Source organism: Demequina subtropica (assembly GCF_000971235.1).
Lineage (GTDB): Bacteria > Actinomycetota > Actinomycetes > Actinomycetales > Demequinaceae > Demequina > Demequina subtropica.
The window spans coordinates 86,988-144,658 of the sequence record NZ_BBMB01000004.1 but is presented as its reverse complement, the minus strand read 5'-3'; the positions used below and the strand labels follow the sequence as shown (position 1 = coordinate 144,658).

The 57,671-nt window shown below is 71.4% G+C and carries 44 protein-coding genes and 3 tRNA genes (1 of these 47 only partly in view); 23 read left to right on the top strand and 24 right to left on the bottom strand.

Annotated elements, in window-relative coordinates; translation table 11 throughout:
* Positions 1-1,044 carry the 5' portion of a serine/threonine-protein kinase gene (locus AOM06_RS04270; protein WP_062303230.1) on the bottom strand. 48 nt of this gene lie to the left of the window's left edge, so only the first 1,044 of its 1,092 coding nucleotides appear in the window; it begins with the start codon at positions 1,042-1,044; the stop codon falls past the left edge of the window.
* 173 nt (positions 1,045-1,217) lie between these two features.
* The gene (locus tag AOM06_RS04265) at positions 1,218-1,511 is read right to left on the bottom strand and encodes a hypothetical protein (protein WP_156163579.1); all 294 of its coding nucleotides are present in this window, start codon (positions 1,509-1,511) and stop codon (positions 1,218-1,220) included.
* Positions 1,512-1,646: 135 nt separating this feature from the next.
* On the opposite strand from AOM06_RS04265, the gene AOM06_RS04260 reads away from it, so the two are divergent.
* From AOM06_RS04260 to AOM06_RS04220, 9 genes are all read left to right on the top strand, one after another.
* On the top strand, positions 1,647-2,288 hold the full coding sequence (locus AOM06_RS04260) for a hypothetical protein (RefSeq protein WP_062303226.1): 642 nt from the start codon (positions 1,647-1,649) through the stop codon (positions 2,286-2,288).
* 28 nt (positions 2,289-2,316) lie between these two features.
* Complete coding sequence (locus AOM06_RS04255; protein ID WP_062303224.1) at positions 2,317-3,720, top strand: sensor histidine kinase; 1,404 nt, start codon at positions 2,317-2,319, stop codon at positions 3,718-3,720.
* Positions 3,720-4,373: a response regulator transcription factor gene (locus tag AOM06_RS04250; protein ID WP_062303222.1), complete on the top strand. Its 654-nt coding sequence runs from the start codon at positions 3,720-3,722 to the stop codon at positions 4,371-4,373. The genes AOM06_RS04255 and AOM06_RS04250 overlap by 1 nt, the downstream gene beginning before the upstream one ends.
* Positions 4,374-4,429: 56 nt before the next feature.
* Positions 4,430-5,656: a sensor histidine kinase gene (locus AOM06_RS04245; protein ID WP_062303220.1), complete on the top strand. Its 1,227-nt coding sequence runs from the start codon at positions 4,430-4,432 to the stop codon at positions 5,654-5,656.
* Positions 5,653-6,315 (top strand): response regulator, encoded by a 663-nt coding sequence (locus AOM06_RS04240; protein ID WP_062303218.1) that lies wholly within the window; start codon positions 5,653-5,655, stop codon positions 6,313-6,315. The genes AOM06_RS04245 and AOM06_RS04240 overlap by 4 nt, the downstream gene beginning before the upstream one ends.
* A 112-nt stretch (positions 6,316-6,427) precedes the next feature.
* Positions 6,428-7,165, top strand: coding sequence for an ABC transporter ATP-binding protein (locus AOM06_RS04235; protein ID WP_062303216.1), 738 nt, complete (start codon positions 6,428-6,430; stop codon positions 7,163-7,165).
* Positions 7,165-9,699 carry an ABC transporter permease gene (locus AOM06_RS04230; RefSeq protein ID WP_062303214.1) on the top strand — a complete coding sequence of 845 codons (2,535 nt, stop codon included), beginning with the start codon at positions 7,165-7,167 and terminating at the stop codon, positions 9,697-9,699. Before AOM06_RS04235 ends, AOM06_RS04230 begins: the two co-directional genes overlap by 1 nt.
* A 339-nt stretch (positions 9,700-10,038) precedes the next feature.
* Entirely contained in the window at positions 10,039-10,800 is a 762-nt protein-coding gene (locus AOM06_RS04225; protein WP_062303212.1) for an ABC transporter ATP-binding protein, read from the top strand.
* Positions 10,800-13,349, top strand: a complete 2,550-nt coding sequence (locus AOM06_RS04220) for an ABC transporter permease (RefSeq protein ID WP_062303209.1) — start codon at positions 10,800-10,802, stop codon at positions 13,347-13,349. Before AOM06_RS04225 ends, AOM06_RS04220 begins: the two co-directional genes overlap by 1 nt.
* A gap of 72 nt (positions 13,350-13,421) precedes the next feature.
* Here the strand turns inward: AOM06_RS04220 and AOM06_RS04215 are convergent, their stop codons facing one another.
* The 3 genes from AOM06_RS04215 to AOM06_RS04205 form a co-directional block, all read right to left on the bottom strand.
* Positions 13,422-14,471: a UDP-N-acetylmuramate dehydrogenase gene (locus AOM06_RS04215; RefSeq protein ID WP_062303207.1), complete on the bottom strand. Its 1,050-nt coding sequence runs from the start codon at positions 14,469-14,471 to the stop codon at positions 13,422-13,424.
* Complete coding sequence (locus tag AOM06_RS04210) at positions 14,468-15,757, bottom strand: MFS transporter (RefSeq protein ID WP_062303205.1); 1,290 nt, start codon at positions 15,755-15,757, stop codon at positions 14,468-14,470. Before AOM06_RS04210 ends, AOM06_RS04215 begins: the two co-directional genes overlap by 4 nt.
* An 82-nt stretch (positions 15,758-15,839) precedes the next feature.
* Entirely contained in the window at positions 15,840-17,174 is a 1,335-nt protein-coding gene (locus tag AOM06_RS04205) for an MFS transporter (protein WP_062303203.1), read from the bottom strand.
* 102 nt (positions 17,175-17,276) lie between these two features.
* Here AOM06_RS04205 and AOM06_RS04200 point away from each other — a divergent pair, with 102 nt between their 5' ends.
* A complete protein-coding gene (locus AOM06_RS04200) occupies positions 17,277-18,341 on the top strand; it encodes a LacI family DNA-binding transcriptional regulator (protein ID WP_228372852.1) in 1,065 nt (354 codons plus the stop codon).
* A 159-nt stretch (positions 18,342-18,500) separates the two neighbouring features.
* Here the strand turns inward: AOM06_RS04200 and AOM06_RS04195 are convergent, their stop codons facing one another.
* From AOM06_RS04195 to AOM06_RS04165, 7 genes are all read right to left on the bottom strand, one after another.
* On the bottom strand, positions 18,501-19,958 hold the full coding sequence (locus AOM06_RS04195) for an NCS2 family permease (RefSeq protein ID WP_062303201.1): 1,458 nt from the start codon (positions 19,956-19,958) through the stop codon (positions 18,501-18,503).
* 199 nt (positions 19,959-20,157) lie between these two features.
* Entirely contained in the window at positions 20,158-20,589 is a 432-nt protein-coding gene (locus AOM06_RS04190) for a MaoC/PaaZ C-terminal domain-containing protein (protein WP_062303199.1), read from the bottom strand.
* A complete protein-coding gene (locus tag AOM06_RS04185; protein ID WP_062303197.1) occupies positions 20,589-21,035 on the bottom strand; it encodes an FAS1-like dehydratase domain-containing protein in 447 nt (148 codons plus the stop codon). Before AOM06_RS04185 ends, AOM06_RS04190 begins: the two co-directional genes overlap by 1 nt.
* Positions 21,036-21,073: 38 nt before the next feature.
* Positions 21,074-22,108, bottom strand: a complete 1,035-nt coding sequence (locus tag AOM06_RS04180; protein ID WP_062303195.1) for an endonuclease/exonuclease/phosphatase family protein — start codon at positions 22,106-22,108, stop codon at positions 21,074-21,076.
* Between the two features lie 111 nt (positions 22,109-22,219).
* On the bottom strand, positions 22,220-22,384 hold the full coding sequence (gene rpmG, locus AOM06_RS04175; RefSeq protein WP_042213233.1) for a 50S ribosomal protein L33: 165 nt from the start codon (positions 22,382-22,384) through the stop codon (positions 22,220-22,222).
* Positions 22,385-22,451: 67 nt separating this feature from the next.
* Positions 22,452-22,525 (bottom strand) — tRNA-Met (locus tag AOM06_RS04170).
* A 45-nt stretch (positions 22,526-22,570) separates the two neighbouring features.
* Positions 22,571-22,646 (bottom strand) — tRNA-Thr (locus AOM06_RS04165).
* A gap of 94 nt (positions 22,647-22,740) precedes the next feature.
* On the opposite strand from AOM06_RS04165, the gene AOM06_RS04160 reads away from it, so the two are divergent.
* Complete coding sequence (locus AOM06_RS04160; RefSeq protein WP_062303191.1) at positions 22,741-24,009, top strand: winged helix-turn-helix domain-containing protein; 1,269 nt, start codon at positions 22,741-22,743, stop codon at positions 24,007-24,009.
* Between the two features lie 86 nt (positions 24,010-24,095).
* Positions 24,096-25,478 carry an aspartate aminotransferase family protein gene (locus tag AOM06_RS04155; RefSeq protein ID WP_062303189.1) on the top strand — a complete coding sequence of 461 codons (1,383 nt, stop codon included), beginning with the start codon at positions 24,096-24,098 and terminating at the stop codon, positions 25,476-25,478.
* 250 nt (positions 25,479-25,728) lie between these two features.
* Here the strand turns inward: AOM06_RS04155 and AOM06_RS04150 are convergent, their stop codons facing one another.
* Genes AOM06_RS04150 through AOM06_RS04135 form a run of 4 tightly spaced genes read right to left on the bottom strand, consistent with a single transcriptional unit; the run spans position 25,729 to position 29,733 of the window.
* A complete protein-coding gene (locus AOM06_RS04150) occupies positions 25,729-26,553 on the bottom strand; it encodes an ABC transporter permease (RefSeq protein WP_228372851.1) in 825 nt (274 codons plus the stop codon).
* Positions 26,550-27,416: an ABC transporter permease gene (locus AOM06_RS04145; protein ID WP_062303187.1), complete on the bottom strand. Its 867-nt coding sequence runs from the start codon at positions 27,414-27,416 to the stop codon at positions 26,550-26,552. The genes AOM06_RS04150 and AOM06_RS04145 overlap by 4 nt, the downstream gene beginning before the upstream one ends.
* Positions 27,417-28,565 carry an ABC transporter ATP-binding protein gene (locus tag AOM06_RS04140; RefSeq protein ID WP_062303185.1) on the bottom strand — a complete coding sequence of 383 codons (1,149 nt, stop codon included), beginning with the start codon at positions 28,563-28,565 and terminating at the stop codon, positions 27,417-27,419.
* On the bottom strand, positions 28,552-29,733 hold the full coding sequence (locus tag AOM06_RS04135) for a polyamine ABC transporter substrate-binding protein (RefSeq protein WP_228372850.1): 1,182 nt from the start codon (positions 29,731-29,733) through the stop codon (positions 28,552-28,554). The genes AOM06_RS04140 and AOM06_RS04135 overlap by 14 nt, the downstream gene beginning before the upstream one ends.
* 207 nt (positions 29,734-29,940) lie before the next feature.
* Here AOM06_RS04135 and AOM06_RS04130 point away from each other — a divergent pair, with 207 nt between their 5' ends.
* Complete coding sequence (locus AOM06_RS04130) at positions 29,941-31,374, top strand: NAD(P)/FAD-dependent oxidoreductase (protein WP_082105302.1); 1,434 nt, start codon at positions 29,941-29,943, stop codon at positions 31,372-31,374.
* A gap of 159 nt (positions 31,375-31,533) precedes the next feature.
* Positions 31,534-32,985 carry a sugar porter family MFS transporter gene (locus AOM06_RS04125; protein WP_082105301.1) on the top strand — a complete coding sequence of 484 codons (1,452 nt, stop codon included), beginning with the start codon at positions 31,534-31,536 and terminating at the stop codon, positions 32,983-32,985.
* Between the two features lie 155 nt (positions 32,986-33,140).
* Here the strand turns inward: AOM06_RS04125 and AOM06_RS04120 are convergent.
* Positions 33,141-33,225 (bottom strand) — tRNA-Tyr (locus tag AOM06_RS04120).
* Between the two features lie 123 nt (positions 33,226-33,348).
* Between AOM06_RS04120 and AOM06_RS04115 the strand changes: the two genes are divergently transcribed.
* Positions 33,349-33,840: a YajQ family cyclic di-GMP-binding protein gene (locus AOM06_RS04115; protein ID WP_062303182.1), complete on the top strand. Its 492-nt coding sequence runs from the start codon at positions 33,349-33,351 to the stop codon at positions 33,838-33,840.
* 13 nt (positions 33,841-33,853) lie between these two features.
* Positions 33,854-34,300 (top strand): YdeI/OmpD-associated family protein, encoded by a 447-nt coding sequence (locus AOM06_RS04110; protein ID WP_062303180.1) that lies wholly within the window; start codon positions 33,854-33,856, stop codon positions 34,298-34,300.
* On the opposite strand, the gene AOM06_RS04105 is transcribed toward AOM06_RS04110, so the two are convergent.
* Positions 34,292-35,179: an oxygenase MpaB family protein gene (locus AOM06_RS04105; protein ID WP_228372849.1), complete on the bottom strand. Its 888-nt coding sequence runs from the start codon at positions 35,177-35,179 to the stop codon at positions 34,292-34,294. The two genes, AOM06_RS04110 and AOM06_RS04105, sit on opposite strands and share 9 nt — an antisense overlap.
* Before the next feature lie 80 nt (positions 35,180-35,259).
* Between AOM06_RS04105 and AOM06_RS04100 the strand changes: the two genes are divergently transcribed.
* Entirely contained in the window at positions 35,260-35,898 is a 639-nt protein-coding gene (locus AOM06_RS04100; RefSeq protein ID WP_062303176.1) for a dihydrofolate reductase family protein, read from the top strand.
* A 6-nt stretch (positions 35,899-35,904) separates the two neighbouring features.
* Here AOM06_RS04100 and AOM06_RS14990 read toward each other — a convergent pair whose 3' ends face one another.
* From AOM06_RS14990 to AOM06_RS04075, 5 genes are all read right to left on the bottom strand, one after another.
* Positions 35,905-36,087 (bottom strand): hypothetical protein, encoded by a 183-nt coding sequence (locus AOM06_RS14990; RefSeq protein ID WP_062303174.1) that lies wholly within the window; start codon positions 36,085-36,087, stop codon positions 35,905-35,907.
* Positions 36,088-36,133: 46 nt separating this feature from the next.
* Positions 36,134-37,009: a zinc metalloprotease HtpX gene (gene htpX / locus AOM06_RS04090; RefSeq protein WP_062303172.1), complete on the bottom strand. Its 876-nt coding sequence runs from the start codon at positions 37,007-37,009 to the stop codon at positions 36,134-36,136.
* A gap of 183 nt (positions 37,010-37,192) precedes the next feature.
* The gene (locus tag AOM06_RS04085) at positions 37,193-38,587 is read right to left on the bottom strand and encodes an FAD-dependent oxidoreductase (protein ID WP_062303169.1); all 1,395 of its coding nucleotides are present in this window, start codon (positions 38,585-38,587) and stop codon (positions 37,193-37,195) included.
* 205 nt (positions 38,588-38,792) lie between these two features.
* Positions 38,793-39,434: a DUF4125 family protein gene (locus AOM06_RS04080; RefSeq protein WP_062303167.1), complete on the bottom strand. Its 642-nt coding sequence runs from the start codon at positions 39,432-39,434 to the stop codon at positions 38,793-38,795.
* A 10-nt stretch (positions 39,435-39,444) separates the two neighbouring features.
* The gene (locus AOM06_RS04075) at positions 39,445-41,346 is read right to left on the bottom strand and encodes a DUF4037 domain-containing protein (protein ID WP_062303165.1); all 1,902 of its coding nucleotides are present in this window, start codon (positions 41,344-41,346) and stop codon (positions 39,445-39,447) included.
* 365 nt (positions 41,347-41,711) lie between these two features.
* Between AOM06_RS04075 and AOM06_RS04070 the strand changes: the two genes are divergently transcribed.
* Entirely contained in the window at positions 41,712-43,499 is a 1,788-nt protein-coding gene (locus tag AOM06_RS04070; protein ID WP_062303163.1) for a nitrite/sulfite reductase, read from the top strand.
* Positions 43,496-44,230, top strand: a complete 735-nt coding sequence (locus AOM06_RS04065; RefSeq protein WP_082105299.1) for a phosphoadenylyl-sulfate reductase — start codon at positions 43,496-43,498, stop codon at positions 44,228-44,230. The genes AOM06_RS04070 and AOM06_RS04065 overlap by 4 nt, the downstream gene beginning before the upstream one ends.
* Before the next feature lie 103 nt (positions 44,231-44,333).
* Here the strand turns inward: AOM06_RS04065 and pulA are convergent, their stop codons facing one another.
* Positions 44,334-50,159 (bottom strand): pullulanase-type alpha-1,6-glucosidase, encoded by a 5,826-nt coding sequence (gene pulA, locus AOM06_RS04060; RefSeq protein ID WP_228372848.1) that lies wholly within the window; start codon positions 50,157-50,159, stop codon positions 44,334-44,336.
* Positions 50,160-50,467: 308 nt separating this feature from the next.
* On the opposite strand from pulA, the gene AOM06_RS04055 reads away from it, so the two are divergent.
* The 4 genes from AOM06_RS04055 to AOM06_RS15125 form a co-directional block, all read left to right on the top strand.
* Positions 50,468-52,321, top strand: a complete 1,854-nt coding sequence (locus tag AOM06_RS04055; RefSeq protein ID WP_062303160.1) for a glycosyltransferase family 2 protein — start codon at positions 50,468-50,470, stop codon at positions 52,319-52,321.
* Positions 52,318-53,043 (top strand): efflux RND transporter periplasmic adaptor subunit, encoded by a 726-nt coding sequence (locus AOM06_RS04050; RefSeq protein ID WP_062303158.1) that lies wholly within the window; start codon positions 52,318-52,320, stop codon positions 53,041-53,043. The genes AOM06_RS04055 and AOM06_RS04050 overlap by 4 nt, the downstream gene beginning before the upstream one ends.
* On the top strand, positions 53,040-55,013 hold the full coding sequence (locus tag AOM06_RS04045; protein WP_062303155.1) for a glycosyl hydrolase: 1,974 nt from the start codon (positions 53,040-53,042) through the stop codon (positions 55,011-55,013). The genes AOM06_RS04050 and AOM06_RS04045 overlap by 4 nt, the downstream gene beginning before the upstream one ends.
* A gap of 326 nt (positions 55,014-55,339) precedes the next feature.
* On the top strand, positions 55,340-57,671 hold a 2,332-nt coding region (locus AOM06_RS15125; protein WP_267127763.1), incomplete at its 3' end, for a glycosyltransferase family 2 protein.

Genomic DNA, 57,671 nt, shown 5'->3' with positions numbered 1-57,671 from the left:
CGCCGCGCCCGTCGCGGTGCCCGCGACCATGCCGCGGCGGCCCGACGCGCGGTGCGGGCGCTCGGTCGCGCTCGCCGAGCCGCCGGTCGCGACGCGCGTACGCCTGGACTCGACCTGCACGGTGGAGCGGACGGGACCGCGGGGCGCCTCGCCGGCCCCGGCGGACCGGGCGGGCTGCGCCCATCCGCTCGAGGGGATGTCGAGCGACGTCACGGGCAGCCCCAGCTCCCGCTCGACCTGCTGGAGCGCCTCCGCGAACGCCCCGGCGCTCGCGTAGCGGTCGCCCGGCAGGCGGCGCATGCCGCCCGCGAGCACCGCGTCGAGCGCCGGAGGGACGTCCGGACGGCCCAGCGGCGTGTACCTCGCCTTGGAGATCCGGTCACGATGCGAGGCCTCGTCGCGCCTGCCGTCGAGCGACTGGAACGGCGTGCGCCCGGCGGCGAGCGTGTAGACCGTCGCGGCGAGGGCCCACACCTCGGTGGCGACCGAGCCGGAGCTCGTGCGCGCGACCAGCTCGGGCGCCGACCACGGCACGGACATCGCGACGTCCTCCGACTCGACGGTCGCGATCATCGCCGCGACGCCGAAGTCGGCGAGCACCGGGTGGCCGAACTGGGTGGTGAGGATGTTCGACGGCTTGATGTCGCGGTGCAGCACTCCCACGCGATGCGCGGCCTCCACCGCGGACGCCACGCGGATGCCGATCGACAGCACCTCCGCGATCGGGATCTGCTCGGCGCGGTAGCGCGAGCTCAGCGAGCCCGGGCAGAACTCCATCACCATGTACGGCCGACCATCCGCGGAGATGGAGGCCTCGTAGACGGTGAGGATCGACGGGTGCGCGCTGAGGCTCGCCATCACGTCGACCTCGTTGTCGAGCAGCTCGGCGCTCACGGCGGAGCTCTCGAGCACCTTGACGGCCACCTCGCGGCGCGGCATGTCCTGGCGGTACAGGAACACGTCGGCGAAGCCGCCGGACCCCAGGGCGCGCACGTAGGAGTACCCCGGCAGCACCGGAGGCGCGAGCGGGCTGCGCTTCGCCATTCCTTCCCCCCTCAGCAGGAACGGTCACCAAGACTCGACCGCGCGCCGCGCGCAGCGCGCGGGCAAGCGGTGCTCCGTACCCTAATGGAGCCGAGACCGCGCGGGCGCACATGTGGCGCACATCACGCCTGGTAGTGTCCGGTTTGTCAGGCTTATGCCCGGCGATGCATCGGTCAGCGGGCCCGCGCGGTCCACTCGGTACCGGCGGGTGGTGCCGGTCGCGATGCCGCCTGCTCGGGCACAGGCGCGGGCGCGGGCGCCTTCCCGGCGAACGTGGACGAGGCCTGCGAGGCGAGCGTCGCGGCGTCCACCCGGCTCGCGTGCCCCGCTGCGAGCGCCGCGGCCGCACGCAGCGGCACGGCGACGCGGACCGGGGCGCCGTCCTCGGCACGATGCGCGGCCGTCAGCTGATGCAGACGCGCCCAGGCGCGCTCCATCGCCTCCGCATGCGATCGACGCCTGCGCATCAAGGACCCCCTCAGCCACGCAGCCCTCACTGCGTGTGATGTGGCTCACAGTAGCGCGCACCCGGGACCTCGGTCGCACGCCGCGCTCGCCGCAATCTGAGGACGCACTCAGACCAGCGAGCAGATGCTGGAGCTATGAACACCTCAGCGGCACGATTCGCGGCGACCATCGCCACAGCCTCAGCGGTCCTCGTCGGCGTCGGGGTCGGCGCGACCGCGCTGTCCCGCGCCGGCTCGCAGCCGTCGCCCGACACCACGGTCGGCGGCGCCATCGTCCTCGACGACGCCGTCGTCGCCTCTCCCCTGCCGACGGGATCCGACGACGCGACAAACGACGACCCCACGCAGATCCGGCACAGCTCCGAGGTCGACGACGTCGACGATGACGGCCCCGATCACGATGCCGACGACGACGCTCGCGGCCACGACACCGCGGACGACAGCGTCGCGCTGCCCCCGGGCGACACGCGTCTGGGAACCGTGCCGAGCCCGACCGGAGGCGAGGACGACGAGTCCGACGACGACGGCTCGCGAGGGCACGACACCTCCGAGGACAGCGCCGAGCACGACGCTGCTGCGACGCCGCCGAGCGCCACGCTGGGCACCGTGCCTCGCTCGGACGACTCCGCCGGCGAAGCGGACGAGTCCGAGGACGCCTCCGAGGACGCCGACCGGGAGGGCTCGGGAGACGACGACCACGCGATCTCGGACGACGCCTCGGCAGGCGAGCACGAGCAGGAGGACGCGGACAGCGAGCACGAGCAGGAGGACGACTGAGCCGGTAGCGTGACGCCGGAAGGTGACGATGACCTCAGGCGACCGGCAGCCTCACCCGCGCGCAGGATCCGTCCGTGCGCGGGTCATCGTCTACCTCCTGACGCTCACGGCGGTCGCGCTCGCTGTCGCCGGCACCACGGCCTTCCTCATCGAGCGCGACGTGGTCGAGCAGGCCACCGTGGACGAGCTCACGGCACAGGCCGACGACTACCTGCGGTGGATCGCCGAGAACGACCCGACCGGCATCGACCTGCTCATGCGCGAGGCCGTCGGCCGGTACACCGGCACCGCCGACGAGGGCGCGGTCGCCATCATCGACGGACGCGCGCGGTACGTCCCTGCAAGCGAGGGCACGCTGCGCCTGGAGGACGACCCGGAGCTCGTCGACCGCATCTGGACGGACACCACGACCGAGGTCAAGGCCGTTCGCACGCAGACCTCGGGCGGCTCGTACGCGTACGCCGGGATCCCCTTCCTCGATGCCGACGGCGAACGCGTCGCGGTGTTCGCCCTCGCGATCGACGAGGGTGCGCGCATCGGCGAGCTCCGGGAGACGTTCGCGGTCTACGCGATTGTCGCGGCGCTCGCGCTGGGCGCGATCGGCGCGATCGGCTTCTTCACGGTCGGACGCCTCCTCGAGCCGATCGGGCTGCTCGAACGGACCGCGCGACGGATCACGGAGACCGACCTCAGCCAACGGGTCCCGATCGTGGGCGATGACGATCTCGCGCGTCTCTCGCAGACGGTGAACGCGATGCTCGATCGCCTCGAGCAGGCGTTCGTGGACGAACGCCGCATGCTCGACGATGCCTCGCATGAGCTCCGCACCCCGCTCACCGTGATCCGGGCGCGCCTCGAGCTCCTCGAGCCACGCGATCCGACGCAGGTGGAGGCCACGCGAGACGAGCTGCTCGACGTCGCGGAGGACATGTCGCGGCTCGTGGAGGACCTCGTGACGCTCGCGAAGGCCGACCGCCCCGAGTTCCTGCGCCTGGCCCCCGCCTCGATCGGTGACCTCACCGATACCGCCGCCGCACGGCTGGCGGCGCTCGGCGGTCGCGACTGGACCGTCGAGGCGCGCGCCACGGGCGATGCTCTCGTCGATGCTCAGCGCCTGACCCAGGCATGGTTGCAGCTCGGCGCCAACGCCGCGAAGTTCTCGGAGCCGGGGTCCACCGTGCGCCTCGGGAGCGCACGCCTGGGCGAGGAGCTGCTCCTGTGGGTGTCTGACGAGGGCTGCGGGATCGCGCCCGAGGATCTCCTCCGCGTCCGCGAGCGATTCGTCCGCCTCGATCCCTCCGCCGAGGGGCTCGGCCTGGGCCTGCCGATCGTCGGCGCGATCGCTCATGCGCACGGCGGCTCGCTCGATATCGACTCGATGCCGGGTCGGGGATCGACGTTCAGGATCCGAGTCCCCTGGAGGGAGCCCTGATGCATGTGCTGCTCATCGAGGACGAGGACCGCCTGGTCGCGACGCTGCGCGACGGGCTGCGGACCGCAGGCATCACGATGGACCATGCCCGTACCGGCCGCGAGGGCCTCGCCGCCGCCCTCGGCTCGGATCACGACGCGGTGATCCTCGACATCGGCCTGCCTGACCAGGAAGGCTTCACCGTGCTCCGCCGGCTGCGGGCCGCCGGATCGGACGTGCCCGTCATCATCCTCACGGCGCGGACCTCGGCCGAGGACACGGTGCGAGGGCTCGAGCGCGGGGCGGACGACTACATGCCCAAGCCGTTCTCCTTCGACGAGCTCATCGCGCGCATACGGCTGCGCGCGCGCCGACGGGACGACGCTGAGGAGGACACGACGCTCCGCGTCGGCCGATGCGTGCTCGACCCCGTCGCGCGCGAGCTCGCATGCGACGGAGAGCCCGTACCGCTGAGCCCGCGCGAGCTCCAGCTCGCGCACCTGCTGATGTCGCATGCGGACCGGGTCGTCACCCGCCGCGAGGCGCTCGAGGCGGTGTGGGGCTCGGCGGCACGCGACAACGTGCTCGACGTGTACATCCGCTATCTGCGCACCCACCTCGGCGCGGACGCCATCACGACCGTCCGCGGCGTCGGCTACCGCTTCCTCGGCTGAGCGGGTCGTCCGTACGGACGATTCCCCTGCCGCCCTCCCCGCCCTACGCTGGCCGGATGGATGTGAGGGCGCCTCGCTGGGGGGACATCGCGATCGCGGCAGCGTTGCTGATCCTCGCGCTCATCGGGGTCCACGCCGCCCCCGACACCGCCCATGCCTACGACTCCTGGGGCTTCCTGCTGATCCTCGCGCAGATCGCGCCCGTCGCATGGCGCCAGCAGTACCCGCGCATCGTGCTCTGGGCGATCCTGCTGCCGTGGGCCGCGACCGTCGGCATCGGGTACGCGGACACGCCCGCGATGTTCGCGCTCTACCTCGCGCTCTACGGCATCGCCGCGTACACCCCGCGGCGGACGGCTCTCAGGCATGGCGGCGCCGTCCTGGCCATCGCCCTCGCCTGGACCGTGGTGGGCCTGCTGTACACGGACCACGTCCCGTGGACGTCGCTGGTGGCCGTCGCGCTCGCCGTGATCGTCCCCATGATGCTCGGCTTCGTCGACTTCCGTCGCCGCGAGCGCCTCACCGTGCTCGAGCTCGAGCATGAGCGCCGCGAGCAGGCGCAGCGCGTGGTCGCACAGGACGCCGTGCGCGCCGAGCGGGCCCGCATCGCGCGCGAGCTGCACGACGTGGTGGCGCATGAGATCACCGTGATGACGCTCCAGGCCGAGGGCGCGCGCAGGCTCGCGAAGGACTCCGACGCGCGGGTGCTCGAGGCACTCGCGACGATCGCGGCATCGGGCCGCACCGGGCTGTCGGAGATGCAGCGCATGATCGGCGTGCTGCGCGCGACCGAGCAGGAGGCCGTCGACACCGCCGAGCGCGACCTCGCGGTCGCGGAGATGCAGCCGATGCCCGCGTTGGCCGCGATCCCCGCCCTGACCCAGCACGTCGAGGACGCGGGCCTGCCGGTCGAGCTCAGCATCGTGGGCACGTCGCATGTGCCCGCCGGCGTGGAGCTCAACGCTTACCGCGTGGTGCAGGAGGCGCTCACCAACGCGATGAAGCACGCGGGGCCCGGCGCACGGGCGACGGTCCGGGTCGAGCGCGAGCCCGACCGGGTCCTGGTGGTGGTCGAGGACGACGGCCGTGGCGTGATCTCCGAGGCCGCCCGTCACAGCGGGGGCCACGGGCTCCGCGGCATGGCCGAGCGCGTCCACGCGCTCGGGGGCACGCTCGAGTACGGGCCCCGGACCGGCGGGGGGTTCCGCGTGCGCGCCACGCTGCCCTCGACCGACGACCAGGTGGGCCACCGGCCCACCACCACGACGAAGGGCGGACGATGATCCGGGTGGCGCTGGTGGATGACCAGGCGATGGTGCGGGTGGGTCTGAGGATGATCCTCGAGTCCGAGGACGACATCGAGGTGGTCGCGGAGGCGACCTCGGGCGCCGATGCGGCGCGCATCGTCGCCGAGCACGCACCCGACGTGGTCCTCATGGACGTCCGCATGCCGGGCATGGACGGCCTGACAGCGACGCGCGAGGTGCTGACCGCGCACCCCGGCGCGCGCATCGTCATCCTCACCACGTTCGATGACGACGAGTACGTCTACGAGGCGCTGCGCGCGGGAGCGTCCGGGTTCCTCCTCAAGAGCGTCGACGGCGACGCGCTCGTGTCGGCGGTGCGCGTGGTCGCCTCCGGGGACGCGCTCCTCGCCCCCGAGGTCACGCGGCGCGTGATCGAGCAGTTCGCGCGCACCCCTCCCGTGGAGGATCCCGCGCCGTCGCCCGAGGCGGTCGGCGACCTGTCGGACCGCGAGGTCGAGGTCCTGCGGCTCATGGCGCGCGGGCTGTCCAACCAGGAGATCGCCTCCGAGCTCTACGTGTCCTCGACCACGGTGAAGACGCACGTGAGCCACATCCTCACCAAGCTGGGGGTGCGCGATCGCGTCCAGGCGGTGGTCGAGGCCTACGACTCGGGCATCGTCGCGCCGCGTCCGTAGCGGGTCATCCCCGAGAGGGAGGGGCGAGAACCGTCCTTGCGGACGATGCCTCCCGGGAGCGCGCTCCGACAGACTGACGCGAGCACGTCCTGACCTACGAGGGGAAAACGTCATGACCACCACCGTCACGCTCGCCGCATCCATGCGCGGCGGCACCAAGGACTACGGCACCGGCGACGCGGCCGTCCGCGCGCTCGACGGCATCGACGTCGACATCGCCGCGGCCGAGTTCACCGCGATCATGGGCCCGTCCGGCTCGGGCAAGTCGACCCTGCTGCACACGCTCGCGGGCCTCGACCGGCTCACCGCCGGCGACTCGTGGATCGGCGAGCAGCAGATCTCGAGCCTGTCCGAGGACAAGATCACGCAGGTGCGCCGCGACAAGATCGGGTTCGTCTTCCAGGCCTTCAACCTCATCCCGTCGCTCAGCGCGAAGGAGAACATCACCCTGCCGCTCGACATCTCAGGCCGCGAGGTGGATCCCGCCTGGTTCGACGAGATCATCGGCATCCTGGGCCTCGCGGACCGCCTCACGCACCTTCCCGCCGAGCTCTCCGGCGGCCAGCAGCAGCGCGTCGCGGTCGCCCGCGCGCTCGTCGCACGCCCCGAGCTCATCTTCGCCGACGAGCCCTCCGGGAACCTCGACTCCCGCTCGGGCGCCGAGCTGCTCGGCTTCATGCGCCGTGCCGTCAAGGAGTTCGGCCAGACCATCGCGATGGTGACCCACGACCCGTCGGCGGCGTCCTACTCGGACCGCGTCCTGTTCCTCGCGGACGGCCGCATCGTCGACGAGATGCGCGAGCCCACCGCGGACCGCGTGCTCGACCGCATGAAGCAGATGGGGCACTGATGTTCCGCCTCGCAGTCAAGTCCGTCAAGCACAACCCCAAGCGGCTCATCCTGAGCGCCGTGGCGGTCGCGCTCGGCGTCGCGCTCGCCTCGGCGACGTTCACGCTCACGAACGCCCTGTCCGGCGGCTTCCACCAGCTGTTCGACGAGATCTACGCCGGCACCGACGTCATCGTCGAGCCGGCACCGACCGAGACCGATGAGGACGGCGACCAGTTCGCCGCGCCCGACGCCGTCTTCACGCACGACGACCTTGCGGCGGTCCGGGCCGTCGACGGCGTCGCGAGGGCGGAGGGCACCATCCAGGTGATGGGCGCGGTGCTCCCGAAGGACTTCGAGCCCACCGGGGACCTCATGGCCGGCGGCGGCGCACCGAGCCAGCTCTTCAACTGGGCGGGCGAACCGAAGCTCGATCAGGCGACGCTCGTCGAGGGCCAGGGGCCAGAGTCCGACGGTCAGATCGTGCTCGACCTCGACTCCGCGCCCCGGCTCGGCTACGAGATCGGCGACCGGGTCGCGGTCGCGACCGACACCGGTGTCACCGAGCTCGAGCTGGTCGGCCTGGTCCGGTTCGGCGAGACGAACTCCCTCCAGGGGGCGACGCTCGGCTACATGACGGAGGCGGACGCCGCCACGCTGGCGGGCTCCGAGGACTTCCAGACCATCAGCGTGGTCACCGCCGAGGGCGCCGACAGCGAGCAGGTCGCCGAGGCGATCTCCGAGGTGATCCCCGAGGACACGCGCGCGCTCACCGGCGAGGCGAAGGCCGCGGAGCAGGCTGAGCAGCTCGACGACATCCTCCAGTACGTCGACATCTTCGCGATCGCCTTCGCGCTCATCGCGCTGTTCGTCGGCTCGTACATCATCGTCAACACGTTCCGCATCATCGTGACGCAGCGCACGCGCGAGTTCGGCCTGCTGCGCGCCATCGGCGTGAGCGGGCGTCAGCTGCGCACGATGATCCTGCTCGAGGCGCTCGTCGTCGCGGTGGTCGCCTCCACGGTGGGCATCCTGCTGGGCTACCTCGGCGCGCTCGGCCTGTCCGCGCTCGTCGAGGCCCTGTCGGGCAACATCTTCGGCACCGTCACGCTCCCCCTGGACGCCCTCCTGTGGGGCTACACGCTGGGCGCGCTCGTGACCCTCGTCGCGGCGCTCATGCCGGCGATCCACGCCTCGACCATCTCCCCGATGGAGGCGCTTCGCGAGTCCGCGACCGAGTCCAAGAAGCCGCTGCGGCTGCGCAACATCGTCGGCGGCGCGCTCACGCTGCTCGGCGTGCTCGCGATCGTCGTCGGCCTCTACATGGACGTGGCCAAGCCCTACGTCTTCGTGGGCGCAGGCGCGATGGTCCTGGTCATCGGCGTGACGCTGCTCGCGGCGCAGGTGCTCGTGCCCCTCGCCTACGGGCTCAAGGCGTTCCTCACGCGCGTGTTCCGCGTCGACGGCAAGCTCGCGGCGAACAACATCCGCCGCGAGCCGCGTCGCAGCGCCAACACGGCCGCAGCGCTCATGATCGGCGTCATGCTGCTCGCCCTGGTGTCGACCTTCACCGAGTCGCTCAAGAGCGTGGTCACCGACCAGTTCGCGACGACCGAGGCGGACTTCTTCGTGCTGTCGACGCAGGGAGCGATCCCGGACGGCGCCCTCGAGCTCCTGCGCGAGCAGGACGGCGTCGACTTCGTCACCGAGGTCGCCACGGGCAACGTGCTGCTCGACGGGCAGAAGCGGGCGCTCGGGGTCATCGACCCGGAGACCGCGGACGCCGCGTTCGACTCCAACAACGAGCCCGACTTCGATGCGATGGACGGAGGCGTCTTCATCGACCCGACCATCCAGGAGCTGGGGGTCGTGGTGGGCGACGAGCTGACGATCGAGGGGCCCGAGGCGACGCTCACGCTTCCCGTCACCGGCCTGTACCTCAACGAGGGCGACGCGGCGCTGTGGGTCGACCTGGCCACGGGCGAGGAGCTGCTCGGCGAGCTCGACTACATCCAGGCGATGGTGGTCCTCGACGACGGCATCGACCCGGCGGACGCCGAGGAGCAGCTCACGTCGGCGCTCGCCGCGGACTTCCCGCTCGTGGTCCTGTCGAGCCCCGACCAGCTCGCGCAGTTCGCCAACCAGTTCATCGATCTGCTGCTCGGTGTGATCTCGGCCATGCTCGGCGCGGCGCTCATCATCGCGGTCCTCGGCGTGGCCAACACGCTGCTGCTGTCCGTGACGGAGCGCACCCGCGAGATCGGGCTGCTGCGTGCCGTCGGCGTGCGGCGGAGGTCGGTGCGCCGCATGATCCGCATCGAGTCGTTGGTGATGGCGATCTTCGGCACCATCCTCGGCATGATCCTGGGCGTGGGCCTCGGCGTCGCGCTCGTGAAGGCGCTCGCGGAGTTCGGGTTCAGCTCCGTGGCGATCCCGTGGGCGTGGCTGGGCATCTACATGGTGCTCGCCATCATCGCGGGCGTGGTGGCCGCGATGTCGCCCGCGCGCCGTGCGGCGAAGCTCGACATCCTGCAGGCCATCGCCTTCGACGGCTGAGCCTGCCGGCACAAGGCGAAGGCCCCCGAGGAGCCCGGCTCCCCGGGGGCCTTCGCGCTCCCCACCCCCTCCCCTCCCTCTGACAACGCCAACGGACCTTGTCCCGGGCCGCCGGCGTGTCGCACGGAACTCGGGCGACACGCCGCATCGTCCGTCCGGGATCCGTTGGCACTGTCGGGCGGTGGGGGTCGCCCCCCATGTCTGGGGGCAGGGAGAACCCCCACGACACCCCCGGCCTTCCCCCATGCGGACGATCCGGACAAACCGTGCGCGCGGCCGATGTGCCGACCACCCCCTCCGACCGACGATGACCGAGGCAGACATCATCGGGAGGACACCATGACCACCACCATCACCACGATCGCCGAGACCAGCGTCGCCGTCGCCGCGTCCATGCGCGGCGGCACCAAGGACTACGGCACCGGCGACGCGGCCGTCCGCGCGCTCGACGGCATCGACGTCGACATCGCCGCCGCCGAGTTCACCGCGATCATGGGCCCGTCCGGCTCGGGCAAGTCGACGCTGCTGCACACGCTCGCGGGTCTCGACCGGCTCACCGCAGGGCTCTCCACCATCGGCGACACCGTCATCACGAGCCTCTCCGAGGACAAGGTCACGCAGGTCCGCCGCGACAAGATCGGGTTCGTCTTCCAGGCCTTCAACCTCATCCCGGCGCTCACCGCGCGCGAGAACATCACGCTCCCGCTCGACATCTCGGGCCGCCCGGTCGACCCCGCGTGGTTCGACGAGATCATCGGCATCCTGGGCCTCGCCGACCGCCTCACGCACCTTCCCGCCGAGCTCTCGGGCGGCCAGCAGCAGCGCGTCGCGGTCGCCCGCGCGCTCGTCGCCCGCCCCGAGCTCATCTTCGCGGACGAGCCGTCGGGCAACCTCGACTCCCGCTCGGGCGCCGAGCTGCTGGGCTTCATGCAGCGCGCCGTGAAGGAGTTCGGTCAGACCATCGTCATGGTCACGCATGACCCGTCGGCCGCGTCGTACGCGGACCGCGTCCTGTTCCTCGCGGACGGCCGCATCGTCGACCAGATGCGTGAGCCGAGCGCGGAGCGCGTCCTCGACCGCATGAAGGAGATGGGGCACTGATGTTCCGCCTGGCAGCCAAGTCCGTCCGGCACAACCCCAAGCGGCTCATGCTGACCGCGTTCGCGGTCGCGCTCGGCGTGGGGCTCATCGCGGCGACGCACATCTTCACCGACTCGCTCGATCGGGGCTTCACCCAGCTGTTCGGCGAGATCTACGACGGCGTCGACGTCATCGTCGAACCCGTCACCGATGACGGAGAGGTCGGCGACCCGACCTCGGGCGAGAGCCTGGCCGACGGCCTCGACGACGCGGTGGTCCAGACCGCGCAGAGCACGGCGGGCGTGGACCTCGCGATGGGCTCGACCGAGGCGATGGGCGCGCTCATCGACACGGACGGCGAGACCCTCTCGGGAGGCGGCGGCTTCGGCCCGCCCACGCTGTTCTTCAACTGGACCGGCGTCGAGGACTTCGACTCCGCGACCATCGTCGACGGCCGCGCCCCCGAGGCGGCGGACGAGCTGGTGGTCGACGTCGACACCGCCGAGAACGCGGGGATCTCCGTGGGCCAGCAGCTGGTGGTCGGCGGCGTCGCGGGCACCACCTCCGCGACCGTGGTCGGCACCGCCACGTGGGGAGACAGCAACAACACCCAGGGCGCGACGCTCGTCTGGACCACCCTCGAGGGCGTGCATGCCATCGCTGGCGGCGACCACGGGTGGTCGGTCATCCACGTGCGCATCGAGGACGGCGCCGACGCGGCGGCCGTGGCCACCGCGATCGACGCCGCGCTCCCCGACGGTGCCCGCGCGCTCACCGGCGCCGCGAAGGCGGAGGAGCAGGCTCAGTCGCTCGGCGAGGCCCTCAAGGCGGTCGACGTCTTCACGCTCGCGTTCGCGTTCGTCGCGCTGTTCGTCGGCGCGTACATCATCGCGAACACGTTCCGGATCATCGTCACGCAGCGCACCCGCGAGTTCGGCCTGCTGCGGGCGGTCGGTGTGAAGGGCCAGCAGGTCCGCAGCATGGTGCTCGGCGAAGCGCTGCTCATCGGCATCGTCGCGTCGGTCACCGGCATCCTCCTGGGCTACGCGCTCGCGGGCGGCATCATCTGGCTCCTCAAGGCGCTCGGCCCGGGCGAGTCGTTCGCCGCGCCGATCATCCCGCTCGACGCGATCGTGTGGGGCTTCGCGGTCGGCATCCTGGTGACCGTCGCGTCGGCCCTGCTGCCCGCCATCCACGCCTCGCGCATCTCCCCGATGGAGGCCATGCGGGACGCGGCCGTGCAGAACCGGCGGGGTCTCACGATGCGCAACATCGTGGGCGGCGCCCTCGCGCTGGCCGGCGCGGGCCTCACCGCGGTGGGACTCTATGCGGGACTCGAGCGACCGTACGTCTACGTGGGCGCGGGCGCGGTGCTGCTCGTGCTCGGCGTGACCCTGCTCGCGGCGCAGCTGCTAGTGCCGCTCGCGTTCGGGATGCGCGACCTGCTCGCGCGGGTGTGGCGGGTCGACGGCAAGCTCGCCGCGACCAACATCCACCGCGAGCCTCGCCGCAGCGCCAACACCGCGGCCGCGCTCATGATCGGCGTGATGCTCCTCGCCATGACCGCCACCGTGACGCAGACGGTCAAGGCCGTGGCGAACGATGCGGTGGCGGGCCAGCTCCGCGCCGACTACCTGGTGGTCGCGACGACCATCCCCGGCCCGGACGACGCAGCGTACGTCTCCGGCCTGAAGGACGTCGCGGGCGTCGACACCGTCACCCGCGGCGGCTACGTCGAGGCCGATGTCGACGGCGCTCCCGCCGAGATCACCGTGCTCGACACCGCCACCGCCGAGGAGGGCTACGCGTACGAGACCGAGCCCTCGCTGGCGGAGATCGACGGCGGCGTCTTCGTGGCCTCGTCCGTGCTCGAGGCCGGCACCGCGATCGGCGACACGCTCACCTTCGACGGACCCGACGGCAGCCTCACGCTCGAGGTCACCGGCGAGTACACGGTCGAGGGCGACGGCCAGTACTTCATCGACTTCGCCCAGGCGGAGCAGCTCTCCGACGATGTCGAGATCTGGCAGTACATGATCACCGCGGAGGCCGGCGCGGACCTCGCCCAGATGGGGACGGACCTCGAGGCCTGGACCGCCGAGGAGCTCCCGCTGTTCGCCCTGCAGACGCCGGACGACCTGCTCGAGCTCGCGAACCAGCTCATCGACCTCATGCTCGCGGTCATCACCGCGCTGCTGTCCGGAGCGCTCGTGATCGCCGTCCTGGGCGTGGCCAACACCCTGATGCTGTCGGTGACGGAGCGGACTCGCGAGATCGGGCTGCTCCGGGCCGTGGGCTCGCGGCGCCGCTCCGTGCGCCGGATGATCCGGATCGAGTCCGTGGTGATGAGCGTGTTCGGCGCGGTCCTCGGGATCATCCTGGGCGTCGCGCTCGGCATCGCGCTGATCCGCGCTCTCGAGGAGTTCGGCTTCGACACCGTGGCCGTCCCGTGGGGCCTGCTCGCCGTCTACACGGCGCTGGCGATCGTCGCGGGCATCGTCGCGGCCTGGTGGCCGGCTCGCCGCGCCGCGAAGCTCGACGTGCTCGAGGCGATCGCGTTCGACGGCTGACGGACGCGCGGACGATGCGCGACGCCCGGGGGTCCCGACCTCCGGGCGTCGCGCCGCGGGAACGGTCGGAGGCTAGATCTCGATGCCGACGGTCACCGGCTCCGGGACCAGGGTGATCCCGAACGCCTCGCGCACGCCGTCGCGGACCGCGCGCGCGAGCTCGACCACGTCCGCCGCCGTCGCGTCGCCCCGGTTGGTGAGCGCGAGCGTGTGCTTGGTCGACAGCGTGGCCCGCGCATCGTCGACCACGCCGAAGCCCTTCGCGAAGCCGGCGTGCTCGATGAGCCACGCCGCCGACGTCTTGACCAGGCCGTCGCCGGCGGCCGGATAGCGCGGGGCGTCGACGGGCACCGCAGCCTCGGGGACGATGGGGTTGGTGAAGAAGGACCCGGCGCTCCAGGTGTCGTGGTCGGCCGGGTCGAGCACCATGCCCTTGGAGGCGCGCAGCTCGAGCACCGCGGCGCGCACCTCCGTGATGGGCACGCGGGCCCCGAGCTCGACGCCGAGCGCGGTCGCGAGCTGCTGGTAGCGCACGGGCGCAGAGAGGCTTGCCATCCGCGTGTGGAACGTCACGTCCATGACGACGTACCGGGGCGTGGGGCCCCACGGGCCGTGGGTCATCGTGCGCTTCAACATCGAGTCGCGGTAGCCGAACTCGGCCTTGACCAGCGGCAGCGTGGCCACGGCGCCCGCCTCGCGGTCCCACGTGCGCACCGACGCGACGATGTCCTTGACCTCCGCGCCGTACGCGCCGACGTTCTGCACCGGGGTCGCGCCCGCGGAGCCCGGGATGCCGGACAACGCCTCGAAGCCGCTCCACTCGGACTCCACCGCCTGCGCGACGAGCGCGTCCCACGGCGTGCCCGCGGTCGCCGTGATGGACAGCCCGCCGCAGGCGCCGTCGTTGACCAGGCTCACCTCGGCGCGGGCGTCCCGGACCACCACGCCGTCGAAGCCCTCGTCCGAGACCAGGAGGTTCGAACCTCCGCCGACCACGAGCAACGGGGTGCCGCCCGCGTCCGCCGACCGCACCGCGTCGATGAGGTCACCCTCGCTCTCCGCCTCGCGCAGCTCATGCGCCGGGCCGCCGACACGGAGGGTGGTCAGCGAGGCGAGGTTCATGGTCCCAGGGTATCGGCGTCCCGCGCCTCCTCCCGGTCCCGCTCGGTCGCACCGGCGCCGGCCCCGGCCCCCGCCCCCAGGGCCCCGGGCGCAGCGACGAGCGGCCGCGCGGCCGGCGCGAGAGCGAACATGGCCACGGCCGCGACCACCGTCACGAGGAGCGCCTTGCGGAGCTCGATGTGCTCCGCGATGAACCCGATGACCTGCGGCATCGTGAGGCCCGCGATGGTGCCGAAGGCCGCGACGGCGGCCACGCGGGCGGTCGCGTGGGTGCGGTCGTCGCCGGCGGCCGAGATCGCGAGCGGGTATCCGAACGAGACGCCGCAACCCCAGATCAGCAGCGCGAGCGGCACCCCCCAGAAGGCCGGCGTGAACGCGAAGACCACGGCGCCCGCGGCGACGAGCACCGCGCAGGCCCGCAGCACGGTCACGCGGCCGAGCCTGTCGATGAGCGGCGCGCCCATCATCCGGATCACGCTCTGCGCGACCACCAGGACGGCGTAGAGCGCGGCCGCTAGCGCCTCGGTGCGACCGAAGTCGTCGACGATCGCGAGCGGCACCCAGTCCGCGGCGCCCATCTCGACCGTGAACGCGCAGAACAGGATGAAGCCGAGCGCGAGCGTGCGCGGCTCCCGCCCCGCCACCTTGAGCGTGACGAACAGCCCGTCCTTGCTCTCGACGCTGTCCGCGGGCGGCGGGCGACCGTCGATGATCGCGACGGCCGCCACCGCGAGGAACGCCGCGCCGACCACCGCGACGTTGACCGCGAAGTGCACGCCTACCGCCACGCCCGCGTGCGAGTACAGCGCACCGATGCCCACGCCCGCGAGCAGCGCGAGCGAGAACGCGGCGTGGAACTGCGACATGATCGAGCGCCCCACGAGGCGTTCGACGGTCGCGGCCTCGGCGTTCGCGAGCGCGTTGACGGTCTCGAACGCGCCGAGCGTCACGAACAGCGCGAGGGCGAAGCCGAGCGACGTGCCCAGATGCGCGGCGTACCCCATCGCCCAGAACCCCACGATGGTCGCCCCCGAGGCCAGGCGGATGAGCGCGAGCGAGCCCATGCGCGCGACCAGGCCGCCGAGCAGCGCGAAGGCGACGAGCCCGCCGACCGACCCGATGATGAACAGCGCGGCGAGGCCGGCCGGCGTGAGCCCGAGCGCGTCGCGGATGCTGGGGACGCGCGACACGTGCGTGCCCAGCATGATCCCCATGCCGACGAACAGCACGAGCACGCCCACGCGCGCTGCACGCACGCGGCGCGCATCGACCGACGATGCCTCCATGCGGCTCCCCCTCCGCATCGTCCCTCAGCGCCAGGACCCTCCCGACGCTAGCACCGGGGACCGACACCGTGGCAGGGGCGCCTCATCGCTCGACCGGGGCGTCCTCCTCCGGGAGCGCCTGGACGGGCTCGAGACCGTCGGCGACCACGGCCGCGGCCTCGTCACGCGCCGCCTCGTCCTCGACGCGGCGCGCGAGGGCACGATGCGACCGGAACAGCGGGCCCTCGCGTCGCACCGCGCGCGCGATCAGGAAGGACAGCACCGCCGCCGGCACGGTGACGAGGAGCGCCTTGCGCAGCTCGACCAGGTCGCCCAGGTGGCCGATCACCTGCGGCATCACGAGGCCCGCGATGGTCGAGAACGAGGACACGGCCGCCACGCGCGCCGCGGCCTTGTCGGGCTCGTCCGAGGCCGCGGAGAAGCCGATCGGCACGCCGAGCGCGGCGCCGAGCCCCCACAGCACCATGCCCACCGGCACGAGCGCGAGCGCGGGCGCGAACGCGAAGATCGCGACGCCCGCGATCACCAGCGCGGCGGAGGCCCGTAGCGCGACCACACGGCCCAGCCGGCCGATGACCGCGGCGCCGCCCCACCGAAGCGTCACCATCGCGACCACGAACACCCAGTAGAGGAGGTCGCCGACCGCCTCGGGCTGGTCGAACGCCTCCACCACGGCGAGCGACGCCCACTGCGCGGCGGCCCCCTCGATGGTCGACGCGGAGAACACGATGAGGCCGATGAGCACCACGCGGCGGTCGCGGTACTCGTCGCGCGCGGCCGCGAAGGGGCCGCCCAGCCCGGGGCGCGCATCGTCCGGCCGCGGGCGCCCGTCCATGACGGCGGCCGGGAGCACCGCGAGCCGCAGCGCGGTGAGCACCACGCCCACCCCGAGGAAGTGCCACACGGGCGCGACGCCCAGGTGGGAGACCGCGGCGCCGAGCGCGAGCCCCATCGCCATGCCGACGGAGAACGCCGCGTGGAACTGCGGGAGCACGGCGCGCTCCATCGCCCGCTCCACCGCGGCGGCCTCGGCGTTCATGCTCACGTTGGTCACCGCGAAACCGACCGACACCAGGAACGATGCGACGGCGAAGAGCGGCTGGGAGGCCCACGCGGTCGCGGCGCCCAGCAGCGCGATCGCCGCGAGGAAGCCGAAGGACGACCACCACAGGAGCTCACGCGTCCCGAAGCGCGCCACGGACCAGCCCGTCACGAGCAGCGCGCACAGCGCGCCGAGCGCGCCGAACAGCAGCAGCCGCGCCAGCTCGCCGGTCGAGACGTCGAGCAGCTCGGTGATGGTCGGGTAGCGCGAGACCTGCGTCGCCATGAAGACGCCCATGATCCAGAAGATCGCGAGCACGCCGCGGCGCGCGGCGGCGATGCGGGCGGGGCTGAGCCCGGCGGGGGCGTGTGCCACTTCTCCTCCTGACAGGCCGCGGGTGGGCGGCATCCCAGGCTATGCCCTGCATCGGCATGGTCCGGCGCTACGCTGACCTCCAACCGAGCCGAGGGAGAGCAAGTGTCGCGCACGCGTCGCCCCACCATGGCCGATGTGGCCGCGCACGCGGGCGTCTCCGTGTCGACCGTGTCGCTCGCCTACTCCGGCGCCGGCCCGCTGTCACCGGAGACGCGCGCCAAGGTCGAGCGCGCCGCCGAGCACCTCGGCTACGCCGGGCCCGCGCCGCATGCGCGCGCGCTGCGCTCGGGCCGCACCGGCGTGGTCGGCGTGGTGATCCACGAGCGCCTGCAGCTGTCCTTCCGCGACCCGCTCATGCTCCGCATCATGGACGGGCTGGTGGGCGATCTGGGGCAGATGGGGCTCGGCGTCCTGCTGATCCCGACGCCTACCGGCGAGCCCGGGGAGCGCAGCCTGCTCGAGACCGCCGCGATGGACGCCGCGGTGCTGCTGCGCGTGCGCGACCACGACGACGAGCCGGCGATCGAGATCGCCCGCCGCCGCGGGCTGCCGGTCGTCGTGATGGAGGGAGAGGCCCCTGCCGGCGCCGGGGTGCTCGAGATCGACGACCGCGCCGCCACCGCGGCGCTCATCCGCCACCTGAGGGACCTGGGCCACGAGCGCATCGGCACCATCACGCTGCCGTCGGGGCTCGACGGCGAGACCCGCGTCCTCACGCTCGAGGAGGCGCTCGCTCAGACCGCATGGACGCCCGTGCACCGGCGCCTCGAGGCCTTCGCGGATGCGGGCATCGAGCCGTGCGTGGTGGTCGAGGCGCGCGCGTCGATCGTCGCCGAGGGGATCGCGGCCGCGCACCTCGCGCTCGCCTCGGAGCCCCGCCCCACCGCCCTGGTGTGCCAGTCCGACCTCCTCGCGGGGGGCGCGATCCTGGCGGCGCGCGAGCTCGACATCCCCGTGCCTCAGCAGCTGTCGGTCACGGGCTTCGACGGGATCGACATCCCGTGGATCGCGCCGCACGAGCTCACGACGCAGGTGCAGGACGCCGAGGCGAAGGGCCATGCGCTGGCCGCCGAGGTCAAGGCGCTGCTCGCAGGCGAGTCCCCCGAGCCGGTGGTGATGCCGCTCGAGCTGCGACTCGGCTCGACGACGGCCCGCGCGCCGCGCTGAGGCGCCCCGCTTCCCCCACGCAACGGCTCCGCCACACCAGATCCTGCTCGAGGCGCTCGGAGGAGCGCTGCGAGCCGCGACGCGCCGCCGACACGCCGAGGCGTGCGTGGCGGAGCCGCGATCCGGTGTGGCGGAGCCGCAGGGATGGGGTCGGGTGGGTCAGCCGAGCGCGTTGATGATCGGGCCCATCGCGAAGTACACGACGAAGGCCGCCGCGGTGCCCCACATGAGCGGGTGGATCTTCTTCGCACCGCCGGCGACCACCTGCAGCACGACGTACGAGATGAAGCCCACGCCGATGCCGGCGGAGATCGAGTAGCCGAACGGCATGATGATGAACGTGAGGAAGGCCGGGATCGCGATCCGGTAGTCCTTCCAGTCGATGCCAGCGACCTGCGACACCATGAGGAAACCGACAACCACGAGCACGGGGGTGGCGGCCTCGAAGGGCACCAGCGCGTACAGCGGCGTGAGGAACGTCGACAGCAGGAACGCGATGCCGGTCACCACGGAGGCCAGACCGGTGCGCGCACCGTCGCCCACGCCCGCGGCGGACTCGATGTACGAGGTGTTCGAGGACACCGAGCCCAGGCCACCGGCCACGGCGCCGACCGAGTCCACCAGCAGCACCTCCTGGGCGCGCGGCGGGTTGCCGTCCTCGTCGTTGAGCTCCGCCTCGGCACCGACGGCGGTCATGGTGCCCATGGTGTCGAAGAAGTCGGTGATGAGCAGCGAGAACACCAGCAGCAGCGCGGTGAGCACGGGCAACGTGGTGAAGCCGCCGAAGAGGTCGACCTGGCCGATGAGCGAGAAGTCCGGGGCGGAGACCAGCGTGTCGGGGATCGCGGGCACCACGAGCGCCCAGCCCGACGGGTTGTCGACGGAGGAGCCGAGCGACAGCGCCGACTCGAGGACCACCGCGAGCACGGTGGCGACCACGATCGAGATGAGCAGCGCGCCGCGCACCTTCTTCACCATGAGGACGATCGCGGTGAAGAGGCCGACCACGAACACGACCATCGGCCACGTCGAGATGTAGCCGCCGTCGCCGAACTGCGTGGGGGTGCCTGCGCCCGAGCGGACGATGCCCGCGTCGTACAGGCCGATGAAGGCGAGGAAGAGGCCGATGCCGACCGCGATGGCCTGCTTGAGGAACGCGGGGACCGCGGCGAAGACCGCCTTGCGGAATCCCGACAGCACCAGGACCGTGATGACCACGCCCTCGAGGACCACGAAGCCCATCGCCTCGGGCCAGGTCATGCCCTCGCGCGACGCGATGCCGTACGCGAGAAAGGCGTTGATGCCCAGCCCTGCGGCCATGGCGAGCGGGAACCGCGCCCACACGCCCATGAGGATCGACAGGAGGCCCGCGACCAGCGCGGTAGCGGCAGCGACGAGCGCGGTGTTCGGCGCGTCGCCGCCGCCCAGGTACTTGCCCGTGCCGTCGGCGACCGTGCCGATGATGAGCGGGTTCAGCACGACGATGTACGCCATGGTGAAGAAGGTGGTGAGACCACCACGGATCTCGCGGCCGAAGGTCGAGCCGCGCTTGGTGATCTCGAAGTAGGAGTCGATCTTGCCGGCGAAACCGGTCCGCTCCTCGGTGCTGACGCTCATACGTCCTCTCTCGGATGGCGGGAGGACGCGCGCAGCGTCAAGCTCTCCCGGGGGTTGTGGGTGCGAACCCCTCGGGCTAGCGACGCTAACGCCTTACGCTCGGGGCGCACGACGGGATCTCGCGAGCGTCACCCTATAGGCACGCGGGAGCGTTTCCTGACCACCGGACGTTGCGCTCGGGCGCCGCGCCCGCCCGCGGCTACGCGCAGGCGACGACTGCCTGGGCCTTCGCCAGGATCTTCTGTCCCTCGAACTCCACGAGGATGTCGATGCGCGCGGTGGTCGCCTCGGCGTCGAGCGCCCCGACCTTCGCCGTGATCGCGACCTCGGCCTCGCCCATCGCGGGGACCGGGATCGGGCGCGCGAACCGCGTCTGCAGGTCGACGATGTTGCCGGGCCCGGCCCACTCCTCGACCACAGAGGCGGCGGTGCCCATCGTCAGCATGCCGTGCGCGATCACACCGGGAAGCCCGACGGACTCGGCGAACGCGTCGTTGTAGTGGATCGGGTTGAAGTCCCCAGAGGCGCCCGCGTAGCGCACGAGCGAGTCGCGGCTGAAGGCGACCTCGCGCTCGGCGACCACCTGGCCCACCTCGAGGCCCGCGAACGACGGACGGTTCTCGGCGCTCATCAGGCCTCCTCGCGCACCGCGAGGGTGCTGATCACGGTCGACACGGGTGAGCCGTCCTCGTCGGTGAGCTCGGTGCGTGTGGTGACGGTCGAGATGCCCCCGCGCTGCTTGATGTCGTCGATGTGGACGGTGGCGGAGATGAGGTCGCCCGCGATGATCGGACGATGGTGGGCGAAGCGCTCGTCCGCGTGGACCACGCGGGAGAAGTCGACGCCGACCTCAGGGTCGACCACCACGTGGAACTCGGCCTGCTGAGCGATGACCACCGCGAAGGTCGTGGGCGCGACCACGTCGGGGAACCCCTCGGCCCGGGCGGCCTCCTCGCTGCGATGCGCGAACGAGTACGCGTCGACGGCGTCGGCGAACTCGCGGATCTTGACCCGCGTGACCTCGTAGGGCTCATGGGGGCCGTAAGCGCGGCCCACGGCTTCGGTGTTCACTGGCACATCGCCACCCTATCCAGGATGCCGATGCCAGGCGCGCGTCACCCGCTCGCGAGGCGGACCACCAGTGCTCGATGATCGCTGCCCTGGAGCGACACCGTGTGCGCTTCAACGGCCTGCAGCGTCGATCCGCGCACGAGCACGTGATCGATGGCGACCAGGGGCGTGGTGACCCATGCCGGCCCCGGCCACACCCTCGAGACGACGAGCCCGTCGGGGTACGTCCCCATGAAACCCGCTCCGGCGGAGTCGACCGCGTCGACGTAGCCGAGCGCCTCGATCTCCCGGAAGGCGCGGTGGTCGCGGGTCGTGTTGAGGTCTCCCGCGACGATCACCGTGCCCTCTTCGGACTCGAGAAGTGCCTGCAGGGCCTCGAGGTCGTCCTCCCAGACGCCGTGCTCGAGCAGCCCAGGCGACTCGGGATGAGGGACGACGACGGTGATCCGCCCGGTACCGAAGGCGATCTCCGCGCGTACCGTCGCGGCGGTGAGCGCCGTCTCGAGCGTCGCGTCCTCGATCGGCAGGGTCGACCACAACCCGGTGCCGAACTTGCCGTCCTCGGGGTAGACGGCGCTGTAGGGCATGAGGTCGTCGATCCCCTTCTCACGCAGCCACTCGAGCATGAGCGGCGTGAGCTCGGTCGCTGCGAGCAGGTCGACGTCCCCCTCCCGCGCCAGAGCGAGGACCTCGTCGGTGCGCACCCCGTTGTTGGCGAGGCTCACCGTGGCAACCGTCAGCACAGGTTCGCCCGATGCGGCGGGCCCGGTGAACAGCGGTGCCATCCAGAGGACGCCGAGACCCCACGTCACCAGTGCCGCGACCATCAGGTTCCATGCGCGCGCCGCCGCCGCGAGCATCACGGCGATCAGCGCCGCGAGCGTCGCCCACGGGAGCATCGAGACCGCGATCGCGAGCGGCCCGGCCTCGAAGCCCGTGAGCCGCACCAGCACCGGGACGAGCGCAGCCAGAAGGAGCGCCCACGCGATCACGCGCGCGATGAAGGCGAGCACCCGCACGGCGGTCTCCCGGGGCGTCGATGCGCCGACGACCCGCGCGCCCTCCCCCGGCTCCCCCATCGCGCCAGTCTCGCACGGGACCACCCCGCATCGTCCAGGGGCGATCTCCCCCGGGAACGGCGCAAGCCCGCCGCCCCAGAGGGGCGACGGGCCTGCGTTCGAAGCTGCTGCTTAGCGCGTCTCGCGGTGCGCGGTGTGCTTGCCGCACTTCCGGCAGAACTTGGAGAGCTCCACACGGTCAGGGTTGTTGCGGCGGTTCTTGCGCGTGATGTAGTTGCGGTCCTTGCACTCGGTGCACGCGAGCGTGATCTTCGGACGAACGTCGTTCTTGGCCATGGTTCTCTCCCAGCCTTGTAGGGACGCGCCTTGCGAAGGCGCATGATCAGGCTCATGCCTGAATCCGTAGCGAGGGCGGGGCTCGAACCCGCGACCTCACGATTATGAGTCGTGCGCTCTAACCAGCTGAGCTACCCCGCCGCGAGCCGCCAGATGGCGGCGATCCACCGTACATGACGATGGACTTGGAGCCCCGACAGGGAATCGAACCCTGGACCTTTTCCTTACCATGGAAACGCTCTGCCGACTGAGCTATCGGGGCCAGCCGGAATAGGTTACACGCCATCGGCCCGAAAACAAAAATCGGCGCCGGGACCCCCTGATCGATGTCGGTGGGCGGCCCTAGAGTGAGCCGCGTGACGGACTCCCTGAGCGCCGCGGAGGCGCGCCGCATCCACCTCGCGGCGCAGTCGCTCGCGCGCCGCCGCCCCGCGGGCCGGCCGGGACCCGCACGTTTCCGGGACTACCTGGAGCGACAGGGCGTGCTCCAGCTCGACTCCGTCAACGTCCTCGCGCGGGCGCACCACCTCCCCGTGTACTCGCGGTTCGGGCCCTACGACCGCGACCGGCTGGACCGCTGGCTGTGGTCCGGCGAGCACGCGTTCGAGCACTGGGGCCACGAGGCCTCGGTGATGCCGCACGCCCTCCTGCCTGCGATGCACCACCGCATGACGGAGTACGCGTCATGGCAGGGCCGGCACCGCGAGCGGCTCGAGCGCGAGCGCCCGGGCCTCATCGCCCAGGTGCGCGACGCGGTCGAGGAGAACGGCCCCGTCACGGCGTCCGCTCTCGAGCACCTCGCACCGCGCGAGGGCGCCCGCGGCACGTGGTGGGACACGTCGCACGTCAAGGACGCGCTCGAGTACCTCTTCATCACGGGCGAGGTCGCCGCCTCGCGCGGCCCCCATTTCCGGCGGACCTACGACTCGCCGATGCGCGAGTGGGGTCTGCCGCGCGCGTCCGCGGGCGGATGGGGACTGTCCGCGGACGAGGGCCAGCAGGCGCTGTTCGACCATGGCCTCGCGGCGACGGGCATCGGCACGCCCGCCGACATCGCCGACCACTTCCGCCTGCCCCGCTCCGCGCGGGACGATGCGCATCGCAAGGGCGCCGCGGCGGGCGCCGCCGCGTGGGCGGAGTCGGCGGTGGAGCGAGGTCTCGCGTCGTGGGCGGCCGTCGAGGGCTGGAAGGAGCCCGCGCTGCTCGCGACGGGCGCCGCAGATCCTCGCCGGGCCACCGCATCGGCCCTGCTGAGCCCCTTCGACCCCGTGTGCTGGTACCGGCCGCGGCTCCTGCGGATGTTCGGCGTCGACTACCGCATCGAGATCTACACGCCCGCCCCCAAGCGGGTGTTCGGCTACTACTGCCTGCTGTTCCTGCTGGGCGACCGCTTCGAGGCACGCGTGGACCTCAAGGCGCTTCGTCGCGAGGGCGTGCTGTCGGTCGAGGCCGCGTGGCGAGAGCCGGGTCGCGCGCCGGGTTCGCGGCGCCGGCCCGAGGCCGAGGTCGCCGCGGCCCTCGCAGCCGAGCTGCGCACCCTGGCGGCGTGGCTGGGGCTGGACGAGGTCGAGGTCGCCTCGCGTGGCGACCTCGCGGCGCCGGTGGCGGCCCTCGCCACCGGCTGAGCCTTCCGGACGATCCGTGCGGATCCACGTGGATCCCCGGCGGAAGCGAGTTGCCGCGCGCATGGTCGGCAGGGAAGCATGTCCGGATGGATCCGCAACAGATGCAGCGTGCAGCCAAGGACCACCTGTGGATGCACTTCACCCAGCACTCGCGCTACGACACGGAGGACGTGCCGATCATCGTCCGCGGTGAGGGCGCGTACATCTTCGACGCCGAGGGCCGGCGCTATCTGGACGGCCTGGGCGGGCTGTTCGTCAACCAGCTGGGACACGGCCGCGAGGACCTCGCCGAGGCTGCCGCGGCGCAGGCGAAGGAGCTCGCCTTCCACCCGCTGTGGTCGTACGCCACCCCGCCCGCGATCGAGCTGGCCGCGAAGCTCGCGGCGCTCGCCCCGGGCGACCTCAACCGCGTGTTCTTCACCAGCGGCGGCGGCGACTCCGTCGAGTCCGCGTGGAAGCTCGCGAAGAACTACTTCAAGCTCGTGGGCAAGCCCCTCAAGCACAAGGTGATCAGCCGCAACGTCGCCTACCACGGCACCCCGCACGGCGCGCTGTCCATCACCGGCCTGCCGGGCCTCAAGCAGCAGTTCGAGCCGCTCGTGCCGTCGACGTTCCGTGTGCCCAACACGAACCTCTACCGCGCCGCCGAGATCACGCACGGCCTGCACGACGGCACCGATCCGGAGGCCTTCGGACGCTGGGCCGCGGATCAGATCGAGGTCGCGATCCTCAACGAGGGCGCCGACACCGTCGCCGCGGTGTTTCTCGAGCCCGTGCAGAACGCGGGCGGCTGCTTCCCGCCGCCGGAGGGCTACTGGCAGCGCGTGCGCGAGATCTGCGACCGCTACGACGTGCTGCTGGTCTCGGACGAGACCATCTGCGCGTACGGCCGGCTGGGAGAGATGTTCGGCGCCACGCGCTACGGCTACGTCCCCGACATCATCACCTCCGCCAAGGGCCTCACCTCGGGCTACGCGCCCATGGGCGCGATGATCGCCTCGGACAGGCTCATGGCGCCGTTCCTCGAGAGCGGCGAGATGTTCGCGCACGGCTACACGTTCGGCGGCCACCCGGTCGCCGCCGCGGTGGCGCTGCGCAACCTCGAGATCTTCGAGACCGAGGGCGTGCTCGAGCACGTCCGCGAGAACGCTCCGGCCTTCCGCGCGACGCTCGAGCGGCTGCTCGACCTGCCGATGGTGGGCGACGTCCGCGGCGACGGCTACTTCTACGGCGTCGAGCTGGTGAAGGACAGGGAGACCAAGGAGTCGCTCACGGCCGACGAGTGCGAGCGCGTGCTGCACGGCTTCCTGTCGAAGGAGCTCTACGCGGCGGGCCTGTACTGCCGCGCCGACGACCGCGGCGACCCGGTCATCCAGCTCTCGCCGCCGCTCACCATCGGCCAGCCCGAGTTCGACGAGATGGAGCGCATCCTGCGCGACGTGATCTCGCGGGCTCACGCGCTGCTGTAGTCGCGTCACGCGCCCGGGTCGCCCGCGCGCTCGGGCCGCGCCCCTGGGGAAGTGGTAGCCCCTGGTCGGTTCTGGGAGGTCGCGGCTTCGCAGTGGTCGGTGGTTGTCGGCGGTCCCGCCGCAGCGACAACCACCGACCACTGCGAGGCGGGGATTCCCGAAACGCGACAGTGAGGCACCATTTTCGGATCGAGCGGGGACGCGAGAAGGTCCCCGATCCACGCGGATCGGGGCCCTTCTCATGCCTGGTTCAGAGCGTGACGGCCTTGCCCTTGGCGCGACGGCGGGAGAGCACCTCGCCGCCGATGACGATGCCGAGCGCGAGCAGGAACATCAGCGTGCCGATGACGTTGACCTGCATCGGCACGCCGCGCTGAGCGGCGCCCCACACGAACATCGGGAAGGTCACCGTGGTGCCCGAGTTGAGGTTCGTGATGATGAAGTCGTCGAAGGACAGCGAGAACGCGAGCAGCGCCGCGGACAGGATGCCCGGGAAGACCAGCGGGAACGTGATCCTCCAGAAGGTCTGCCACTCGTTGGCGTAGAGGTCCGACGCCGCCTTCTCGAGGTTCGAGTCGAGGCCCGCGAGGCGCGAGCGGACCGTCACCACCACGAACGAGATGCAGAACATGATGTGCGCGATCAACACCGTCCAGAAGCCGAGCTGCCCGCCGAAGCCTGCCGCGACGAAGAGCGCGAGGAGCGACGAGCCCATGACGATCTCGGGCGTGGCCATCGGCAGGAACAGCACCAGGTTCATGGTGGACCGGCCCTCGAAGCGGTGGCGCACGAGCGCGAACGCGGCGAGCGTGCCGATGATCGTGGCGACGAGCGTCGCCAGCAGCCCGATGCTGATGCTCACCCGGAGCGACTCGCACATGCCCTGAGGCGCACACGGGTTCAGCCAGTTGTCCCACGTGAAGGACTGGAACTGGTAGAGGTTGCGCGACTCCGACGAGTCGTTGAAGGACATCAACGCGACGATGAAGTTCGGGATGTACATGTACAGCAGCACCAGGATGCCCAGCGTGAGCATGAGGTGCTTGCCGATCCAGTTGCCGACGCGGGTGATCACAGCAGCTCCTCCGTTCCTGCGCGGCGCACGTAGAAGAGCACCATGGCGACGATGAGCACCATGAGGATCACGGACAGCGCGGAGGCGTGCGGGTAGTCGCCCGCGGTGGTGAACAGCTGCTGGATCTTGTTGCCGACCATCTGGGTGTTGGGGCTGCCGAGCAGCGAGGCGTTGATGTAGTCGCCGGTGGCCGGGATGAACGTCAGCAGCGTGCCGCCGACGACGCCCGGCAGCGAGAGCGGCCAGATCACCTTGGTGAAGCGCTGCCACGGGCTCGCGTACAGATCTGCCGCGGCCTCGTTGAGCTTCGGGTCGATCTTCTCGAGGCTCGTGTAGAGCGGGAGGATCATGAAGGGCAGGAAGTTGTACGTCAGGCCCATGATCACCGCGAACGGCGTGGCGAGCAGGCGCCCGTCCTCCCCCAGGATGTGCAGCGTCTGGAGGGTGTTCACGATGAACCCGTTGTCCGCGAGGATGAGCTTCCAGGACAGCGTGCGCACCAGGAAGGACGTGAAGAACGGCGCGATGACGAGCACGAGCATCACCGTCTTCCACCGTCCCGCCTTGAACGCGATCGCGTACGCCAGCACGTAGCCCAGCACCAGGCACCCCAGCGTGGCGATGCCGGCGTAGAGGAGCGAGCGCATCATGTACGGCCAGTACTCGCCGAGCGCCTCGACGTAGTTGTCGACGCGCCACGTGAGCGTGTAGCCGTTGATCGGCGAGCCCGTCGCCGGGTCCGACAGCGACGTGGTGAGCAGTGACAGCATCGGGAACAGGAAGAAGACCGCGAGCCAGATCGCGGCCGGCCCGATGAGGAGATAGGCGGCGTTCTTGCCGAACACCCGCTGGAGCGCCTCCATTCAGTCCTCCTCGAGCCCTGCCTCGGCGTCCTGGGCGGAGTCGAGGAGGAACGCGAACTCGGGACGCCAGGACACGTCGACCTTGGTGCCCACCGGGATGAGCCCGCCGCGGCGGCCCGTGTTCTGCTCGAAGCAGGTGATCTCCTGGCCCCACGGCATCCGCAGCGTGTAGTCGGTGGAGACGCCGATGTAGCTCGCGTCGACCACCACCGCGCCGGAGAGCGCGGCTCCCGGAGCGTCGATGGCCTGGCCCTCGGGCTGGATGAGGACCTTCTCGGGCCGGATGCCCACCCAGCCGTGGTCGGAGTCGGTGTGGACCTTGCTCGCCTTGATCGTCGCGATCGTGCCGTGCATGTCGACCTTCACCACGGCATCGGCGCCCGAGCCCTCGCGGCCCACGACCGTGCCCTTGATGAGGTTCGAGCGGCCCAGGAAGTTCGCCACGAACGTCGTCTGCGGGTTCGTGTAGAGGTCGTAGGGCGCGCCCATCTGCTCGATGCGGCCCTTGTTCATGACGGCGACCGTGTCGGCCATCGTCATGGCCTCCTCCTGGTCGTGCGTGACGTGCACGAAGGTGAGGCCCACCTCCTCCTGGATGCGCTTGAGCTCGATCTGCATCGCGCGACGGAGCTTGAGATCCAGCGCGCCGAGCGGCTCGTCGAGCAGCAGCACGTCGGGCCGGTTGATGATCGCGCGAGCCAGCGCGACGCGCTGCTGCTGACCACCCGACAGCTGCGTCGGCTTCTTGTTCGCCTGCTCGGTGAGCTCCGTCAGCGCGAGGATCTCCTTGACCTCCTGCGCGGGATCCTTCGCGCCACGGCGCTTGGGGCCGAACGCGACGTTCTCCGCGATGGTGAGGTGCGGGAACAGGGCGTAGTTCTGGAACACCGTGTTGACGGGCCGCTTGTAGGGCTTGGCGTCCGTGATGTCCTGGTCGCCGATGTGGATGGTCCCCTTGGTGGCCTCCTCGAGGCCGGCGACCATCCGCAGCGTCGTGGTCTTGCCGCAGCCCGAGGGGCCCAGCAGCGCGAAGAAGGAGCCCTGCGGGATCACCAGGTCGAGCGACTCCACGGCCACGAAGCCGTTGGGGTAGCGCTTGTGGAGACCGGTGAGCTTGAGGTCCCCACGGGCCTGGTCAGCCAGTGACATCTGCGAAGTCCTTCTCGTACTGCGACGCCTTCGCCTCGTCGAGCGCCATGAAGGAGTGCGTCTGCGCGAGGTAGTCGGCGGTCGGGAAGATGAGCGGGTTGTCGACCAGCGACGGGTCGATCTTCTCCATCTCCGCCTGCGCACCCTCGACGGGGCACACGTACCAGACGTAGGCGGCGAGCTTCGCGGCCACGGCCGGGTCGTAGTAGTAGTCGATCCACTTCTCGGCGTTGGCCTTGTGGGTGCCCTGGACCGGCACGAGCATGTTGTCGGACCAGATCATCATGCCCTCCTGCGGGGGCAGGAAGACCAGGTTCTCGTCCTCGGCGGCCGCGACGTCGCCCGACCACGCGACGCACGCCGCGATGTTGCCGTTGGCGAGGTCGTTGATGTACTCGTTGCCGGTGAACGCACGGATCTGACCGTCCGAGCGCGCCTTCGAGATCTTCTCGAGGGCGTTGCCCCACTCGTCGTCGCTGAAGTTCGACGGGTCCGCGCCATCGGCGAGCAGGAGCAGGCCCATGGTGTCGCGCATCTCGGTGAGCAGGGTGACCTTGCCCTTGAGGTCCGAGCGCGTGAGCAGCTCGTCGATGGTCGAGACCTCGCCGACGAGGGACTTGTTGTAGGCGATGCCGGAGAAGCCCGACTGCCACGGCGCCGAGTACTCGCGGTTCGGGTCCCAGCCGACGCCCTGGAGCGACGAGAGCAGGTTCTTGTCGAGGTTCGGGACGTTCGCCTTGTCGAGCTTCTGGATCCAGCCGGCGTCGATCATGCGCGCGGCCATCCAGTCGGTGAGCACGAACAGGTCGCGTCCGGTCGGCTGGCACGCGCCGAGCTGGTTGCGCACCTTCGCGAAGAACTCGATGTTGTCGTTGACGTCCGGCGTGTAGGTGACCTTGAGCCCGGACTCCTCCTGGAAGGCCGTGAGGGTGGAGATGTAGTCGCCGTCGTCCTCGTCGATGTACGCGGGCCAGTTCGAGACGTTGAGCACGGCCTCGGTGTCCGAGAGGTCCGTGGTGACGCAGTCGGCGGATGCGTCGCCGCCACCGCCGCGGCCCATGAGGTAGACGGCGCCGAGGCCCGCGGCACCGGCCGCGCCCCCGATCATCAGCCCACGGCGCGAGACGCCCTTCTTCTTCACTTCCTCCGGCGGCGTGACCTCGGACACGTCGACCTCCTTGACTCCGGGCGGACCCGGTCAGCTGACAGCGAGTGACCAGATAGTGGCATGCCGCCTCGGGTATCCCGCACGCCTTCATCAAATTGGAATGCGCAATCAGGCGTTTTGGCCTGAGAATTTACGCGCACGAAACGAGTTGTCCGGACGGGGATATTGCAGCGATGTTTCGTAGGTGACGCGCACCACACTTGATCCATGAATCGACCAGGTGGCGCGAGGGTCCCAGCCCCGGCCGATCCGGCGGCGCGCGCCCGCGCCTACGCGGGCATCTCCCTGTGGCTCGCCACCGCCGAGGACGACCTCGTGGGGCAGGACCCGCTCGACGGCGACCGCGAGGTGGACGTCGCGATCGTGGGAGCCGGCTTCACCGGCCTGTGGACCGCGTACTACCTCGCGGAGGCCCGCCCCGACCTCACCATCGCGATCGTCGAGCGCGAGATCGCGGGCTTCGGCGCGTCGGGCCGCAACGGCGGCTGGGCCTCGGCGCTGTTCCCGAGCTCGCTCGGGACCCTCGCGCGCGACGCCGGCCGCGACGCGGCCCTGCGCCAGCACGCCGCCATGCGCGCCTCGGTCGACGAGGTGATCCGCGCATCGTCCGCCGCCGGCATCGACGCGCGCCTCGCCAAGGGCGGCACGGTGGTGCTCGCCCGCACCGGGACCCAGCTGGCGCGCGCCCGCGCCGAGGTGGAGGAGGCGCGTGGGTGGGGCCGCGACGCGCACGAGCTGTCGCTGCTCGACGCGGACGGCGCCCGCGCCCATCTGAACGCGACGCGCGTGCTCGGCGGGACGTACACGCCCGACTGCGCGGCGATCCATCCGGGGCGCCTCGCACGCGGGCTGGTCCGCTCGGTCCGCGAGCGCGGCGTGCGCGTCCACGAGCTCACGGCCGCCACCCGCATCGTCCCCCATCGCGTCGAGACGGAGCGCGGCACCCTCACCGCCGCGCATGTGATCCGCGCGACGGAGGGGTACACCCCGGGGCTGCCGGGCCACGGCCGCGACGTGGTGCCCGTCCACTCCCTCATCATCGCGAGCGCGCCGCTGCCCGCCGCGATGTGGGACCAGATCGGCCTGGCCAGACGCGAGACCTTCTCCGACGGCCGGCACCTGGTGATCTACGGGCAGCGCACGGCCGACGACCGCATCGTCTTCGGCGGGCGTGGCGCGCCGTACCGGCTCGGCTCGTCGGTCGCGCTCCACCGCGGCCGCGCCCGCGACGTCCACCGCAAGCTTCACGCGACGCTCGTCGACCTCCTGCCGGTGCTGCGGGACGTCGAGATCACGCACACGTGGGGAGGCGCGCTCGGGATCGCGCGCGACTGGCACGCCTCGGTCGGCCTCGACCCGGAGACCGGCCTGGGATGGGCCGGCGGCTACGTGGGCGACGGCGTCACCACCACCAACCTCGCGGGGCGCACGCTGCGCGACCTGGTGCTCGGCGTCGACAGCGAGCTCACGGCGCTTCCCTGGGTGGGGCATCGGTCCCGGCGGTGGGAGCCCGAGCCGCTGCGCTGGATGGGCGTCAACGCAGGCCTGCGGGCCATGACCGCGGCCGATGCCGAGGAGCGGCTCACCCGGCGGGAGAGCGTCGCGGCGCGCGTCATGGCGCCCTTCATGGGCGGGCACTGAGGACGACGGATCCCCTGGCACCGTCACCATCGGCGTTTCGCGCCGTTGGGAAGGCGGCGTCCCTCCATTCGCGTTAGCGTCACCTGTAGAGGCCGTACCGGCCTGCCGCCGGTGCGAGGAGCCAGGATCGCAACGGCGCGACCCGCGATTGGAGCCGACATGTCACAGACCTCGCCCGCGTCGCCCCCGAAGCTGCATGGTCGCGTGGTCGCCATCAGCATCGGCGCCGCGCTCGGTGGATTCCTCTTCGGCTTCGACTCGTCCGTCATCAACGGCGCCGTGGACGCGATCGAAGGCGAGTTCGAGCTGTCCGAGGCCGTGACCGGCTTCGCCGTCGCGTCCGCGCTGCTCGGCTGCGCGGTCGGCGCGTGGTTCGCCGGCGGGCTCGCGAACCGCTACGGCCGGATCCGGGTCATGGTGATCTCGGCGATCCTCTTCTTCGTCTCCGCGTTCGGTTCCGGGTTCGCGTTCGGCGTGTGGGACCTGGTCGGATGGCGCATCCTCGGCGGCCTCGCGATCGGTGCCGCCTCCGTGATCGCACCCGCGTACATCGCCGAGGTCGCCCCCGCGACGTTCCGGGGCCGGCTGGGCTCGCTGCAGCAGATGGCGATCGTGCTCGGCATCTTCGCCGCGCTCCTCAGCGACGAGCTCTTCGCCTCGACCGCCGGCGGCGCCTCCGAGGAGCTGTGGGCCGGACTCGAGGCGTGGCGCTGGATGTTCCTGGCCGCCGCCGTGCCCGCGCTCATCTACGGCCTGGCGGCGCTGCGGCTGCCCGAGTCCCCCCGCTACCTCGTCACCAAGCACGAGGACGAGAAGGCCGCGCAGATCCTCGCGGACTACACGGGAGAGACGGACCCGCACCACAAGATCGCCCAGATCCGCTTCTCCCTGGGCAAGGACGAGAAGCGCTCGATGCGCGACCTCCGCGGCCATGCGCTGGGGCTCCACCCGATCGTGTGGACCGGCATCCTGCTGTCGATGTTCCAGCAGTTCGTGGGCATCAACGTGATCTTCTACTACTCGACCACGCTGTGGAAGTCGGTGGGCTTCGACGAGTCCGACGCGTTCACCACGTCGACCATCACCTCGCTCACCAACATCGTCGCCACCATCATCGCGATCTCGCTCGTGGACCGCATCGGCCGCCGCCTGCTGCTGCTCATCGGCTCCGCCGGCATGTTCGTGTCGCTCGCGGTCATGGCGATCGCGTTCGCGAACGCGACCACCGATGCCGCGGGCGAGACCGCGCTCGAGGGAGGCTGGGCGACCGCCGCGCTCGTGGCCGCGAACACGTTCGTGGTGTTCTTCGCCGCCTCGTGGGGCCCCGTGGTCTGGGTGCTCCTGGGCGAGATGTTCCCCAACCACATGCGCGCGACCGCGCTGGCGGTCGCGGCAGCCGCCCAGTGGCTCGCGAACTTCCTCATCACCGTCTCGTTCCCCGGCATGGCGGACATCTCGCTCGTGTTCGCGTACGGCTTCTACGCCACGATGGCGCTGCTGTCCTTCTTCTTCGTGCTCGCGAGGGTCCCCGAGACACGCGGGGTCGAGCTCGAGGACATGCGCGACGATGCGAACGCGCACACCAAGGAGGATGCGGCCGCGGGCGTGTAGCCCTCCCCGTCGCGACAGCTCCAACGGAGCTTGTCCCGACACGCCGAGCGAACTCGCGCATCGTGCCCCGCGACCCGGCGTGTCGCCGCGAGCTCCGTCCGCACTGTCAGGGGGACGCGAAAGCGCCCCTCCCGATCCCGGGAGGGGCGCTCTTCTGGTGGCGGGTGAGGGATTCGAACCCCCGAAGTCAGTGACGGCTGATTTACAGTCAGCTCCCTTTGGCCGCTCGGGCAACCCGCCAGTGCGCCGCGAGCGGCGCGCATGGAAGGATAGCAAGGATCGAGGGCCGAACGCGAATCGCGTCCCGCGGCCCTCACCCGCAAGCAACCACGGCGCCTCGGTCGCGCCGAGATGGAGGATGAGATGGCAGGCGACAGCAGCTTCGACGTGGTGTCCAAGGTGGACCGCCAGGAGGTCGACAACGCCCTCAACCAGGCGGCCAAGGAGATCAACCAGCGCTACGACTTCAAGGGCGTGGGCGCCTCGATCGAGTTCTCGGGCGAGGACGTCCTCATGAAGGCCAACAGCCCCGAGCGCGTCAAGGCCGTCCTCGACGTGTTCATCGCGAAGCTCGCGAAGCGCCAGATCGAGATGAAGGCGCTCGAGTGGGGCGAGCCCCAGCCGTCGGGCAAGGAGTTCCGCCTGGTCGCGAAGGTCAAGGAGGGCATCGCGCAGGACGTCGCGAAGAAGCTCACCAAGCTGGTCCGCGACGAGGGCCCCAAGTCCGTCAAGGCGCTCATCCAGGGCGACGAGCTGCGCGTCACCTCGAAGTCGCGCGACGACCTCCAGGCGACCATCGCGCTGCTCAAGGGCGCGGACGTGGACGCCGCGCTGCAGTTCGTCAACTTCCGCTGACGGTCACGGGACGATGCGGTTCCACGCGACCGTCGAGCCGCTCGAGCCCATGAAAGGGCTCGAGGTGCCCGCCGCCGTGGTCGACGACCTCGGCGGCGGGGCCCGTCCGCGGGTGGTGGTCACCGTCAACGGCCATGCCTGGCGCACCGCGATCGCGAAGATGCGCGGCCGGCACCTCATCGGCCTGAGCACCGCGAACCGTGCCGCCGCGGGCGTGGCCACCGGCGACCAGGTCGAGGTGGACGTGGCGCTCGATCTCGAGCCGCTCGCCGCGGACGAGCCGCAGGACCTCGCGGATGCACTCGACGCCGAGCCGGCCGCGCGTGCGGCCTTCGACTCGCTCACCGTCAGCCAACGCCGCCAGCACATCCGCGTGATCGAGCAGGCCAAGGGCGCGGATACGCGCGCACGGCGCATCGGCAAGGTGGTCGACGAGGCGCGGGCGCGCGGATCACGCTGACGGGCGCTCGGCCTCGTCGCGGTGGACCGGGCAGCCGCTCGGGAACGTCCCGAGATCCTCGACCCGATACCCGTCGGGGTAGCTGCGGATCCAGGGGAGGTCGGCCACCTGCGTCGCCTTCGCTCGCGCGGGCATGAGCCCGGCGAGCCGACCGCGCAGCCGCACCCCGCCGCGCGCCGCGGCGACGACCACGCGCGACGGCTTCCGGTAGCGGAAGGCGTCGAGGAGCGCATCGTCCATGAGCGCGCGGCTGAACGGCTCCATCACCCGGGCGGGCACGCGCGGGCGGAACGTCAGCATGAGCGCAAGGGTCGCATCGGCCGCGCGCCGGGCACCCTCGTCGAAGGCGAAGTGCTCCGACTCGTAGCCATCCATGAGCGTTGCGAAGCCGTCGTACGTCTCAGGCACGTCCGGGATGCCCATGTGCCGCCCGAGCTCGCGGTAGTAGCGCACCGACGCCTCCACCTCCGCGGGCGAGAACGGCCTCTTCCCGTACGCCTCCATCCACCTCGCCGGCACCACCACGAAGGTGGAGAGCACGTAGCGGAACTCGTGGTCGGGGATGTCGTACGCGCGATGCATCTGGTTGACGCGCCGGATCGCGGCACGCGCCTCGGGGTCGCCGAAGCCCAGCCGGGTGGGCGTCTCGAGCAGCAGCGCCGTGTCGTCGTAGCGCTTCTGCGCGCGCGACGTGAACTCGCCGGTCTGATCGAGCAGCCGCCCGATGCCCGGCACGGCGTAGGTGCGGAACAGCGCGAAGCTGAGCGACTGGTTCATGTCCCACGGGAACTCGTGCATGACCAGGTTCCGGTAGATCTCGACGAAGTCGCGCTCGGGGTCGAGCGCCGCGTTGACACGCCTCCAGTGGTCTCGCCTCACCCGTCGCAAACTACGCGAACCGCGCACACGTGTGAAGGGCACCCCGCGCGCGGGACCCCGCCCGATGCGAGACTGCCCCCATGTCCCTGGTGCGGGTGCACAACCTCGCGGTCTCCCTCGACGGCTTCGCCACGGGCGTCGATCAGAGCCTCGACGCGCCGTTCGGGCACGCCGGGATGCGGCTCATGGAGTGGTTCAAGGACACCGCCACGTGGGCGTCGCTCCAAGGCGACGATGCGCCGGAGACTCCGGACGATGCGTTCGCCCGGCGGTCCTTCGAGGGCATCGGCGCGGAGATCATGGGGGCGAGGAAGTTCGGGCCGCCGGGCTGGCAGGACGATGCGGGCTGGCGCGGCTGGTGGGGCGACGAGCCGCCGTTCCACACGCCGGTGATCGTGCTCACGCACCGGCCGCGCGATCCCCTGGTGCTCGGGGAGACGACGTTCCTGTTCCGCAACGCGGCCCCCGCCGACGCGCTCGCCGAGGCACGTGTCCTCGCGGGCGGCCTCGACGTGCGCCTAGGAGGCGGGCCGACCTCGGTCAAGGAGTTTCTGGCCGAGGACCTGGTGGACCACCTTCACGTGGTCGTGGTGCCGATCGTCCTCGGCCGCGGCGTGAGCCTGTGGCAAGGCCTCGAAGGGCTCGAGGCGCGCTTCGAGACGAGCGCGACCAGCACGCCGAGCGGGGTCACGCACGTGACCTTCACGCGCCGCGGGTAGCCCCCGCTAGCCGAACGCGACCTCCGCGGCGTCCCTCACGCTCGCCTCCTTGCCCGGCGCGCTCTGATAGCGCCAGTACAGGCTGGTGTGCGCGATCACGCCGTCACGGTCGACGGCCTGCGCGACCACGTCGACCTGCATGTCGATGACCAAGAGCGCGGTGCCGCCGCGCCCTTCGAGGGTGCTCATGGGCCCACGCTAGGCCGGGGGTCCGACAGCCCCGCCGAACGATGCGTCAGCGCAGGTAGCCGCGCGAGCGCGCCATCTCCTCGAGACGCGCGATGCGCTGGTCCATGGGCGGGTGCGTCGCGAACAGGTTCGCCACGCCCTCGCCCCGGAACGGGTTCGCGATCATCATGTGCGAGACGTTCTCGAGCTGCGGGGTGTCCTTGAGCGGACGCGCCTTGGTGCCCTGCTCGAGCTTGCGCAGGGCCGAGGCGAGCGCGAGCGGGTCGCCGGTGAGCGTCGAGCCGTCCTCGTCCGCGTCGTACTCGCGAGTGCGGGAGATCGCCATGCGGATGAGGCTCGCGGCGATGGGCGCGAGGATGAGCATCGCGAGCAGGCCGAAGATGCCCAGCGGGTTGTCCCGGCTGTCGCGGCCGCCCCCGAAGAAGAAGAGCATCTGCGCCACCGCGGTGATCATGCCCGCGAAGGCCGCCGCGACCGAGCCGATGAGGATGTCGCGGTTGTAGACGTGCATGAGCTCGTGGCCCAGGACGCCTCGCAGCTCGCGCTCGTCGAGGAGCTCGAGGATGCCCTCGGTGCAGCACACCGCGGAGTTCTGCGGGTTGCGTCCCGTCGCGAAGGCGTTCGGGGCCGCGGTGGGCGAGACGTACAGCTGCGGCATCGGCTGGTTGGCCTGCTGGCTGAGCTCTCGGACGATGCGGTACATCGCGGGCTGCTCGACCTCGGTGACGGGGCGCGCATGCATCGCGCGGATCGCGAGCGTCGCGGAGTTCCAGTAACCGAAGGCCGTACCGAAGACCGAGAACAGGGCGAACATCCACAGGTACTGGCCGTTGCCGATGAACGTGCCGAGCGTGAGCATCACCGCCCACAGCGCGACGAACAGACCGGTGGTCTTCAGCCCGTTGAAGTACTTCCTGCCCACGTGTCCTCCGTTTCCCTCGGACGGAGAACGGACGCAGGCGCGCCCCGGTTCCCCCCTGCGGGGAATCCTGCCACGTTGCAAAGGCACGCGGTGCCGCTACGCGCCGCCCGGGGAGACGCGTGAGGCCGGCGCGACGGCAATCCCCGTCGCGCCGGCCTCACGCCACCCCTGCCGGGGTCGATCTCAGGGCGAGACGTTGTGGACCGCGCGGCTCAGCGCGATCTCGGTCATCTCCTCGCGCGGGACCACCTTGATGCGCTCGCGGCCGTGCGGCTCGCCGATCGCACGCTCGTGGGCGTCGAGGATCTCCCAGTCCTCCCACTGGACCACCGGCACGCCGCGCGACTTGAGCAGCCGCAGCACGTTGTCGGGGCTGAGGCCGGCGGGCGTCGCCTTGGACTCGGCGTACAGGCCCGGGGCGTCCTCGACCAGGTTCGCGATGGTCTCCGAGGCGTCGGACTTGGTGTGGCCGATGAGCCCTACCGGGCCGCGCTTGATCCAGCCGGTCGCGTAGTAGCCCTGGAGCCGCTCGCCCGACTCGTCGACCACGCGGCCGCCCTCGTTGCGGATGGTGCCCTTGGCGTCGTTGAACGGGATGCCCTCGATCTCGGTGCCCCAGTAGCCGACGGCGCGGTACACGGCCTGCACCGGGTAGTCGATGAGCTCGCCCGTGCCCTTGACGTTGCCGTCGCCCTGGAGCGCGGTGCGCTCCATCCGGATGCCGACCACCTTGCCGTCCTCGCCGAGCACCTCGGTCGGGCTCTGGAGGAAGTGCAGGTGGATGCGGCGCGACGCGGTGCCGGGCTCCTTGAGCGCGTAGTCGGTGAGCGTCTTCACCACCTGCTTCTGCTGCTTGTTGTTCTCCGCGACCTCCATCGAGGCCTCGTCGAACTCGTAGTCCGTCTCCGGGTACACGACGATGTCGACGTCGGGCACGTGGCCCAGCTCGCGCAGCTCGAGCGGCGAGAACTTCACCTGCGCCGGCCCGCGGCGGCCGAACACGTGGACATCGGTGACGGGCGACGCCTCGAGCGTCTTCACCACGTTCGCCGGGATCTCCGTCGGCATGAGGTCCTTGACGTGCTTCGCGAGGATCCGGGCGACGTCGAGCGCGACGTTGCCGACGCCCACAACGGCGACCTCCTTGGCCTCGAGCGGCCAGGTACGGGGCACGTCCGGGTGGCCGTCGTACCAGGACACGAAGTCGGCGGCGCCGAACGAGCCCTCCAGCTCGATACCAGGGATGTCGAGGTCCGCATCCTTGAAGGAGCCGGTCGCGAAGATCACCGCGTCATAGTGCTCGCGGAGCTCCTCGAGGGTGATGTCCGTGCCCACGTCGACGTTGGCCAGCAGGCGGATGTCGCCGCGGCCGATGACGTTCGCGAGCGCGACGATGATCTGCTTGATGCGCGGGTGGTCCGGGGCCACGCCGTAGCGGACCAGGCCGAAGGGCGCGGGCAGGCGCTCGATGATGTCGATCGACACGTTGAGGTCGGTCTTGGACAGGATGTCGGCGGCATAGGTGCCGGCCGGACCGGCGCCGATGATGGCGATCCGGAGCGGGCGTTCGGTCGTCACAGCGATCTCCTCAGGTGCTTGCGTGCAGGTGCATCCGGGGAGGGGGACAAGGTCCGCCACTCCCGGGCCCGGCGAACGGCACCAGAGTATAGACACGTCATGCGAGCGTCCCACCAGCACCCCACGACAGGTACCCCCCGGGGCATCACGCCTGGTAAATGCCCTCCGGGGTATGCGACCGGGTGCCGTCCGGCCGATGCGGGCGCTACCGCCGGTGCGCCGCCTCGGCGGCGTCAAGATCCTCGTAGCCGGCGAGGATCGCCGTGTACGCGACGGTGCGCCACGTGAGGTTCTGGCCCGTCGCCGCGAGGTCCTCGACCAGCGCGGCGTAGAGCGCGAGGGTCGCGTCCGAGTACGTCCCCAGCTCGCCCCGCAGGTACGTCTCGAACGACGTCGCGTCGCGCGTGTCCTCGACGGTCGCGATCACCCGCATCCCCGATCCGAGCGCGGGATAGCGCGCGTGGAAGTCGCGCGCCCATGCGACCTGACGCCCCACGATCCGCTCCTGCGCCGCGATGCGCCCCGCATCGAGCACCGGCAGGTGGGGCGCGAGCTCGCGCGCGTAGCGCTCGGGCTCGACCGGCTCCATCATCCGGGCGTACTTCTCGGTGAGCAGGTTCCTCCCGCGACGCTCGGCATCGGCCAGGTCGGCCAGGTACGAGTCCAGCAGCGGCATCGGCCAGGTCATGAACTGCCCCAGCCGCTGGACCTCGAACTCCGCGGGGTTGTCCTGGCACGAGGCGCGGCCGTCCTCGCCGCGCACCCGCTGGAACTGCTCCCACTCGAGCGCGACCACCTCGCGCGCCCGCTCGAGCCGCGCGGCGCGCTCCTCGTAGGTCTCGGTCATGCCACCGTCCTCACAGGTCCCGCAGCCACGGGTCGCGGATGCGGGCGCGCAGCTCGGCCCGGTGGTCCTCGAGGAACTCGGCCCCCGAGCGCGACAGCCCCTGCACGCGCAGCTCGGCCGCCACCTGCGCGCATGCCTCCGCGATCGCCGCCTCGAGCCGCTCGCGCGCGGGGCCCGACCCGGCGCCGCCCTCCCCGAAGCCCGCCCCGCCCAGGCACGCCGCGGACGCGAGCCTCACCGCGTCGGACAGCGTCTCGTGCACCCCCGGAAGGCGCGATGCGGGCCGCGCCGCGAGCGCGCGCAGCGCCGCGAAGCGCCACTTGTAGTACGGCAGGTAGCCGACCGCGGAGGGCCGGTTGAGCAGGTACACGGCGGACGATGCGGCCGCCACGAACTCGGCCACGGACAGCCACGCGGCCTCGCCGTCGCCGCGGGCGAGCATGCGCGGCACGTTGTACTGCCCCGCCTGCGCCATCATCCCGAGGCGTCGAGAGATCAGCGCGACCCGGACGTCGTCGGGCATCCGGCGGAAGCCGTCCCGCACCCGCGAGAACGCGCCCAGCGGGTCGCGGAACACTGCGCCGTTGGTCGCAGCCGCGAGCGTCGCCTCGTCGAGCAGCAGCCACGCGTGCGCCTGATCCGGGGCGGGCGCCTCACGATGCCCGGTGAGGCCCTCGAAGAAGTCCCCGATCCCGAACACCCCGACGCGCCGGTCCGCGGCGCGGGACGTCTCGGCCGCCCAGACGTGCCCGCGGTGCTCGCGCGGCAGCGCGTCGTAGTCGGCCTGAAGGCGCTCGCCGTGCCGCGCCAGGTCGTCGTCGGTGAGCCAGACGCAGAAGCCCGGGCCCCAGTCATGATCGCGCGACAGCGCATCGTCGAAGCCGTAGCGGTCCGAGCCGTGCCCCACGAGGCCCACCGCCGCGCGTGCCATCAGCCCGGGATGACGCTCCTCGAGCATCGGAAGGCCCACGTGCTCCCAGTAGGAGCGCGCGAGCTCGAGACCGGTGAGAGGCTCGGGGACGTCGGAAGGAGCCGCCGGCGCGGGCGCGGGTGTCCGCTCCGCGGGCGACGCCTCCGGGCCCGCCGCGAGCGCGGCGCGCGCCTCGGCGAGGTTGTCGGCGGTCACGGCGTACGCCTCGGAACCGCGCCCGTAGCACTCCTCGACCACCTCGAGGACGCGGGCATAGGCGTCGACCGCATCGGCCGCGCGGCCGAGCCGCAGGCTCGCCTCGGCGTGCCCGGCGAGCGCGGCGGCATAGTGCGGGTCGCGCTCATGCGCGCCGCGGCGGTAGATCTCCATCGCCGACCCGGCATGCGCCGCGGCCTCCTCGGTGCGCCCGACCCGGAAGAGCTCGAGCGCGAGGTTGGTGCGGCTCGACGCGAGGTCGAGGTCCGAGCCGGGATTGACGGAGGATGCCTCGAGGATCGCGATCGCCGCCTCGAGCTCCCGCGCGGCAGCCGCGTGGTCGCCGAGGTCGGAGTGCAGCAGCGCGAGGTTGTTGCGGAGCGCGGCGAGGCGCCGGTCGCGCGGCCCCATGACCGCCGTCGCATCGCTCAGCGCACGGTCGTAGCTCTCGCGCGCCTCCGCGAACCTTCCCGCCGCACGCTGCGCGGTCGCGACGTTGATGCGCGTGGTCGCGGCCGCCTCCGTGCCCGCGAGGCCCAGCTCGGCGACCAGGTCCGAGGCACGCGCGGCCATCGCGAGCGCATCGTCGTGCCTGCTCACCGAGCGGTAGAACCCCATCGCCTCGTTCACGACGGTGAGCTCGGCGGCGCTGTCGCCGCGCGCGCGGCACCCGGCAAGGGCGGCGACGACGAGAGGCTCGGCATCGGCGGCGCCGCGATGCTCGGCGAAGACCCGGTCGAGGTCGCGCAGGAATCCGGCGACGTCGAAGCGATCCTGCCCGCACATGCGGCCTCCCGATCGCGGCACGTGCGGCCGCCCTCGCGCCAGGGTAGGCACCGCATCGTCCTCGAGGTCGGGCCGAAAGGCCCCGAGCGCCGACACCCCCGGGGGCATAGCGCCTGGTAACCAGGACCCTGGTCCCTGGCCGAATCGCCCGAAAGGGGTTCACAACCGAGCGGATGATGTGTCATCATCGCCGCCATGGCTACCTCGGCGAACGTCTCGGCACCCCGGTGCCGCGTTTGCTGTGCCATGTGTCTGTCGGCCTGAGTCGCCCACGGATCGTCCCCAACCATCCCCAGGGCGCTCGGCCTGACGAGCGCTATCTCGCCACGCCGTAGCTCCCCCTCCTGAACACTCCTGGAGCCGCTGTGAGCACCACCACCGAGCAGACCGGGGCCAACGCCCCAGCCCCTCAGGCGCTGAGCGACGCCGAGGAGCGCCGCCGCCACCGCGAGGAGGCGCGCCTCATCCGCACCCGCGAGGCCGCCGCGCGCAAGAACACCGCGTCGAAGGACGGCCAGTGGGCCGCGGGCGACCGCACGCCCCTCAACCCCAACGAGGAGTTCAAGTCGACCGGCGACCCGCTCGAGGTCCGCGGTCGCATCGAGAACCTCTACTCGAAGTGGGGCTTCTGGTCGATCCCGCCCACCGACCTCCGCGGCCGCTTCCGCTGGTGGGGCCTGTACACGCAGCGCCGCCCGGGGATCGACGGCGGCAAGACCGCGATCCTCGAGCCCCACCAGCTGGACGACGAGTACTTCATGCTCCGGGTCCGGTCGGACGGCGGCCAGCTCTCGGTCGCCCAGGCCCGCGAGATCGGCCTCATCTCGAGCGAGTTCGGCCGCGAGACCGCCGACGTCTCCGACCGCCAGAACATCCAGCTCCACTGGATCCGCATCGAGGACGTGCCGGAGATCTTCCGCCGCACCGAGGCCGTGGGGCTCGGCTCCGAGGAGGCCTGCGGCGACGTCCCGCGCGTGATCCTCGCCTCGCCCGTCGCGGGGGTCTCGAAGGACGAGCTCATCGACCCGACCCCGCAGATCGAGCAGATCAAGGAGCTCTACATCGGCTCCCCCGAGTTCTCGAACCTGCCGCGCAAGTTCAAGACCGCCTTCACGGGGCAGCCGGTCCCGGACATCCTGCACGAGGTCCAGGACATCGCGTTCTGCGCCGTCGAGCACCCCGAGCTGGGCATCGGCTACGACCTGTGGGTGGGCGGCGGGCTCTCGGTGAACCCGATGCTCGGGGCCCGTCTGGGCGTGTTCGTGAAGCCCGAGATCGCGCACGAGGTCTGGAAGGGCGTGGTCAGCATCTTCCGCGACCACGGCTACCGACGCCTTCGCACCCGCGCCCGCCTCAAGTTCGTGCTCAAGGCCTGGGGCCCGGAGAAGTTCCTCCAGGTGCTCCAGGACGACTACCTGGGCTACGAGCTCCCCGAGGGCCCCGCCCCCCGGACCGCGACGCCGGGCGATCGCGGCGACCACGTGGGCATCCACCAGCAGAAGGACGGCCGCTGGTACGTGGGCGTGGCGCCGGTCGCCGGCCGCATCTCCGGCACCAAGCTCCAGCGCATCGCGGAGATCGCGGAGTCCGTAGGCTCGGACCGCATCCGCCTCACGCCGCTCCAGAAGATCCTCATCCTCGACATCCCCGAGGACCGGGTCTCCGACGTGGTCAACGGCCTGCGCGCGCTCGAGCTCGAGTCTGATCCCGGCGAGTTCCACCGCAACGTCATCGCGTGCACCGGAATCGAGTACTGCAAGCTCGCGATCGTCGAGACCAAGGCCACCGCACGCGAGGTGGTGAAGGTGCTCGACCAGAAGTTCCCCACGCTCGACAACCCCATCACCGTGCATGTCAACGGCTGCCCGAACTCGTGCGCCCGCGTGCAGATCGCGGACATCGGCTTCAAGGGCCAGCTGGTGCTGGACGAGGAGTCGGGCGAGCAGGTCCCCGGCTTCCAGGTCCACCTGGGCGGACGCCTGGGCCGCGGCGAGGACAACGACTTCGGGCGCAAGATCCGCGCGCACAAGGTCACCGAGAAGGGCATGCCCGAGTACGTCGAGCGCGTCACCCAGAACTACCTGGACACGCGCGAGGACGGCGAGCAGTTCGCGGACTGGGCCTTCCGGGTCGACGAGGAGCTGATCCGATGACGCTGCCAGGGTTGGGCGCCGCGTCGCTCACCCTCCTCAACCCCGCGGAGTGGACGCCCGAGACGTGCGCGGAGGTCAACGAGCGCCTGCTCACCGCGAGCGCCTCGCACATCGCCGACTGGGCGGTCGCGACCTTCGGCCATGGGCTCGCGATCGCGGCGTCGATGCAGGACACGATCCTGCCGCACCTGTTCGGCACGCGGCTCGAGGGCGTCGACGTGCTGTTCCTCGAGACGGGGTACCACTTCGCCGAGACCGTGGCCACGCGCGACGCGGCGGCCGCGGCCTTCCCCGTGACGATCGTCGACGTGACGCCCGAGCTCACGGTCGAGCAGCAGGATGCGGCCTACGGCAAGGACCTGTTCGCGCGCGATCCCGGGCTGTGCTGCCAGATGCGCAAGGTGGACCCGCTGAAGAAGGCGCTCGGCGGATACGCCGCGTGGGTGACGGGTGCGCGCCGCGTCGACGCGCTCACCCGCTCCGAGATGCCGGTGGTGTCCTGGGACGCCAAGCACGGGCTGGTCAAGATCAACCCGCTCGCGCTGTGGGACGATGCGGCGGTCGAGGCCTACCAGGAGGCGCACGCCCTCCCGCGGAACCCCCTGGTCGCGCAGGGCTACCCGAGCATCGGCTGCCTTCCCTGCACCAAGCCCGTCGCGCCGGGCGAGGACCCGCGCTCGGGCCGCTGGGCCGGCCAGGGCAAGACGGAGTGCGGCATCCACGTGGGCTGACCACGCCTCCCACGAGGCAGAGGCGGGCCGGGGCGGGACCCCATGGGGGACGATGCGCGGGGCGCCCCGGGAGCGGACACTCCCCCGAGGGGCCCCGCACGTCCTAGCGCAGCGCCGGCTTGCCCGCGCCGTGCTCGTCGCCGCGGCCGCCCTTGCCGTGGCCCTTGCCGTGGCCCGAGCCGTTGCCCTTGTCCCCACCCTTCGACTGGCCCTCGACCAGCACCGCGACGGTGCGCGCGGGGATGGTCACGGTGCCCGTCTTGAAGGAGAAGCCCGTGGTCTTCACCACCGGGTCGGAGCCCTTGGCGAGCGCGGGGGTGAGGCCGAACTTGCGGCCCGCGAGCTCCGGGAGAGTCTCGGTGATCGCGTCCGGCGACGCGTTGAAGACCACGAGCGCGCCGGCCAGCTTCGGGTCCACGTCCTCGCCCACCAGGTCGTCGATGAGCATGACGATGAGCCCCGGTGTCGCGTCCGTGCCCGAGCCCGGGAACGTCACCTTCTGCTCGATGAGGTGCGCCGAGCCCAGGCGCAGGAGCGGCACCTCGGTGCGGACCTCGAGGAGGTCGAGCGCGGCGGCCTCGGCCGTCGCGATGTCCTCCGCGGCGGGCTTGAGCGACTCGTCGGCGAGCAGCGGCGCCATGATCTCCCACTTCGAGGAGTTGTCGGCGGCCGGCGGCAACCCGGAGCCGAACGTCGACTCCTGCCCCGTCCAGTCGACCCTGTTGAACCAGTCGCCCGAGTTGTAGCTGTTGCGGTCGAGCGACTTCGAGCGCAGCAGCTCGGTGCCCGCGTGCCAGAACGAGGGCGTCTGGGCGTACGCGGTGGTGGCCAGGGACAGCGTGTTCATGCGGATGCGGTCCGCCATCGACGTGTCGGTCGGGAGCTTGAAGACCCCGAGGTCGAACAGCGTCTCGTTGTCGTGGGCGTCGACGTAAGTGATCACCTCGTCGGGCTCGTCGGCGTAGCCGGCGGGCGAGCCGCGGTAGTCGAGCTCGTCGCCGCGGAGCACCTCGCCCGTGGAGGCGGTCAGCTCGTAGGCGCGGAGATTGCCCGCGAGGCCGAGCTTCACCAGGTCGGTCTGGTGCGCGAGATCGGCCAGGGCCTCCTCGTCCGTGCCGTTGATGGGATCGCCGTTCGGGTCCGTGCCGAGCCCGGTGCCGAACCCCTGCTTGAACGTCGACGAGCCGTCGACCGGGCTGCCGCCGTGGACGGCGTCGCGCAGGCGGTCGGAGAACGTGCCGATGCCCGTGCCGCCCAGCTGGCCCTGCGTCGCCTGGTCGAACAGCGCGTTGTCGGCGACCTCGCCGAAGTTCCAGCCCTCGCCGTAGAGGTAGATCGCCGAGCCGTCGACGCCGTCGTCCTCGAGCGTGAGCGCATCGAGCGCGGCACGGACGTCGAGCATGTTCTGGCGCGAGTGGTGGCCCATGAGGTCGAAGCGGAAGCCGTCGACCTTGTACTCCTTGGCCCACGTCACCACCGAGTCGACCATGAGCCTGCCGGCCATCGCGTTCTCGGTCGCGACGTTCTGGCAGCACGTGGACGTCTCGATGCTGCCGGTCGCGCTGAGCCGCTGGTAGTAGCCCGGCACCACCCGATCGAGGACCGACCGCTCCGCCTGACCCGAGGCCGCCGTGTGGTTGAACACCTGGTCGAGCACCACCTGGAGGCCGTCCTCATGCAGCGCGCCGACCATCTGGCGGAACTCGCTCACGCGAGCGCCGCCGTCCGCGTCCACCGCGTACGAGCCCTCCGGCACCGTGTAGTGGAACGGGTCGTATCCCCAGTTGAAACCGTCCTTGTCGGCCACCGCCATGACGCAGGCCTGCTGCTCGTCGGAGTCGGGCGCGAACGACTCGAGGTCGCAGTCGGGCTCGAGCTGCGCCGAGCGGTCCTCCTCGATGGTCGCGAGGTCGAAGGACGGCAGCAGGTGCACCGTGGTGATGCCCGCCTTCGCGAGCTGGCGCAGCTGGGCGCGGCCCGTGCCGTCCTCGGTGAACGCGAGGTAGGTGCCGCGCTCAGCCTCGGGAACCGACTCGTCGCCGATCGAGAAGTCGCGGATGTGGAGCTCGTAGATGGTCTGGTCCACCGCGCGCTCGACGATCGGCGACGGGGTGTCCTCCCACGCCTCCGGGCGCCACTCGGGGTCGGAGAGGTCGATCGCGACCGAGCGCTCCGAGTTGAGGGTGAGCGCGACCGAGTACGGGTCGGTCACCTGGTTGGTCTCGATCGCACCCGTGCTGGGGGCGTAGACGTCCAGCTCCCAGAGGTACTCGACACCGTCGAGGGCATCGTCCTCGACGGACCAGATGCCCGTCGCCGCATCCAGCGACGCCTCGTGGCGCGCCGGGTCGCCCGTCGCGCCGGGGGCCCAGGTGAGGAGCGTCGCCTGCTGGGCGGTGGGCGCCCAGACGCTGAGCGCGAGCCCGCCGTCGCCGTAGACCGCGCCGAGCCCGGCGCCGGCGGCCGCGTCCGCGTAGAGGTCGTCCAGCACGCCCGCGATCTGGACGCCCGTGAAGGCGGCGAGCTCGTCGCCGGACGTCTGCGCGACCGCGAGCTGGCCGCGCAGGAGCTCCTGCACGTCCTCGCGGGACGCGTCGAGGTGCAGCGCCACGTAGCCGTCGAGCGCGCGGAAGCGCTCGAGCTGCGCATCGGTCAGCCCCTCGGGGATCACGGCCAGGTCGACCCCCTCGCCACCGGTCACCGCGCCGTCCGCGATCGCGAGCGCCGCATCGGACGACGAGTACAGCCGGAAGGCGTCACCGGCGCCCAGGTCGGCGGGCCAGGCGAGGGTCTCCGCATCGATCCAGTACGCGCTCGACTCTCCCGTGCCGGGCAGCGGCGGGTTCGCGACCTCGATCTCGAGGAGGTGAGTCGCGAGCGTGTAGGTGAACGTCACCATCTCGCCATCGTCCGTGGAGAAGGACATGTTGGCGCCGCCCGGCACGCCGTCCTGACCGTAGTTCTCGTCCCAGCTCATGCCGTGCGCGACCTTGAGCTCGTAGGCGCCCGCCGGGATGGCGGTGGTGGAGAAGGTGTAGACGCCGTCCTTGTCGCCGTCCGCCATGAGGCTGAGGAGGCAGCCGGGATCCCAGTCGCCCGGGCAGCCGATCTCCGACTGGTAGGAGCCGGGCAGCGTGACGATGGGGCCCTCGGCCGTCGACTGCACGATGCTGCTGCGCGCGTCGAAGTAGAAGGTGATCTCTCCCCCGCCGTGCGTGATCGCGATGTTCGGGCCGTCCTGGACGCCGTTCGCACCGAAGTTGAGGGCCCACGAGCCGTCGATCGCGACCTTGTACTGCCAGTCGCCGGCCGGCACGTCGAAGGTGCCCGTCCAGATCCCGGCGGGCCCCTCGGTGAGCATCGCGGCCTCGCAGGCCGGGTCCCAGTCGCCCGCGCAGCCGATCTCCGACTGGAGGTCGCCCGCGATGGTGACCGAGTCGTAGGTCACCTCCGGCTCCTCCTCCACGGTCAGCGACACGGCGTGGCCGATCGAGGCGTAGGTCGACGCCGCGGACACCTGGCCCGCCGCGTCGACGGACACCGCGCGGTACTCGAGCAGCGTGCCGTCCGCGAGGTCGGGGACGTCGTGGAACACCCGCGGCGTCGCATCCTCCGACGTGCCGAGCGCGGTCCATTCGTCGGAGCCGACCACGCGCCACGCGAAGCTCGTCTCGCGCCACGCGCCGTCGGCCACGGCGCTCACCGCGAGCTGCCCGGAGGCCTCGGCGCCGGCGCTCGGCGCCGTCACCGTGAGCGCCGCCGCCTCGGCGGGCGCGCTCACCTCGCCGTCCGCGCGCAGGACCACGGCACCCAGGGCGGGCACGGTCACCGTGGCCACCCCCGCATCGTCCGCGGTCACCGCGGCGGACGTGCCGTAGACGCCGTCGAAGGTGGCGCCCGCCGTGAGCGTCGGGATGTCGACCGTGACGTCGGCGCCGGTGTTGTTGAGCGCGACGAGGTGCTCGACGCGCTCGTCGGGATCCACGCGCGAGAACGCGTAGACGCCGGCGCCGTCGGAGACGTAGCGCTCGATCTGCGCGCCCGTGCTGAGCGCGGGGTAGGCCTCGCGCAGCGCGGAGAGCTCGGCGATCTGCTCGTAGACCGGCGCGTCGGTGTCGTAACGGTCGACGCTGCCGACGGTCTCCCCGGTGAGCAGCGCCTGGTCGGTGTACTCGGCCACCTGCGACGCGAAGAGCGACTGGCGCGCGCTCTTGTCGTTGCCCGGGTCCGCGCCCACGAAGCCCTGCTCGTCGCCGTAGTAGACCACCGGCTGGCCGCGGCCGAGGAACATCAGCTCGTTGGCGAGCATCGTCCGCTCGAGCGGGGCGTCCGTGTTGCGCATGAAGTAGCCGACGCGGCCCATGTCATGGTTGCCCAGGAACGTCGGGAGCGCCGTCGCCGAGCTGTCCGGGGTCGTGTAGAGGTCGTCGCCCGCGTACAGCGTGCTCAGCCCCTTGGCCGAGTTTCCGCTCGCGAAGCTCACCGCGGAGGACTGGAAGGTGAAGTCGAGCACCGAGCTCATGTCGGTGTCGCGGATGTACGGCGCGAGCTTGACCGGGTCCGCGTCGTAGACCTCGCCGAACATGAAGAAGTCCGGCTTGCCGTTGGCCTGCGCGTACGCGAGCACCTCCTCGCTCCACTGCTCCCAGAACTCGAAGTTCACGTGCTTCGCGGTGTCGATGCGGAAGCCGTCGATCCCGAGGTCGATCCAACCCTCGTACACGTCGACGAACCCCTCGACCACCGTCGGGTGCTCCGTCATGAGGTCGTCGAGGCCCACGAAGTCGCCGTACGTCACCGACTCGCCCGTCCAGGTCGAGTCGCCGCGGTTGTGATAGAGCGTCGGGTCGTTGAGCCACGACGGGACCTTGAGGTCGGCATCCTCGGCGGCGACCACCGGCGTGTAGGGGAACGAGGTGGCGGCGTCGAGGTCGGGGAACGTCCCGGTGCCCGCGTAGTCGGCGGGGTCGAACGGGTCGCCGGCGGCGGTCAGGTACGGCTGGTCGGCCTGCTCGATGTACGAGTACTCGCCCTCCTCGTAGTCGATGACGTCCGCGGTGTGGTTGGTGATGATGTCGAAGTAGACCTTGATGCCGCGCGCGTGCGCGTCGGCGATGAGCGCCTCGAGCTCCTCGTTGGTGCCCAGGTGTGGGTCGATCTGCGTGAAGTCCGTGACCCAGTAGCCGTGATAGCCGGCGCTCGCATCGGATCCCACGCCCTGGACCGGACGGTTCTTGAACGACGGCGTGAGCCAGATGGCCGTGGTCCCGAGCCCCTCGATGTAGTCGAGGTTGGCGGCCAGGCCCGCGAGGTCGCCGCCGTTGTAGAAGCCCTTGTCCGTGGGGTCGAAGCCCGTGGTGAGGCTGTCGCCCGTGAGCCCGCCCTCGTCGTTCGAGGCGTCGCCGTTGGCGAAGCGGTCGGTCATGACGAAGTAGAACTGCTCGTCGGCGCCCGCCTGGCGCACCGGGTCGGCGACGAGCGCATCGTCCGCCGCGGTGTAGCCGCCCTCGATCGAGACGACCTCGAGGCCGACGCGCTTGGCCGCGTCGTCGAAAAGGAAGCGCAGCGTCGCGGGGTACGGGAGCGCGAGCGGGATGTTGACCGCGCCGCCGTCGAGACCGTACGACTCGTCCCAGGCGTCGTCCACCGCGACCTTGTACTGGAAGGAGCCGGCGGGGACGTCGAACTCGGCCGCGTAGAGGTCCGGGGTGCCGGTCGCGGCGAGCTCGGTCTCGGCGCACTCGGGCTGCCAGTCGCCGGTGCAGCCGAGCTCGGACTGCAGGTCGCCGACGAGGGCGAACGTGCGATCCGCCGCGGCCGAGGGCGCGGCGACCCCGGTGAGGGCGGCGAACGCCACGGCGAGCGTTGCAGCCAGGAGCGCGGCGATGCCGCGGGTGGTGGGGGGCGTGGACAGCGCGGTCTTGGACAAGGGGTACTCCCTGGTTCGGGGCCACGTCGGTGTGGCCGGTTCACGACGTTGTGATGCGAGATGTCCGAATGTGCGCGAGCGTAGCGGGCGATGTAAACGCTTGCAACAGGAAGCCTCGAATCCGACCGCAGGCACCGCGAACAGATCGTTTGCACTTGACCATCTCTGCGCCGCCGTGCCTACAGTGGCCACGCATCGACCCGCAGTTGCACCGCAGGGCGCCCCGCACGGGAGCGCCGCCGCCAACGCCGCCGATCCTCACCTCCCGCACCCACGCGAATGCTCGCCTGCGCCGAGAGGAGCCGATCATGCGATCGCTCGACGCCTCACCGCCGCCGGTCTCCCGGGACCGCGCGACGGGCCACTCCCCCGTCCTCACCCTGCTCGTGGTGCTCGCCACGCTCGGGATCCTGGTCTACTCCGGGTTCCTGCTGAACCCTGCGAACCGCGGCGACGTGATCCCGTGGGTGCTCGTCATCTCGGCGGAGTCCGTGCTCGTGTTCCACGCGCTCCTGTCGATGTGGACCATCCTGGCGGGCGCCGTCGACCCGCGCGGCTACTCGTTCCACCAGGCACGCGAGCACCTGCTCGGTCGCTCCGCCGCCGGCGCGCCGACCGCCTGGCCCTTCCAGCTCGGAGGGCGGCGCATCACGGTCGACGTGTTCATCACCGTCTACGGCGAGCCCATCGAGACCATCCGGCGCACCGTCGCCGCGGCGGTCGCGCTGCACGGCAGGCACCGGACGTGGGTGCTCGACGACGGCCGCAGCGACCAGGTCCGGGACCTCGCCGAGGAGCTCGGCGCGCGCTACGTGCGCCGCCTCAGCTCGGGCGGCCAGAAGGCGGGCAACGTCAACCACGCGCTCACGCTGGCCAAGGGCGAGCTGTTCGCGATCTTCGACGCCGACTTCGTCCCGGACCCGCGCTTCCTGCTCGAGACGGTGCCGTTCTTCGTCGACGACGACGTCGCCTTCGTGCAGACGCCGCAGACGTACGGCAACCTCCACACCACCATCGCCAAGGGCGCGGGCTACATGCAGGCCGTCTTCTACCGCTTCGTGCAGCCGGGCCGGAACCGCTTCAACGCCGCGTTCTGCGTCGGCACCAACGTGGTGTTCCGCCGCGCCGCGGTCGAGGACGTAGGCGGCATCTACACCGACTCGAAGTCCGAGGACGTGTGGACGTCGATCCTCATGCACGAGCGAGGGTGGCGGTCCGTCTACATCCCCACCGTGCTCGCCGTCGGGGACGCGCCCGACACCGTCGAGGCATACGCGAAGCAGCAGCTGCGCTGGGCGACCGGGGGCTTCGAGATCCTGCTCACCCACAACCCGCTGAGCCCGCGCCGCAACCTCACGGCGGACCAGCGCATCCAGTACCTCGTGACGGCGACGTTCTACCTCACGGGCATCGCGCCGCTCCTCCTGCTCCTGGTGCCGCCCCTCGAGATCTACTTCGACCTGCGCCCCATGGCGCTGTCCATCTCGGTGGGGACCTGGCTGTTCTTCTACGCCGGCTTCTACCTCATGCAGATCGGGCTCGCGTGGTTCACGCTCGGGTCCTTCCGCTGGCAGACGCTGACCCTGTCGACGGTGTCCTTCCCCATCTACCTCAAGGCCTTCGTCAACGCCTTCACGCAGCGGGACGTGGGCTGGACGTCCACGGGGTCCACCCGGGCGCGCTCGCCGTTCAACTTCATCGTGCCGCAGGTGCTCTTCTTCGAGTTCCTCCTGCTCACCTCGGTGGTGGCGGTGTGGCGCGACTGGGACAACCGCGTGCCCACGCTCGCGACCGCATGGAACGTCACCAACACGGTGATCCTCGGGGCGTTCCTGCTCGCGGCGCGGCGAGAGGCGCGCGCGCTGCGCAAGGGCCGCGACCTGGCCCCGCCGACGGCCCCCGCGGACGATGCGCCGCGCGAGCCCGCCACGGTGGTCGCCCGCCCCGAGCAGGTCACCGCGGGCATCGCCGCGCGCGAGTCCGAGGGGCGCCGGGCGCCCGCCTGGGCAACGGTCGGCACCCGCTCCGCCGAGCCCGCGCATGCGGGGGCCACCCGCGTGCACGATGCTCCGCCCACCACGCTGCTCGCGCATCGTCCCCCGGCCGCCGAGGAGCCGGCGCCGCTCGTGGGACGCCGCGCACGAAGGGAGGCACGACGATGACCTGGGGCAACCGATTCAAGCTGGTCGCGGGCATGCTCGCCGTGCTCCTGCTCGTCGCCGCCGCGACGCTCGTGTTCAACCGCCGGCAGACGCAGGTGCTCAGCTCCTCGGCGCAGATCGAGACGGAGCACTACGCCGTGGGCACCGACTACGGTGGCCTCGTGCTCGAACGCTACGTCGACGAGGGGGACCTGGTCCGCGAGGGGCAGCGCCTGTTCACCATCGAGAGCGTCACGCTCGCACGCGACATCCGCCAGGGTCTCGCGACGCCCATCACCGGGTCCTTCGCCAAGGACGGCACCGTCACCGTCCGTGCGGCCGTGGACGGCACCGTCTCCGCCATCGAGGTCGACGCGGGCGGGTACGCCGGGACCGGCGCCGTCATCGCCACCATCGACGCCGCCGAGAGCGAGTACGTCGAGGCGGAGTTCGAGCTCACCACACGCGACTTCGGACGGGTGGCCGACCACGCGTCGGTGCGGCTGCGGCTGCCGGACGGCAGCACCGCGACGGGAGCCATCGAGGACCTCCAGGTCGAGACCGTCGACGGCGCCGCCTACGTGACCGCGCGCGTGGAGTCGAGCGACCTCGGCACCGTCGCCTCGGACGCCCTGCTGCAGCCCGGCACCCCGCTGGATGCGACCTTGGAGCTGCGTGACGACGGCCCGCTCGCGGACGTGAGCGCCGCCCTGGGCGACCTGGCGAGGCGGGTGGGCCTGTGAGGGCCGGCATCGTGGCGATCATCGCGGCCTCCGCCCTCGCGCTCGGGGCATGCTCGGGCGCCGCGGCGCCCGGCGCATCGGGCACCGCCTCCGGTGGCCCGGGCGTCCGCGTCGACGGCCCGGACCCCTCGATCCTGCCCGCGGCGGCCGATGCGGCCGTCGCCACCCGGGTGGGAGAGGACGTGGTGCCGCCGACGAACCGCTGGTACTCGGCTCTCGCCTTCGGGGACCCCGGCCTGCCGGTGTTCCCCACGCCGCTGTCCTTCCAGGCGGTCGACGGCGGCTTCGCGGCGGGGCTCACCCGGCCCGTCGCCTCCGAGAACGCGATCGTGGCGCCCGCCGTCACGGACGTCACCGTGACGTTCTCCGGCGCGAGCGGCTACGGCGAGGTGACGGAGGCGACCCCGGTGGGGACCACGCTCACGCTCGGACCCGTCGACGTGGTGCTCGCGCAAGGCGTTCCCGTGATCGGCTTCACGGCCGCCGGCGGGACCGAGGCGACCCTCTCCGTGGCCTTCGTGGACGCGGGCGACGGCGTGGCGACCGCGACGGTCGGCGAGACCGCCTACGGCCTCGCGCTCGACGGGGGCTCGGTGGACGGCACGTCGCTGTCGCTCGATCCCGGCGGCACCGCGCAGCTGTTCGCGGTGCCCGACGGCGGCGATGCCGCGGCGTTCGCCGCCGCCCTGGGCCCGCTCGCGCGCGGCGCCGACGCATCGTTCACCCTGGACGACGCGGCGACCACCACGGTGACCTATGCGGACGAGCCCACCGTGGTCGCGGTGCCCGCCGACCGCGCGGAGGGCCTCGAGTGCGCGCTCGGGACGTACGCGACGATCCACGGGACCTACTCCGTGTGCGCCGCCGCGGAGGCGTCCTGGGACGTCTCGCTGGTCGAGCCCTCGGCATCGCTGGACCTGTCGGGGATCACCGACCCCGAGCGCGAGGCCATCGCGGAGGCGCTGGCCGCGGATGCCGACGCCGCGCTCGAGCTCCCCGCGGACACCTACTTCGGGTCGAAGGCGCTGTACCGGCTCGCCAACCTGGTGCAGGTGGCCGATGCGCTGGGCGAGGATGAGGTGGCCGCGCGGCTGCAGCGCAGCCTCGCCGAGCAGCTCGACCTGTGGGGCGAGGCCGACGGCTGTGCCGCGCGGGCGGAGCGCTGCTTCACCTACGACCCCACCCTCCGGGGGGTCGTGGGCCTCGCCACCGCCTTCGGCTCCGAGCAGTTCAACGATCATCACTTCCACTACGGCTACCTGCTCTACGCCGCCGCGGTCGCGGGCGCGCGCGACTCCGAGCTGGCCGAGCGGATCGCTCCGGTGATGGACCTGGTCGCGGAGGACATCGCGGCGCCAGGGACATCGGAGGCGTTCCCGGTGCGACGCGCCTTCGACCCCGTCGCGGGACACTCGTGGGCCAGCGGGATCAGCCCGTTCGCGGATGGCAACAACCAGGAGTCGAGCTCCGAGGCGGTGCTCGCCTGGAACGCCGTGGCGCTGTGGGCGGCGGTGACCGACGACGACGCCTTGGGCGACTCGGCGCGGTGGATGCTGTCCGCGGAGTCCGAGGCCGCAACGCGGCTCTGGCTCGCGCCCGACCTGTCGGAGTTCCCCGAGTTCGCGCACGGCATCGTCGCGATCGAGTGGGGGGCGAAGCGCGACTACGCGACGTGGTTCAGCGCCGAGCCTGCGGCGATGCTCGGCATCCAGATCATCCCCGGCCAGCCCGCAGCGATGGACCCGCTCGCCGCGGTGCCGGCCGAGAGCATCGTCGCCGCGGTCGATGAGGCGTGGGGGGACGCGAACCTTCCCGCGATGTTCGCCGACTACCTCCTCATGTACCGCGCGCTCGCGGGTGACGAGGAGCGCGCCGAGGCCTGGGAGGCCGCGATCTCCCTTCCGGACGACGCGATCGATGACGGCGACACGCGCACCTGGCTGCTCGCGTGGATCGCCGCGGCGGGCTGAGGCGCCGACAGTTTGCCCCGTTCTGTCGTCTACGTGGGATTTTACCCTCCGCCTTTACCGTAAAGATGGCTGGGAGTTGGCCGAAAACCCTTGTAGAGGTTGTGAGATATCCGACACCATGAGGGTGCGCCGGGCGTGTGAGGACGTCGGGCAGGTCGACCGGACCCAGGTCGACCGGCCCGCCTTGACGATCGGCGGACCGCGGATCCCGCGACAGGCAGCGTAGCCGTCTCCCCCCATACGACACGCACACGTTGCCCGTCCCCCAGGAGCCCCCGATGAATCCCCTCGCGTCTCGCGCCGAGCCACGCTCGGACCACCAGCACATGGGTTCAGAGCAGTCGCCGGTGCTCATCACGTTGGTCATCATCGCGACCATCGGGGTCCTCGCGTACACGCTCTTCCTGCTCAACCCCGACAACCGCGGAGACACGCTGCCGTACGTCATGGTGCTGTCGGCGGAGCTGGTGCTGGTCTTCCACTCGCTCATGACGATGTGGACCATCCTTGCGGGCGGCCAGAACCCCCGGACGTTCGCGGTGCACCAGGCGCGTGCCGGGCTTTACGCGCACCTCCAGGGCGACCCCACCACGTGGCCGCTCCTGCTCGGCGGCCGCCCGATCGTGGTGGACATCCTCATCACGGTGTACGGCGAGCCGCTCGAGGTGATCGAGCGCACCGCGACCGCCGCGCGCGACATGCGCGGCGAGCACCGCACCTGGATCCTCGACGATGGCCGCAGCGACGACGTCCGCGACCTCGCGGCCCGCATCGGCGTGCGCTACGTCCGCCGCCTGAGCTCGCACGGCGCGAAGGCGGGCAACATCAACCACGCGCTGACGCTCGCCAAGGGCGAGTGCTTCGCGGTGTTCGACGCGGACTTCGTCCCCCGGCCCGACTTCATCGAGCACACGCTTCCGTTCTTCATCGATCCCAAGCTCGCGTTCGTGCAGACCCCCCAGAGCTACGGCAACGAGGCGCACTCGGTCATCGCCAAGGGCGCCGCCTACATGCAGACGGTCTTCTATCGCTTCGTCCAGCCAGGCAAGAACCGCTTCAACGCCGCGTTCTGCGTGGGCACCAACGTGATGTTCCGGCGCGAGGCCGTGCTCGACGTCAACGGCATCTACACGGACTCGAAGTCGGAGGACGTCTGGACGTCGCTCATGATGCACGAGCGCGGCTGGAAGTCGATCTTCATCCCCGAGGTCCTCGCGGTGGGCGACGCGCCCGACAACGTCGAGGCCTTCTCCAAGCAGCAGCTCCGGTGGGCCACCGGCGGCTTCGAGATCCTCTTCACCCACCCGCTGTTCTCGCGCAGGTCCAAGCTCACTCTCGACCAACGGCTCCAGTACTTCACCACGGCATCGTTCTACCTCACCGGCATCGCGCCCCTGCCGCTGCTGCTGGTGCCGCCGCTCGAGATCTTCTTCGACCTCCGGCCCGTGTCGCTGTCGATCTCGATGCTCGAGTGGACGCTGTACTACGCGGGCTTCTACGCGATGCAGATCGCGCTCGCGTGGTTCACGCTCGGGACCTACAAGTGGGAGACGCTGACGCTTGCCACCGTGTCCTTCCCCATCTACACGAAGGCGCTGTTCAACGTCCTGCGGGGCAAGGACGTCGGCTGGCAGGCGACGGGCACGCTCAAGCAGAGCTCGCCGTTCAACTTCATGATCCCGCAGATGCTGTTCCTCGCCTTCCTGCTGATCGCCTCGGCCGTCGCGATCTGGCGCGACGTCGGCAACGGGTTCCTCACCCTCGCGACGATGTGGAACCTGCTCAACACCGTGATCCTCGGCGCCTTCGTGGTCTCCGCCGGCCTGAACCTCAAGCCGCGCCTCAGCAGCAAGGAGCGCGACGACGATGAGGCCGTCGAGGACGACGACCTCGACGGCGAGCTCGCCGCGCTCGTCGCCGCCTCGACGCTGCCCGCCGAGGCGTTCGCGATGGTGGGCGTCCAGCGGAGCCTCGGCTCGCCGGCGCCGCAGCAGCAGCTGCAGCTTCCCATGCCGTCGCTCGCGCCGGTCGCGATCGCTGCGCCCGCGCCCGCCCCTGTCGCCTCGCCGGTGGGCGCCGCGCCGCTTGAGGCGGCCCCCATGACGGCGCCCGTCGTCGCGGCCGGCCCCTCGGGCGGCACGGCATCGGTCGGCGACGATGCCGTGGTGGTCGAGGACACCGCGGCCGAGGACACCGTGGCCGGGGACACCGTGGCCGGGGACACCGCGGCCGGGACCGTCGGCGAGGACCGGCCCTCCGCGGACGAGCAGGCCGCGCCCGGCCCCGACGCCGCTCCGGCGAGCGGCCCCGCGGCGTCCGCCAACCGCGACGCGGGCGACAGCGCCGACGCGGCCGTCGACCCCGAACCCGCGCCGGAGCCCGCGCCAGCGCCCGCGGTGGACGCTGGACCGGCACCGAACCCCGCGGCCGTCGTCGAGCCGGAGCCCAAGCCCGCGCCGGTCGACGCGCCTGTGGCACCGATCAGCGCGCCTGAGCCGACCCCCGCCGACGAGCCCCGGTACGGCCGCCGCGCAGGAGACGCCCCGTTCCGAGTGGGCGCGCACGATGCGCCGCAGGCGGAGCCCGCGCCTGGCGCCGGGTATCCGCCTCAGGACCTCTCGGCTCCCGCCTACGCGCAGGCGGGGCCGCTCGGCGGGC

Bases quoted from the DNA above. Each gene is read 5' to 3' on its own strand.
- AOM06_RS04255 (WP_062303224.1), top strand. From the start codon at position 2,317: ATGACCTCAGGCGACCGGCAGCCTCACCCGCGCGCAGGATCCGTCCGT.
- AOM06_RS04220 (WP_062303209.1), top strand. From the start codon at position 10,800: ATGTTCCGCCTGGCAGCCAAGTCCGTCCGGCACAACCCCAAGCGGCTC.
- AOM06_RS04100 (WP_062303176.1), top strand. From the start codon at position 35,260: ATGTCCCTGGTGCGGGTGCACAACCTCGCGGTCTCCCTCGACGGCTTC.
- AOM06_RS04075 (WP_062303165.1), bottom strand. From the start codon at position 41,346: ATGTGCGGGCAGGATCGCTTCGACGTCGCCGGATTCCTGCGCGACCTC.
- AOM06_RS04235 (WP_062303216.1), top strand. From the start codon at position 6,428: ATGACCACCACCGTCACGCTCGCCGCATCCATGCGCGGCGGCACCAAG.
- AOM06_RS04055 (WP_062303160.1), top strand. From the start codon at position 50,468: ATGCGATCGCTCGACGCCTCACCGCCGCCGGTCTCCCGGGACCGCGCG.
- AOM06_RS14990 (WP_062303174.1), bottom strand. From the start codon at position 36,087: ATGAGCACCCTCGAAGGGCGCGGCGGCACCGCGCTCTTGGTCATCGAC.
- AOM06_RS04110 (WP_062303180.1), top strand. From the start codon at position 33,854: ATGCGGTTCCACGCGACCGTCGAGCCGCTCGAGCCCATGAAAGGGCTC.
- AOM06_RS04080 (WP_062303167.1), bottom strand. From the start codon at position 39,434: ATGACCGAGACCTACGAGGAGCGCGCCGCGCGGCTCGAGCGGGCGCGC.
- AOM06_RS04155 (WP_062303189.1), top strand. From the start codon at position 24,096: ATGGATCCGCAACAGATGCAGCGTGCAGCCAAGGACCACCTGTGGATG.
- AOM06_RS04230 (WP_062303214.1), top strand. From the start codon at position 7,165: ATGTTCCGCCTCGCAGTCAAGTCCGTCAAGCACAACCCCAAGCGGCTC.
- AOM06_RS04195 (WP_062303201.1), bottom strand. From the start codon at position 19,958: ATGAGCGTCAGCACCGAGGAGCGGACCGGTTTCGCCGGCAAGATCGAC.
- AOM06_RS04140 (WP_062303185.1), bottom strand. From the start codon at position 28,565: ATGTCACTGGCTGACCAGGCCCGTGGGGACCTCAAGCTCACCGGTCTC.
- AOM06_RS04050 (WP_062303158.1), top strand. From the start codon at position 52,318: ATGACCTGGGGCAACCGATTCAAGCTGGTCGCGGGCATGCTCGCCGTG.
- AOM06_RS04130 (WP_082105302.1), top strand. From the start codon at position 29,941: ATGAATCGACCAGGTGGCGCGAGGGTCCCAGCCCCGGCCGATCCGGCG.
- AOM06_RS04145 (WP_062303187.1), bottom strand. From the start codon at position 27,416: ATGGAGGCGCTCCAGCGGGTGTTCGGCAAGAACGCCGCCTATCTCCTC.
- AOM06_RS04240 (WP_062303218.1), top strand. From the start codon at position 5,653: ATGATCCGGGTGGCGCTGGTGGATGACCAGGCGATGGTGCGGGTGGGT.
- AOM06_RS04210 (WP_062303205.1), bottom strand. From the start codon at position 15,757: ATGGAGGCATCGTCGGTCGATGCGCGCCGCGTGCGTGCAGCGCGCGTG.
- AOM06_RS04265 (WP_156163579.1), bottom strand. From the start codon at position 1,511: ATGCGCAGGCGTCGATCGCATGCGGAGGCGATGGAGCGCGCCTGGGCG.
- AOM06_RS04115 (WP_062303182.1), top strand. From the start codon at position 33,349: ATGGCAGGCGACAGCAGCTTCGACGTGGTGTCCAAGGTGGACCGCCAG.
- AOM06_RS04250 (WP_062303222.1), top strand. From the start codon at position 3,720: ATGCATGTGCTGCTCATCGAGGACGAGGACCGCCTGGTCGCGACGCTG.
- AOM06_RS04225 (WP_062303212.1), top strand. From the start codon at position 10,039: ATGACCACCACCATCACCACGATCGCCGAGACCAGCGTCGCCGTCGCC.
- AOM06_RS04215 (WP_062303207.1), bottom strand. From the start codon at position 14,471: ATGAACCTCGCCTCGCTGACCACCCTCCGTGTCGGCGGCCCGGCGCAT.
- AOM06_RS04180 (WP_062303195.1), bottom strand. From the start codon at position 22,108: ATGGGGGAGCCGGGGGAGGGCGCGCGGGTCGTCGGCGCATCGACGCCC.
- AOM06_RS04190 (WP_062303199.1), bottom strand. From the start codon at position 20,589: ATGAGCGCCGAGAACCGTCCGTCGTTCGCGGGCCTCGAGGTGGGCCAG.
- AOM06_RS04065 (WP_082105299.1), top strand. From the start codon at position 43,496: ATGACGCTGCCAGGGTTGGGCGCCGCGTCGCTCACCCTCCTCAACCCC.
- rpmG (WP_042213233.1), bottom strand. From the start codon at position 22,384: ATGGCCAAGAACGACGTTCGTCCGAAGATCACGCTCGCGTGCACCGAG.
- AOM06_RS04245 (WP_062303220.1), top strand. From the start codon at position 4,430: ATGGATGTGAGGGCGCCTCGCTGGGGGGACATCGCGATCGCGGCAGCG.
- AOM06_RS04125 (WP_082105301.1), top strand. From the start codon at position 31,534: ATGTCACAGACCTCGCCCGCGTCGCCCCCGAAGCTGCATGGTCGCGTG.
- AOM06_RS04260 (WP_062303226.1), top strand. From the start codon at position 1,647: ATGAACACCTCAGCGGCACGATTCGCGGCGACCATCGCCACAGCCTCA.